Origin of the sequence: Pseudomonas sp. zfem003 (assembly GCF_032621675.1) — a bacterium.
Classification (GTDB): Bacteria; Pseudomonadota; Gammaproteobacteria; order Pseudomonadales; family Pseudomonadaceae; genus Metapseudomonas; species Metapseudomonas otitidis.
In genome coordinates this window covers 111,523-168,496 of the sequence record NZ_JAVYJG010000009.1, presented here as the reverse complement: position 1 = coordinate 168,496, position 56,974 = coordinate 111,523, and the positions used below count along the sequence as shown (strand labels likewise).

The window sequence follows — 56,974 nt, the reverse complement described above, 5'->3', positions numbered from 1 at the left end:
TCACCGTGTTCCTGCTGATGATCGTGCTGCTGGCGTCCTCGCAGCTGCTGATCCGCTTCCTGCTCAGCCACCTCAATACCCTCAAGGACGTGATGCTCCACGTGGAGAAGAGCGGCGACCTCTCCGCCCGCGTCCCGCTGGACAGCCGCGACGAAGTGGGCCAGATGGCCAGCGCCTTCAACGCCATGCAGTCGGGCTTCCAGCGCGTGGTGGGCACCGTCGCCCAGGTCACCGCCCGTCTCGACGAGGGTGCCGCCCGCCTCGCCGGCAGCATGGGCGAGGTCCGCCAGGGCATGCTCGGCCAGCAGAGCGAGACCGACCAGGCCGCCACCGCCATCAACGAGATGTCCGCCACTGTCCACCACATCGCCCAGCACGCCGCCGACACCCGCGACCAGTCGCGCACCGCCGACCAGTTGGCCGGCAATGGCCAGCAGGTGGTCAGCCGCGTGGGTGAGTCCATCGCCGGGCTGTCCAGCGGTGTGCAGCAGACCGCCGAGATGATCGGCCGCCTCGCCGAAGACAGCCAGAAGATCAGCAGCGTGGTCAGCGTCATCCACGGCATCGCCGAGCAGACCAACCTGCTGGCGCTCAACGCCGCCATCGAAGCCGCCCGCGCCGGGGAAATGGGCCGTGGCTTCGCCGTGGTGGCCGACGAGGTGCGCAACCTCGCCCGCCGCGTGCAGGACTCCACCGACGAGATCACCTCCATGATCAACGCCCTGCAGTCCGGCACCCGGGACGCCGTGGAGTTCATGCAGGAGAGCTCCTACAAGGCCGACAGCTGCGTGCAGCAGGCCCACGAAGCCGGAGAAGCCCTGGCCGCCATCGCCGGAGCGGTGGCGCAGATGCGTGAGAGCAACACCCAGATCGCCGTCGCCGCCGAGCAGCAGAGCCAGGTGGCCGAGGAAATGACCCGCGCCGTGGTGCGCATCCGCGACGTCACCGAACTCACCGTCGGCCAGACCGTCGGCTCCGCCGCCACCAGCAACGAGCTGGCCGAACTGGCCAGCGAGCTGTCCCGCGCCATCCGCCAGCTCAAGCTGTAGCCGCTTCTATCCCACCCATAGAGAAGACCCATTCGCCGGCCCCCTCGGGGCCGGCCTAGACTGCCCGCCAATCCCGGAGGATTCGCACATGGGCAAACGTCATCCCGATCTTCACCGCTGGCAGTGGCGCACCTACGCCAGGAACCACCGCAACCCCACCAACCTCGTGCTGCACCTGATCGCCGTGCCGCTGTTCATCGTCTCGGTGCTGGTGATCCTCACCGGCCTGTTCGACCTGGCCTGGCTGCCCCTGGCGCTGGGGGTCATCGGCGTGCTGGCCTCCCTCGCCCTGCAAGGCCACGGCCACCGCCTGGAGCACGAAGCGCCGGAGCCTTTCGACGGCCGCCGCGATGCGGTGGGACGCATCCTGATGGAGCAGTTCGTGACCTTCCCGCGCTTCCTCTTCAGCGGCGGCTGGTGGCGCAACTGGCGGAACCGTTCCTGAACGGACATCAAAGCGCCATCACGTTTCGTCGGATTCCCTCAAGCCTGCCGGCATGCTGACGATATGCTGGCACCACGAGGCCCGAGGACAGTCGCATGCCGTTAAAGCGACGTTTTTTTGTCACCATTTTCCTGACGCTACTGGCCTGTTCCTGGGTCCGGGCAGATGAGGCCGCCTACCCGCTGGACCTGCCCGCCCTGAGGGTGCACAGCCCTGGGCAACCCGTCCGCACCTTCACCCTGCGCACCTTGCAGAGCATGCCAGCCACCACCGTCACGGCCCGTGGCCCGGCAGATGATCGCGTCTCCGAGTGGCGCGGCGTGCCCCTGGCCTACCTGCTGCGCCAGCTGCACGTGAGCCCACCGGCCAATGCCCAGCTGCGCATGCGCGCACTGAACGACTACTCGGTGATCATCCCGGCCAGCGACATCAACCGCTATTCCCCGGTCATCGCCTACCAGCGCGACGGCCAGCCGATGCCGGTGGAATCCCTCGGGCCACTGTTTCTCATGTACCCGTTCGACCAGCACCACGAACTGCGGACCCAGAAGTACTACAACCGCGCCATCTGGCAACTCAGCGAGATCTTCATCGAGTAAGCCATGCCCGAGCGCCTACCCGACAACGCCGCCTACATCGCCCGCCAGCGGATGGTCATGTTCGTCCTGCTGGCGCTGCTGGCCGGCATGGCCGTGGTGGTGGCCGGCTGCCTGTGGATGGTGATCCGCGAGGCCCGGCAACTGGGCCACCCGACCTCCCATGGCGAGCTGTGGCAGGCCTACCAGATCCGCAACGCCATGGGCCGCCTCGTCGAGGAGGCCCGCAGCCTGGAAAGCGGGGGCAGCAGCCCCTCGGCCTTCACCGTGCGGCTGGGCGTGCTGCGCAGCCTGACCCGCGACCTCTCCGACCACCCGATGTTCGCCCACCTGCCCCGCCCCCGACCGGACGTGAACGGCACCCTGCGCCAGGTGGAGCAGCTCAGCCTCCACTGGCAACAGCGCGCCAGCTGGGAGGACCGCGACACGGCCAGGCAGCTTGCCGGCGAGGTGATCCATGAACTGCCACCCCTGCAGCTCGCCATGCACGAAGTGATGGTGGCCGCCAACATCTCCCTGGCCAACGAGCTGGACGGCGAGCGCCAGCACCTCTACCGCTACTTCCACAACCTGGCCTGGGCCCTCTGCGGCCTGCTCGGTGGCGGCTCGCTGCTGATGCTGCAACTGGTGCGCAACTACCGGCGCGAACGACGCCTGGCCGAGCGCCTGGGCGAGTTGAACCAGAGCCTGGAGGCGCGGGTGGACGCCCGCACCCGCGAGCTGCGCCAGGGCCGCGAGCTGCTGCGGGACATCCTCGAAGCCAGCCCCAGCGACGTGGCCCTCATCGGCACCCTTTCCGGCAAGGTCCACTTCGTCACCCAGCGCCTGCTGAGGCGCCACGCCTGGGCGCGGGCGCGCCGGGTCGCCCTCGATCAGCTGTTCACCGACCCCGAGGAAGCCCAGCGGTTTCGCGCCACACTGGAATCCCGTGGCGAGCTGGATGACTGGGAAGCCCGGCTGGGCCGCCAGCAGCCTTACTGGGGCGTCATCTCCGGGCGCCTGGTGGAGGTGGACGGCGAGCCGGCCTACCTGGTCTGGAGCTACGACATCACCCCGCGCAAGCGGCTCGAACAGGAGTTGCTGACCCTGGCCACCACCGACGCCCTCACCGGCCTGGGCAATCGCCGCGCCTTCATGCAGCGCGCCGGTGACCTGCTGCGCCAGCAAGACCGCTTCGGCCACCCCTGCTGCCTGCTGATGATGGACCTGGACCACTTCAAGGCCGTCAACGACCAGCACGGCCACAGCGCCGGTGACGAAGCCCTGCAGGCGGCGGCACGGGCGATGACCGCCACCCTGCGGGAAGTGGATGTGCTGGGTCGGCTGGGCGGCGAGGAGTTCGCCGCGCTGTTGCCGGAGGCCACCCTGGACGCGGCCCGGCAGGTGGCCGAACGCCTGCGTGGCGAGATCGAGGGCCAGTGCATGGAACTGCCCGACGGCCAGGCGCTGCACCTGACCGTCAGCCTGGGCCTGGCCCAGCTGCACCCCGGCGAAAGCCTGGAAAGCCTGCTGGGGCGTGCCGACAAGGCCCTCTACGCCGCCAAGCTCGCCGGTCGCAACCGCGTCGAGCAGGCGGTCTGACTCAGCCGAACACCGCCACCGTCTGCCGGCTCAGCGCCACCAGCTCGCCCGCCGGGGTCCAGAGCCGTGCGGAGATGTGGCCGTAGCCATCCCGGGCGTGGTCGATCTCGGCGCGGTACAGGCACCAGTCCAGGGTGCTCAGGGCCGGCGCCGGCTGCACGAATTCGATGGTCCAGGTCAGCGAACTGCCTGGCACCGGCGAGCGCAGGTGCGGCAGCACCGCCGGCGGCCAGGCGTCCACCAGGGCCAGCAGCAGCGCCTCGTCCACCGGGGCTTCCTCCACCTCCCCACGCAGCCTCACCCAGCCGCCCATCTCACGGCTGGGGTTGTTGGTGAACGGCATGCCACCGATGCCCCAGCGCATCGCCAGGTAACGGGTGAACTCGGGGGTCACGCCGCGCAGGTAGGGCAGCTCCTGGCAGGCATCGGGGGCCTTGATCACGGGGGCCGGCTCGCCCTCCACGGCAATTGCCGAATCCCGCGCGGCGCCGAAGCTGCCCTGCACCACCGCCACGGTCTGCTCGCCCTGGCGCACCCGGCAGAACATCTGGCTCACCGCCTTGCCCTCGCGCAGCACCTCGGCCTCGAAGCGGGCCGGCACCTCGGCCTCCATCGGGCCGACGAAGGTGATCGCCAGGGAGCGCACCGGCCGGCCCGGTTGCGCCTTGTCACGCATGGCGCCATAGGCCAGCGCCGCCACCAGGCCGCCGAAGCTCGCACGGCCCTGGGCCCAGCGAGCGGGCACGGTCACGTCCAGCGGGTCCTTCCGGACCGCCTGCATCAATTCGAAGAAGGTCATCGGGATCTCATCCACGGCTCTAGGATGGGGCGATGGTAGGGGAAGCCCCCGCCCCCCGGAAGCCGAACTTCAAGCGAGTCCCGACAACCCGGAGGGGATAAACGCCAGCGGCGGCACCTCAGCCCAGGCGTGCCTGCAACTTCTCCAGCACGCGGTCGGCCCGCAGCTCGGCGGCATGCAGGGCGGTGCTCCAGGCGCGGGTGCGCGGGGCCAGGTCCGGCTCACGCTCGGCAGTGGCCAGCCACTGCAGGCGGTCGTGCCATTTGCCCAGGGCATCCTGGGCCCCCTTGAGCAGGCGCCGGGTACGCTCCGGCACCTCCACCACCCCGGGGTAGGCATCGGCGCCATAGCGCGCGCGCTTGATGAGCAGGCGCAGGGCGTGGCGGTCGTGAGCCGGATCGGCCAGGGCCTGCTCCAGGCGGGCCCAGTCCTTCAGCAGGCGCTTGCGGATGCGCTTGCGCGGCTGCTCCAGCAAGCCTTCACGGGCGGACAGGCGCAGCAGCTGCGGCCAGGCGTCGAGCACCTGGAACAGCCGCTCCAGCGCCGGGGCCTGGAGCACCTCGCGGCAGCCTTGGCGCAGGCGCACGCGGCGGGGCTCGGCCAGGCGCTCGTGGTGGTGGCGGGACAGCTCGGCGATCAGCACCTCCAGGTCGCGCAGCGGCGTGGTGATCCGCCCCAGTTCCCGGGCTGCCTCGATCAGCACATCGGCCACCGGCAGCCCACGCAACGGCCGCAGCAGGCTGCGCAGGCGCCGCAGGTTGATGCGCAGGTCGTGCAGGGCCTCGTCGTCGGTGCTGGCCTCCAGGCGGGCACGGGCGGAGATGAGCTGGATTTCGAGTTTCAGGACCTGGGCGATCAGGTCGTCGAGCATGGCGGACATGGCAGGTGTTCCTTCGGCGGAGCGCCCCGGCGAGGCCCGGGTCAGCGCTCCTGTCGAGTCAGGCGCCAGGGCAGGGCCCGGCGCAGGTTGTTCAGCGTGCGCCGCAGGTCGGCCGGCGCTTCAGGGGCGCCAGCATAGCGCAGCGCCTCATAGCGGCGGGCGAATTCCTCGATCAGCCGCGCCTGCTGCGGCAGGGCCTGGGCGGCACGGGCGGCGAAATCACGCGGGCCCTCGGCGGCACCGCGCACCAGCCCGTGGCGGGCCAGCACACGCTCGAAGGCCTGGTGCAGGCGCACCTGCGGGTCCCGCTCGCGGCGCCAGGGCTTGAACATCAACAGCGCCACCAGGGCCACCAGGAAGGCCGCCGTGCCCACCAGCAGGAGGGCGAAGGTGCGCGCGTCCAGCTGGCCGAACCAGCGTTGCAGCACCTGTGCCTGGGTCTCGCCCTGGTAGCCCAGCACCCAGCGCTGCCAACCGTAGTTCACCCGGTCCCAGGCCAGGCGCAGCTGGTTGATCCAGCCGATGTCGCGGTAACGCAGGGGGGAGAAGGGCGAGTCCTGCAGGAAGCTCTGCTCCTGGGCCACGGCCTGTTCCAGGCCGTTCTCGATGCGCTCCGGCGCCACCTGGAAGGTGGGGTCGACACGGGTCCAGCCGGCGGCGGCCGTCCAGTATTCGACCCAGGCATGGGCGTCGAACTGGTGCACCAGCACGTAGTTCCCGGCGGGGTTGATCTCGCCCCCCTGGTAGCCGGCCACCACCCGCGCGGGAATGCCGGCGGCACGCAGGACGAAGGTCATGGCGCCGGCGTAGTGGGCGCAGAAGCCCCGTCGGCTGTCGAACAGGAAGGCATCCACCGTGTCCCGCTCGGCCAGCGGCGGGCGCAGGGTGTAGACGAACGGCTCCTGGTTGAAATGCCGCAGCAGCGCCTGCACCAGGGCATCCGGCTCGGTGTAGTGGGCGCTCAACTGCTCGGCCCAGGCCCGCGCGCGCGGGTCGCCTGCGCGGGGCAGTTGCAGGTTTCGTCGGCGCACCGCGTCCGCCAGCTGCGGGTCGCGCACCGCCTGGGGCCAGGAGGTAACGCTGTAGAGCAGCGAGCGCTCCACCGGCAGGCGCCGCTGGAGGTGGAAGTCGACCATCTGGCGGGTGTCTTCGACGCGGGTCTCGGCCACATCCAGGCCGAACAGCCAGGGCTTGCCGCTGGGCTCCATCACCACGCTGTAGTCGAGTGCGGGGCCCTGCTTCGCCCATTGCGCCGGTGCCTGCACCTGGCTCGCCGGGGACTGGGACCAGCGCCGTCCGTCGAAGCGCTCCAGGGTGAGTGCCCGCCAGTAGAGCTCGCGCCGGGGTGGCGGGTCGCCCTCGAAGCTGGCGCGGAAGGCCAGCGCGCCGGACTGGCTCAGCTCGGCGATGTCACCGGGCGCCATGTCGTCGGAAAGCCCCGTCACGCCCTTGTCGCTGGGCAACGGCAAGGACCACAGCGGTCCCATGCGCGGGAAGAAGAGGAACAGCACCAGCATCAGCGGCAGCGCCTGCAGCAACAGGGTGCCGGCCAGCTTCAGGGTGGCGGTCGGGCGCTGGGCGAAACCGCTCTGCTGCAGGCCGATCAGCGCCGCCAGCAAGGCCGTCACCGGCAGCAGGCTGTAGAGCCCGGCGAGCATGCCGTCGTCGAACAGGTACGCCACCACCACGGTGAAGAAGCCGAGGAAGATCAGCACCAGCGCATCACGCCGGGTGCGCATCTCCACCAGCTTGAGGATGAAGGCCGCCACCAGCAGCACCGCACCGGCATCCAGGCCGATCAGGCTGCCCCGGGACAGCACCACGCCGGCAGCCGCCACCAGCATCATCAGGATCTTCGCCAGGCCATTGGGGTAGCGCGCGCGCATGCGGAAGATCTGCACCCGCCAGGCCGCGCAGACCACCCAGAGGCCGATGATCCACACCGGCAGGTGCACCAGGTGCGGGACGATCACCAGCACCTGAGCCACCAGCAGCCAGGTCAGGGCGATGCGCGGGATCGGCTGTTCCGCACTCATGGCGCCACCCCGTAGAGCGCCAGGGCCCGCAGGCAGGCGTCGCGGTGGGGCTCTCCGACATCGGCCGGCAGCTCCAGGCCACCCAGGCGCAGGCCGAAGGGCTGGCCGCGCTCGGTGAAGGTCAGCACCCAGTGGCAGAGCAGCGAAAGGCGGCTCTCCAGGTCGCCGTCCAGCCCGGCAAGGTCGAGCCACAGGTCCGCCCCGGAGAGGGCGGCGAAATCCTTGATGAACAACCCCTGCCCCCGGGAATAGGCCTTCCAGTGCAGGCGCCGGCGGGAGTCCCCCGGCTGGTAGGGCCGCAGGCCCTGGAAATCGTCGGCACCGCGCCCGTCCACGCGCACGCCCTCCTCCTCCGCATCGGCGCGCCCGCCAGCGGCCAGGGGCAGGTCACCGGGCAAGGGGCGCGGGTACACCAGCGCGGCCTGGTCGAGGTCGACCCAGCTCCAGGCCACCAGCAGGCCGAGGGGAAAGCGGCTCTCCACCCGCAGGCGACCGGGCCGCAGCCAGCCACGCTGGAGCGCCGGCCGGTTCAGCTCGTAATCGGTGGCCCCGCTGGCCGGCACGTCCTGCAGTTGCAGCGGCTCGGGCGGCCAGCCCAGGGCGATGGCCTCGTGGGCATGGCGGCGGCTCTCCAGGCGCACCTTGAAGCGCGCCTGCTCGCCGGCGAACACCGGGGGTGCGCCGGCCGCCCGCAGCACCAGCCCGGAGAGGTTCCGGTAGGTGTGGAGGATGGCGAGGATGAACACCGAGGCCAGCAGAAAGGTCAGCCCGTACGCCAGGCTGTTCTGGTAGTTGATGGCCGCCAGCAGCATCAGCACCAGGGCACCGCCGAAGGCCGCGCCGGTGCGGGTGGGGATGATGAAGATGCGCTTCTGGTCCAGGCGCAGTTCGTGGGCCGGAGGAATACGCCGGGCCAGCCAGCGGTCCCAGCGCGGCCGCAGGATGCCACCGGCCATCAGAGCGCCGGGACTTCGCGCAGCAGCCACTGCACCAGCGTGCCGCCGCCGTGGCCGGTGGGGTCGGCGCGCTCGCGCAGGCGGTGGCCGGCCACCGAGGGCAGCACGGCCTGCACGTCCTCGGGGATCACGTAGTCACGCCCCGCCAGCAGCGCCCAGGCCCGCGCCGCGCCCAGCAGCGCCAGGCTGCCCCGTGGCGAAAGGCCGAGGGCGAACTGCGGGTGGGTGCGGGTGGCCTCCACCAGGCGCAGCACGTAGTCCACCAGGGCATCGCTGGCGCGCACCCGGGGCACCTCGTCCTGTAGCGCGGCCAGGGCCGCGTGGTCCAGCACTGCCTCCAGCCGTGGCAGCAGGTCGCGCCGGGCCTCGCCCAGCAGCAGCGCCTTCTCCGCCGCGCGGGCCGGGTAGCCGAGGGACAGCCGCATGAGGAAGCGGTCCAGCTGGGATTCCGGCAAGGCGAAGGTGCCGCCCTGGCTCACCGGGTTCTGGGTAGCGATGACGAAGAAGGGATCAGGCAGCGGCCGGGTGGCACCCTCGATGGTCACCTGCCCCTCCTCCATGGCCTCCAGCAAGGCGCTCTGGCTCTTGGGGGTGGCGCGGTTGATCTCGTCGGCCAGCACCAGCTCGGCGAACACCGGCCCGGGGTGGAAGACGAACTGGCCGGTGTCCTTGTCGAACACCGAGGTGCCGAGGATGTCGCCGGGCAGCAGGTCGGACGTGAACTGGATGCGCTGGAAGCTGAGCCCCAGCACCTTGGCCAGGGTGTGGCTGAGGGTGGTCTTGCCCATGCCGGGCAGGTCTTCGATCAGCAGGTGCCCCCGCGCCAGCAGGCAGGTGAGGGCCAGACGGACCTGCACCTCCTTGCCCAGCAGGACCTGGTTGATGGCGTCGAGGCAGGCATCCAGTCGGGTTCGCATATCAGGCTCCATGAACGATCGGCCGATGCTAGCCGCGCCCGGCGCGCTGGCAAAGCGACTTGCAAGATTTGCTCATGAAAGCCCGGGCCGACAGGCCGCGCGATCACGGAAACGTCGGCCCGGTCACAACCTGAAGTGCGCAGCCATCGCCTGCAGGTCCCGCCCCAGAGCGGCCAGGCGGGTGCTGGAGGTGGCGGTCTCCTCCATCGCCTCGGCGGACTGGTCGGCGATGTCGCGGATGCTGGTGACGCTGCGGTTGATCTCTTCGGCCACCGCCGTCTGCTGCTCGGCAGCGGCGGCGATCTGCTGGTTCATCTGGTGCAGGGTGGACACGGCCTCGGCAATGCCGTTGAGCGCCGCCTCGGTCTGGCCGGCGTCCTCCACGGTCTTCTGCACCAGGCTCTCGCTCTGGTGCATGGTCTCCACCGAGCGGCGCACGCCTTCGCGCAGGGTGCCGATCAGCCGCTCGATCTCGGCGGTGGACTGCTGGGTACGCCGTGCCAGGGCCCGCACCTCGTCGGCCACCACGGCGAAGCCGCGGCCCTGCTCGCCGGCCCGCGCCGCCTCGATGGCAGCGTTGAGCGCCAGCAGGTTGGTCTGCTCGGCCACGCTCTTGATCACGTCCAGCACTGCGCCAATGCTCTGCGCCTCCTGGCTGAGCTGCTCGATGCTCTGGGTGGTGATCTCCATCGCCCTGGCCAACTGGTCGATGCGCCCCCGGCTCTGGCGCACCACCTCGTTGCCGCTGGCTACGCGGGTGTCGGCGCTGTGGGTGGAGGCCGCAGCGGCCTCGGCGTTGCGCGCCACCTCGTGCACGGTGGCGGTCATCTGGCTCATGGCGGTGGCGACCTGGTCGGTCTCCTGCTTCTGCCCGTTGACCCCGACGCGGGTCTGCTCGGTGACGGCGGACAGCGCCTGGGCCGAGTTGGAAATCTGCTGCACCCCGCCCTGCAGCTGGCCGACCATGTTCCGCAGGTTGGCCGACATGGCGCGCATGGCCTCCAGCAGCTGACCCACCTCGTCGCTGCGGCCCACCTCGATGTCGCCGCTGAGGTCGCCGGCGGAGATCTGCTGCGCCACCTCGATCACCCGCTTGAGCGGCCGCACGATCAGCAGCGCGATGAGCATCGCCGCCGCCAGGCCGATCAGCAGCGCCAGCGCGCTGCCGCCGATGATCAGCAGCGAGCTGCCACGCTGCTGGTCCTGCATGGCCTGCTCCTGGTGGTCACGTGCCTTGTCCACGGCCGCGACCATGGCCTCGGCCCCGGCGGTCAGGCCCTGGAACTCGCGCTTCTGCTGCTGCAGGTTCTCGGTGTACTCGCGCAGGCGTTCGTTGAAGGAGTCGATGTTGCCGATCACCTCGGTAAGGACGGCGGCGTAGCCCGGGTCCTGCATGCGGTCGCGCAGCTCACCGGCGAGCTTCTGGGCGTCCAGCGCTTCCTGGATCTGGGTATCGGCGGCCTCCCCGGTGCTGCGGCTCTGCTCCAGGCGCGTACGGGCCTGATTCAGCGCCAACAGCAGGGACTGGTAGATGCGGCTGATCTCGCCGCCCTGCGCCACCATGTCCGCGCCCTCTGCACCCTGGGAGCTTTTCAGCAGGTCGATGCCGTCCTCGTTGAGACCCGACTGCAGCACATCGAGGCTGTTGGAGGCGCTGACCACCAGCCAGTTGGCCGCCTCCAGCGCCAGGCGCATGTTGTCGGAAAGCTCCACATAGCGGTCGAAGGCCGCGCGGTAGCCGCCCACCGCCCCGGCCACTTCGTCCAGGGCCTGGCGGCTGGCGGCATCCACGTCGCCCTTCAGGGCCTCGTTGTGTTCGAGCAGGGTCTGGGTCGCCTGGCGCAGGGCCTCGGCGCGCTTGGCATCGCCGGTCAGGGCGTAGTCCTTCTCCACCAGGCGCATGCGTTGCACCTCGCCGCCCAGGGCGTCCATGCGCTCCAGCAGCGCCGCCCCGGCCGCCACGTTGCGCAGTGCCAGGTAGCCGGTGGCCGCCACCACTGCCGTGAGCGCCAGCACCACGCCGAAGCCGAGTGCCAGCTTGGCCGCCGTGCCCAGGCTGGCGATACCCCGTTGGACAACCGATGCCATGCTGCTTCCCTCCATGCCGGTAACCGGGTCGACGCGCTCGCCACCCCGGACAACAGCGCGAACTTAGGAGCGCGCCCCTGCTGGCGACAAGCCATGACCGCGCCAATCCCACGCTAGCTGGTTTTTTTGGATATGCAGAGGTCGCTTTCAGACCATTCGGCGGCAGGTCGTCAAAGTCGCGGCGTCAGAAGCCGGTCGAGATCGCACAGGCGCGTGCGAAAGGCCCCGCAATGGTGCGGGGCCGGGCGGGTCAGGTGGGGCGCACCATGTTGAAGATGTCGCGGGTGCGCACATAGGCGCTGCCGCCCAGGCGGCCTACCAGGTCCAGCGCCTGGGTATCGACGCGCCCCTGCTCGGTGAGCACCCCGTCATCGATATGGGCCAGCAGCACCTCGGCGAAGATCAGGTGGCAGTTGGGGTTGTCGCGGGGGAACGGCTGCGCCTCCAGCAGGCGGCACTCGAAGGCGACCGGCGCGCCCTTGACCCGGGGCGGAGCCACCCGCAGCGACGGCTCGTGCTCGATGCCGCAGGCCTCGAACTCGCTCACCGTGTACGCCAACGGTGCAGCGGTGGCGTTCATCGCCTCGGCGAAGGCGAACGGCACCAGGTGGATCACCAGCTCGCCGGTTTCCTGCACGTTGCGCAGGGTGTCCTTGAGGCTGCCGTCATCACGGCTGCCGACGTTGACCATCAGCGTCGGCGGGTCGTCGCTGATCACCTGGAAGAAGCTGAACGGCGCCAGGTTGGCGACACCACTGGCCGACAGGCTGGAGACCCAGGCGATGGGGCGCGGGGTCACGGTGGAGGCCAGCCAGCGGTAGGCCTCCAGGGGCGTGAGGGTGGAGAAGTCGAGTTGCATCAGGTGCTCCGGCAACGGCAAAGGCGAGGCCGGATTATGCCCCGCCCTCGCCTGCCCGACGCAACCGTCTCAGCGCTCTGCCACGCGCCTTACCAGCCAGGCGGCCAGGGCCGGCGCAAGGATGAAGCCGCTGAACAGCCAGACGGCCGCCGACCGCGCACCGGCCTCGCCGCCGGGTTCGATCAGGCCGGCCGCGTTGGCCACCAGCCCCGCCACCGCCGCGCCGATGGCCATGCCGTAGAGCTGCACGGTGGTGATGGCAGTGGACGCAGCGTCTTCCTCGCCCTTGGGAGCCAGGGCCATCACCCGGGTGAGCAGGTGCGGCCAGCCCATGCCGACCCCCGCCCCCACTGCCGCCAACGCCAGCGCAGCGAGCAGCGTCCGCAACATGGCGCTCCAGTCACTGCCCAGGGGCAACACCACCGCCAACGCCGCCAGGCCCGCCACGCAGAACAGCGGCCCAGTGCGCAGCAGGCCATTGGCCTGGCGCCCCTCGCGCCCCGAGGAGGTCAGCGAGCCGATGCTCCAGCCGGCCGCCATCGCCGCCGTCAGGTAGCCCGCCAGCAGCGGCGTCTGGCCGTGCAGCACCTGCAGGAAGTACGGCACGAAAATCTCGGTGGTGGTGCCCACCAGCAACAGCGCAACGCAGGCGTAGGCCGCCCCCAGGGGCGCGCCCAGGGATGCACTGCCGCTGGGCAGCAGACGCACCCGCGCCTGGCGATCCACCCGCAGGGCCAGGGCCCCCAGCGCCAGCCCCAGGACCACTCCGCCCCCCTGCCAGGCCAGGTGCCCGGCGCGACTGGCCGTAGCCACCGCCAGCACCGAGGCGGCAAGCAGGACGATCTGCAGCACCGGCACCCGGGGCGGTGCCCCAGTGCCACGCTCACGCGGGCCGAGCTGCAGCGCCACCAGCAGGGCCTGGGCCGCCGCCACCGGCAGCAGCGACCAGAACGCCCAGCGCCAGTGCCCAGCCTCGGCGAACAGCCCGCCCACCGCCGGCCCGCACAGCGTCGCCACGCCCCACATACCTGACACCAGCGCCACCGCGCGGGGCCACAACGGCGGTTCGAACACCACACGGATCAGCGCATAACTCAGGGCCGCCAACAGCCCCCCGCCCAACCCCTGGACCGCACGGGCCGCCAGCATCCACGGCATCGACAGTGCCGTGGCGCAACCCATGGTGCCCAGGCTGAACAAGGCCAGCGCCGCCAGGCAGGCGCCTCGCGGCCCGCTGCCCGCCAGCACCCGCACCGACAGTGCCGCGCCGATGATGGACGCCACCACGAACAGGGTCGTGTTCCAGGCGTACCAGTCCAGCCCGCCGATCTCACGCACCACCGACGGCAGCACGGTGGTGACGATATGAACGTTGATCGCGTGCAGCGCCACGCTGCCGGTCAGCGCAACGGCCAGCAGGCCGTTCCGCCCGCTGAAAAGATCGCCCCAGGAGGCAGTGGAAGGGGTTTCCGGGGAAGAAGTGGCAGTCGTCATCAGGCGTCTCTCCATGGCCTTTATCCAAGCAATGACTTGGATATTAGAAATCGCCCGACAAATTAAACAAGAAATTTCTTTGATAAAGCCGATAGGCACTGCCTATGGCCTTCTCGCGGCCACAAAAAAGCCGGGGCACGCCCCGGCTCGTTCACCCACGGTTTTCAGCGGCCCGCGCGGGACTCGCGGATGTAGAAGCGCGCCTTCTCGGCCTTCTCCGTGCAGCCCTGGAACCCCTCGAACTGCTGCTGGGTCTTGGCCGCCGTCAGCAGGCTCAGGGCCTTGGAATAGCTCACGGTACCGGCGAAGCCCTCGGCCTTGGCCAGGTCGAGCTCACGCCAGGCGGCATCCAGTTGGCTGCCGCAGCTCTCGCGGTACGCCGTCTTGCCAGCGCACCCCACGAGGGCAAGGGCAACGAGGGACAGGCTGATCCAGGCTTTCATGGTTTTCCTCCTCGGCTGCATGGGAAATGGCCATCAGTCTACTCAGACTGGCCGCTCCGCCAAAAGATTCCACGGGGTCACGCAATGCTCGGTCGCCGCTTGGCTGCCCTAGGACTCGACAGGTATTGTCTGGCGCATTCTGAAAGAAACGGATGACAGCAGCATGAGCAAACGCGTCGCACTGGTGCTCGGATCGGGCGGTGCCCGGGGCTATGCCCACATCGGGGTGATCCAGGAACTGGAGGCGCGGGGCTACGAAATCGCCTGCGTCGCCGGCTGCTCCATGGGCGCCGTCGTGGGCGGCATCTACGCCGCCGGCAAGCTCGATGAATACCGCGAGTGGACCGAGAGCCTCGACTACCTCGACGTCCTGCGCCTGCTGGATGTCAGCTTCCGCCTGGGGGCCATCCGCGGGGAAAAGGTGTTCGGCCGCATCCGCGAAATCGTCGGCGAGATCGACATCGAGCAGTTGCCCATCCCCTTCACCGCCGTCGCCACCGACCTCACCAACCAGCAGGAAATCTGGTTCCAGGAAGGCTGCCTGCACCAGGCCATGCGCGCCTCGGCGGCCATCCCCAGCCTCTTCACCCCGGTGATGCAGGGCTCGCGGATGCTGGTGGACGGCGGCCTGCTCAACCCGCTGCCGATCGTCCCGGTGGTCTCCAGCCATTGCGACCTGATCATCGCGGTCAACCTCAACGCCACCAACCAGAAGCAGTACCAGCTCCCGGTGATCGAACGCTCCCCCGCCCTCAAGGGGCGCCTGGACCAGCTCATCAGTTCCCTGGGCGATCGCCTGCCCTTCCGCCGCCGCAACGACGAGGAGGAACCCGACGCCATCGCCACCCTCCCCGCCCTGCCCGACCCGTGGACCGACGACAGCGCCCGCCCCCAGGCCCAGCAACCCGCCGCCGCCCCGGAACGCGAAGGCGCACCTCGCTCGGCCAGCGGCTCCCAGGTGGTCGCCAGCGTCGGCCCCGCCTCCCTGCTGGAGCTGGTCAACCAGAGCTTCGAGGTCATGCAGACCTCCCTCGCCCAATACAAGATCGCCGGCTACCCGCCGGACATCCTCATCAACGTGCCCAAGCGCGTCTGCCGCTTCTTCGAGTTCTACAAAGCGCCGGAGCTGATCCAGCTGGGCCGGCAGATCGCGCGGGATACGCTGGAGCGGTATGAGGAGTTGCACTGAGCCTTTACAAGCGGCACTGCTCAGCTAGCCACGCCGCCCCACCTCGAAATACTCCACAGGCTCCATCCGCACATAGCGCAGCGCGGCGGTGGCCTGGTGCTGGGCGTAGAGGGGCGCGGCGAAGTAGGCGACCAGCAGGGTGCGGCGTCGGCTGCCGAGGCGATTGAGGCTGCCGGCGTGGATCAGGTCGGCGTCGAAGACGAGGATGTCGCCCGCCGAGCCGCTCAGTTGAATCGCATGGGATTCGTCGTCGAAGTCGACGGGAGGCCCTGCCAGGTCGGGGCGGTGGCTGCCGGGGATGAGGCGGGTGGCGCCGTTGTCGGGGCCGTAGTCGTCGAGGAAGACCAGGGCGTTGACGGTGTCGCCGGGGCGCTCGGCGGAGAAGTCCCGGTGCAGCCGCTGCCTGCCGCCGTTGGGCAGGGGCTCGCGCCCTTCCACCTGGGCGAGGAAGAAGCGCTCGCCGATCAACGCGCCCACCACGGCGAGCAGCGCCGGCAGACGGCACACCGCGCGGACGCCGGAGTCGAGGTCCAGCAGTGCGTGCTGCCAATCCTGGCCGCGCGGCACCGGCCATTCGGCGGAGGGTTTCACCCCGGCGTCGAAGGCGCTGCGCAGGCCCTCCAGCCAATCGGCCGGCACCGCCCCGCGCAGCAGCGCGAAGCCATCCCGGTGAAGCTGTTCGCGTTCGTTCATGGCGTGCTCGATGTCCCTATCGGTGGCCGTGGCTGGGGGTGATCCGGTGCGGCGGATGATCAACCGATCCGCGCCCCACCGGCATTGATCATCGTCAGAAGATCGACCAGCCGATCCGCGCGGAGAGTTCCTCCAGCGCCGCCATGCCGGCCACCGAGTTGCCGGATGCATTCAACTCCGGCGACCAGACGCACACGGTGAACTGCCCAGGCACCACGGCGACGATGCCGCCGCCGACGCCGCTCTTGCCCGGCAGGCCGACGCGGTAGGCGAAGTTGCCGGCCTCGTCGTAGAGCCCGCTGGTGGCCATCAGCGCGTTCACCTGGCGGGTCTGCCGGGCGCTCAGCACGGTTTCGCCGCTGTGCACGTTGACGCCCTCGTTGGCCAGGAAGCTGAAGGCCCGCGCCAGGTCGGCGCAGCTCATGCACAGCGCGCAGTGGTGGAAGTAGCTGCGCAGCACCTCCTCCACGTCGTTGTGGAAGTTGCCGAAGGACTTCATCAGATAGGCCGCTGCGGCATTGCGCGAGCGGTGTTCGTACTCCGAGCGCGCCACCACCGCGTCCGACACCACCTCCGGGTTGCCCGAGAGGCGCCGCACGAAATCGCGCATGGAGAGGCTCGGCGCGGCGAAGCGCGACTGGTTGATATCGCAGATCACCAGCGCCCCGGCGTTGATGAAGGGGTTGCGCGGCACGCCACGCTCGAACTCCAACTGCACCAGCGAGTTGAACGGCTGGCCCGACGGCTCGTGGCCCAGGCGCTCCCAGATGGCCTCGCCGGAATGCTGGAAGGCCTGCACCAGGCTGAACACCTTGGAAATGCTCTGGATGGAGAACGGCAGGTGGCCGTCGCCGGCGGTGTACAGCTGGCCGTCGTTGCCGTACACGGCGATGCCCAGCTGGTTGGCGGAAACCCGCGCCAGGGCCGGGATGTAGTCGGCGACCTTGCCGGTGCCGATGAGGGGGCGTACGTGATCGAGGATGTCGTCGAGCAGGGCTTGCATCGTGAGAGGGTCCGAACGGGTAACCAAGCGGGTCAGGAATAAGCGCTAGACGACGGATTCACCGCGCGCAACACAGCGCCGTCGCAAAACCGCGACAGGATGCCCCTAACCCTCAAGCAGGCGGTAACCGACGCCGGCCTCGGTGACGATGAAACGCGGTGCGGCCGGGTCGTCGCCGAGCTTCTGCCGCAGGTGGCCCACCACCACCCGCAGGTAGTGGGTGTCCTCGACATGGGTGGGGCCCCAGATGTCCTTGAGCAGTTGCTGCTGGGTCACCACCCGCCCGAGGTGCCGCGCCAGCTGGGCGAGCACGGCGTACTCCTTGCGGGTCAGGGCCACCTCCTGGCCGTCCAGGGTGACGCGGCGGTAGGCGAAATCCAGGTGCAGCGGGCCGCTGCTCACACTGGCCTCCTGGGGCTCGCCGCCGCCCTGGCGCAGCAGCACCCGTACCCGGGCGAGGAACTCCTGGATGCCGAAGGGCTTGGTCACGTAGTCGTTGGCGCCGTTGTCCAGCGCCAGCACCTTCTCGCCCTCGCTGGCCCGCACCGAGAGCACCAGCACCGGCACGTGGGACCACTGGCGCAGCTCGGCCAGCACAGCCTGGCCGTCCATGTCCGGCAGGCCGAGGTCCAGCACCACCAGGTCGGGCCGGCCGAGGGCCACCTGGGCCAGGCCCTCGGTGCCGTTGGCGGCTTCGAGCACCTTGTGCCCCTGGGACGCCAGGCTGATGCGCAGGAACTTGCGGATCTGTGCTTCGTCGTCGATGACCAGCACGGTTGATTGGGGAGTCGTCATGGGTGATTCATCACATCGATTGCCAGTCCGGCTCGCATCCTTGTGGGAGCGAATTCATTCGCGAAGGACGGCCCCGCCGTCCCTTTCCGCCAGCGCCCCGCCATCACTCCTCCTCCAGCACCGGCTGCGGGTGCAACGGCAGGTGCAGGGTCAGCGTAGTCCCCCGACCCTCCAGCCCCTCACCGACGCTGACGCGGCCACCGTGGGCGCCGACCATGCCCTGGCAGATGGCCAGGCCCAGGCCAGTGCCCTGCCCGCCCCGGTCGCCCCGGGCAGCGGTGTAGAACATGTCGAAGATGCGCTCGCGCTCGGCCACCGGGATGCCGGGGCCTTCGTCGCTGACCGCCAGGCGCAGTTCGTCGTCGCCCGCCTCCACCGCCACCCGCAGGCGGCCGCCGGTGGGCGAGAAGCGCGCGGCATTCTCCAGCACGTTGACCAGCGCCTGCTCGATGAGTGCCGCGTGCACGTAGAGCAGCGGCAGCGCCTCGGGCACCTGCGTCTCCACCTTCAGTGGCGCCAGCACCGGGCGCAGGCGTTGCAGGGCGCTGGCGACGATGTCCACCGGCGCCACCCAGTCGCGGGCGAGCTTGAGGCCGCCGTGGCCCAGGCGTGTCATGTCCAGCAAGTTCTGGATGTAGCGGTCCAGGCGCTCGGCCTCGTCGCGGGTGCCCTCCAGCAGCTCGCGGCGGTCCGCCAGGGGGATCGCCTCGCCCAGGGCCAGCAGGCTGTCGATGGAGCCGCGCATGGCCGTCAGCGGCGTGCGCAGGTCGTGGGAGACGGACGCCAGCAGCGCGCTGCGCAGCTGCTCGGTCTCGCCGTGCAGGCGCGCGGCCTCCAGGTCCTCCGCCAACTGGGCGCGAGCCAGGGCCTGGGCCAGCGGCTGGCCCAGGGCGGCCAGCAGGCGGCGGCGCTCGGCGGACAGCGGCTGGCCATCACGCGGGGCCACGCCGAGCAGAGCCAGCGGGCCGTCCTCGCCGCTCAGCGGCAGCCACCACCAGCGCCCGCCCGGCAGCGTGCCGGTGCCCAGGCCGGCGCTCTGTTCGTGCTGCCAGGACCAGTCGGCGGCGGCCCGCTCCTGGTCCGCCAGCAGGCGCTGCACGCCGGCTTCGATCTTCCACAGCCCGTCACGGCCACGGCCCAGCAAACACACTTCCAGGTCGTTCCAGGCCTCGAACTGCTGGGTGGCCGCCTTCATCACCGCCTGGCGGTCGGTGGCGGCGGTGAGCTTGCGCGAGAGGTCCAGCAGCGCCGTGGTTTCCGCCTGGGTGCTGCGCAGGGCCTGCACCTGGCGGCGCTGGCGCGAGGCGAGGTTGCCGGTGAGCCCGGCCATGAGCAGGAAGAACAGCAGGGTCAGCACGTCTTCCTGGCGGGCGATGGTCAGGGAGAACACCGGCGGGATGAACAGGAAGTCATAGGCCAGGAACGACAGCCCGGCGCACACCAGCGCCGGGGCCAGGCTGCTGCGCACCGCCACCAGCAGCACGGCGGCGAGGAACACCAGGGAGATGTTCGGCAGCGCCAGCACCAGGTGCGCGCCCCAGGCGATGCCGCTGGCGGCCAGCACCGCGCCCAGCGCCAGGCCGTAGTCGCCCGTCGGCACGGGATCGCGCCCATTGGGTGCGGGGCGGGCGTCCGGGTCGGTGTCGAGCACGCTGATCTCCAGCCCCTGGCCATGGCGCAACAGGCGTTCCGCCACGCCCCGGCCCAGCCAGCGACGGCGCAGGCGCTGACGGCTGCGCCCCACCAGCAGCAGGCTGGCGCGGCGCTCGCGGGCGTGGGCCAGCAGGGTCGAGGCCACGGCCTCGGCACGCAGGGTCACCACCTCCCCGCCCAGGCGCTCGGCCAGTTGCTGGGCGGCCTGCAGGCGGGCGCGGCTGTCTTCGTTGCGGGTGCGGCCGGTGTCCACGTGCACCAGGCTCCAGGGCAGGTGGCGGCGCTCGGCCACCCGGCAGGCATGGCGCACCAGGCGCTCGGCCTGGTCGTCGCCGTCTACGCCCACCAGCAGGCGGCCGCGCACCGGCGGTGCCTCCTGGCCCTGCAGGCGGTAGCGCCGCGCCAGGTCGGCATCCACCCGCGCGGCGGCGGTCTGCATGGCCAGCTCGCGCAGGGCGGTGAGGTTGGTCTGGGAGAAGAAGGCGTCGATGGCCGCGCGGGCCTGTTCCGGCACGTAGACCTTGCCTTCGCGCAGGCGCTCCAGCAGCTCGCGAGGCGGCAGGTCGATGAGGAGGATCTCGTCCGCCTCCTGCAGCACCCAGTCCGGCACCGTCTCGCGCACCTGCACGCCGGTGATGTCGAACACCTGGTCGTTGAGGGCCTCCAGGTGCTGCACGTTGACCGTGGTGTACACGTCGATGCCGGCGGCCAGCAGCTCCTGCACGTCCTGCCAGCGCTTGGCGTGGCGGCTGCCGGGGGCGTTGCTGTGAGCCAGCTCGTCCACCAGGGCCAGGCGTGGCGGGTGGGCCAGCAGGCCGTCCAGGTCCATCTCGGTCAGCGGCACGCCCCGGTACTCCAGGCGCCGCTGGGGTTGTTGCGGCAGGCCGGCGAGCATCGCCTCGGTCTCGCTGCGGCCGTGGGTCTCCACCACGCCCACGCGCAGGTCGACGCCCTGGCGCCGTTGCGCCTGGGCGGCCTGGAGCATGGCGTAGGTCTTGCCCACGCCGGGCGCGGCACCGAGGAAGACTTTCAGGCGGCCACGCCCTTCGTGGGGCAGTTCGGCCAACAGCGCATCCGCGCGGCCGGCATCACTCATTCGGGCATCTCGTTCAGTCTCAGGTTGAGGGCCAGGACGTTGACCACCGGCTCACCGATGGCCGGCCGTTCGGTGTAGCGCTCCACCAGGCGCTCCAGTTGCTCGGGCGGCAGGTGGCGGGCGGCGGCGATGCGCGGGATCTGGTAGCGCGCGGCGGCCGGCGGCAGGTGCGGGTCGAGGCCGCTACCGGAGGTGGTCACCAGGGCCATCGGCACCGGCCCCTGGGCGTCGGCCAGCAGGCGGTTGGCGTCCTTGTTGATGCGCTCGGCCAGGGCCGGGTTGCTCGGCGCCAGGTTGCTGGCCGCGCTGGATACGGTGGCGTAGTCGCCAGCGGAGGGGCGCGGCTGGAACCACTGCGGGCCGTCCACGGGCTGGGCCAGCAGGCGGCTGCCACGCACCTCGCCCTGGGCATCGCGCACCAGGCTGCCGTTGGCCTGCTCGGGGAAGGCCACCTGGGCAATGCCGGTCACGGTGAGGGGGTAGGCGACGCCGGTAATCAGGGTCATCAGGGCCAGGAGGCTCAGGGCGGGTCGAAGTTGCGAAAGCATATTCAGTTCCTCGATGGAAAGCGAAAGCGACCGGGGGCGGGTGTGCCCCCGGGCCTCCCCTGGTAGGAGGGGAATGGCGTCACACCAGGCCGATGACGGTGAGCAGCACGTCGATCACCTTGATGCCGACGAAGGGCGCCACCAGCCCGCCCAGGCCGTAGATCAGCAGGTTGCGGCGCAGCAGGCTGGCGGCGTCTGCGGCCTGGATGCGCACCCCGCGCAGGGCCAGGGGGATCAGCGCGATGATGATCAGCGCGTTGAACACGATGGCCGAGAGGATGGCGCTCTGCGGGCTGTGCAGCTGCATCAGGTTGAGCACGCCCAGCTGCGGGTAGATGCCGGCGAACAGCGCGGGGAGGATGGCGAAGTACTTGGCCACGTCGTTGGCCACCGAGAAGGTGGTCAGCGCGCCCCGGGTCACCAGCAGCTCCTTGCCCACCTGCACCACGTCCAGCAACTTGGTCGGGTCGGAGTCCAGGTCCACCAGGTTGGCGGCCTCGCGGGCGGCCTGGGTGCCGTCGTTCATCGCCAGGCCCACGTCGGCCTGGGCCAGCGCCGGGGCGTCGTTGGCGCCGTCGCCGCACATGGCCACCAGCTTGCCTTCGCCCTGCTCGAAGCGGATGCGCGCCAGCTTCTTCTCCGGCGTGGCCTCGGCGATCACGTCGTCCACCCCGGCTTCGGCGGCAATGGCGGCGGCGGTCAGCGGGTTGTCACCGGTCACCATCACGGTGCGGATGCCCATGCGGCGCAGCTCGGCGAAGCGGTCGCGGATGCCGGGCTTGACCACGTCCTTGAGGTGGATGGCTCCCAGCAGGCGGCCGTCGGCGGCCACCAGCAGCGGCGTGCCGCCGCCCTGGGCGATGCGCTCGACCTCGCGGGCGAGCACCTCGGGCATGCCGTCGCGCTCCATGCCGACCCAGGCCAGCACCGCGTCCACGGCGCCCTTGCGGTAGCGGTGGCCGTTCCAGTCGGCACCGGAGAGGCGCGTCTCGGCGCTGAAGGCGATGGCGGTGACGGCCTCGCGGGCCGGCTCCTCCAGGGTATTGAGCGCACGCAGGTACTCGACGATGGACTTGCCTTCCGGCGTGTCGTCGGCCAGGGAGGCCAGCAGCGCCGCGTCGGCCAGTTCCTTGCCGCTGATGCCGGGGGCCTTGACCATCGCGCTGCAGCGGCGGTTGCCGAAGGTGATGGTGCCGGTCTTGTCCAGCAGCAGCACGTGCACGTCCCCTGCCGCTTCCACGGCACGGCCGGACTTGGCAACGACGTTGAGGCGCACCAGGCGGTCCATGCCGGCGATGCCGATGGCCGAGAGCAGGCCGCCGATGGTGGTGGGGATGAGCGTCACCAGCAGCGCCACCAGGTACACCAGCGGCAGGTCGCCACCGGCGAAGCGGGCGAAGGGCTGCAGGGTGGCCACTACCAGCAGGAAGATCAGCGTCAGGCCGATGAGCAGGATGTCCAGCGCCACTTCATTCGGCGTCTTCTGCCGGCGCGCGCCTTCCACCAGGGCGATCATGCGGTCCAGGGTCGACTCCCCGGGGTTGGCGGTGATCTTCACCAGCAGCCAGTCCGACACCACGCGGGTGTTGCCGGTGACGGCCGAGCGGTCGCCGCCGGACTCGCGGATCACCGGTGCGGATTCGCCGGTGATGGCGGCCTCGTTGACCGCCGCGATGCCCTGGATCACCTCGCCGTCACCGGGGATCAGCTCACCGGCCTCGACGCGGACGATGTCGCCCCGGCGCAGGCTGCTGGCCGGCACCGTCTCGAAGGCACCGGAGGCCGTGCGGCGACGGGCGCCAAGGCCCTGGCTGCCAGCCTTGAGGCTGTCGGCGCGGGCCTTGCCACGGCCTTCGGCCAGGGCCTCGGCGAAGTTGGCGAAGAGCACGGTGAACCACAGCCACAGCGCGAGCTGCAGCGCCAGGCCGAGGGACACCGCCGGGTTGGGGATGAAGCAGAGCACGGTGGTCAGCACCGCGGTCAGCTCCACCACCAGCATCACCGGCGAGCGCTTCAGCTGGCGCGGGTCGAGCTTGACGAAGGCCTGCACCAGCGCCGGCTTCCACAGCGCGGCGACGGTGGTGGCGGAGGGTTGCTTGGCGCCGACCTTGGGCGCCTTCAGAGGGGCGTTCATCATGGTTCTCCGTTAGAAGCCCTGGAGCTGCGCGAGGTGTTCGGCGATGGGCCCGAGGGCCAATGCCGGGAGGAAGGTCAGGCCACCCACCAGCAGGATGGTCAGGGTCAGCAAAGTGACGAACAGCGGGCCGTGGGTGGGGAAGCTGTCGGCGCCGACCGGCGCGCGCTTCTTCGCCGCCAGGCTGCCGGCGATGGCCAGCACCGGGAGGATGTAGCCGAAGCGCCCGAGCAGCATGGCCAGGCCGATCATCACGTTGTGGAACACCGTGTTGGCCCCCAGCCCGGCGAACGCCGACCCGTTGTTGGCGGTGCCCGAGGTGTAGGCGTACAGCGCCTGGCTGAAGCCATGGGCACCCGGGTTGGTGATGGAGGCCGCCGGGCCCGGCAGGCTCACCGCCAGGGCGCAGAAGACCAGCACGCCCACCGGCATCACCAGCAGCGTGGCCACCAGCAGGCGCACCTCGCGGGCTTCCAGCTTCTTGCCCAGGTATTCGGGGGTGCGGCCGATCATCAGGCCGGCGAGGAATACCGCGATCAGCACGAACAGCAGCATGCCGTAGAGGCCTGCGCCGACCCCGCCGAAGATCACCTCGCCGAGCATCATGTTGAACATCGGCACCATGCCGCCCAGGGCGCTGAAGCTGTCGTGCATGGCGTTCACCGAGCCGTTGGACGCGGCCGTGGTGGTCACCGCCCAGAGTGCCGAAGCGGCGGTGCCGAAGCGCGCCTCCTTGCCCTCCAGCGAACCCACCTGCTCGATGGGCAGCGCGGCCAGGGCCGGGTTGGGGCGGAACTCCGCCCACAGGGTGACGCTGAGACCGACGGCGAACAGCACCAGCATGCAGGCCAGCAGCGCGCGGCTCTGGCGCAGGTCCTTCACGTAGTGGCCGAAGCTGAACACCAGCGCGGCGGGGATCAGGATGATCGACGCCACCTCGAACAGGTTGCTCCAGGCGCTGGGGTTCTCGAACGGGTGGCTGGAGTTCACGCCGAAGAAGCCACCACCGTTGGTGCCGAGCTGCTTGATGGCGATCTGGCTGGCGGCCGGGCCGAGGGGGATGACCTGGTCGGTGCCGCCCAGGGTCTTGGCGCTGACGTAGTCGGCGAAGGTCTGCGGTACGCCCTGCCACACCAGGAACAGCGCCAGCAGCAGGCACAGCGGCAGCAGCGCATAGAGGGTGCCCCGGGTCAGGTCGACCCAGAAGTTGCCCAGGTCCCGCGTGCTGCGCCGGGCGATGCCACGGGCCAGGGCCACCAGCACGCACAGGCCCACCGAGGCGCTGACGAAGTTCTGCACGCCCAGGCCGACCATCTGGCTGAAGTAGCTCAGGCTTGCCTCGCCGCTGTAGGACTGCCAGTTGGTGTTGGTGACGAAGCTGACGGCGGTGTTGAACGCCAGGCTCCATTCCAGCCCCGGCAGGTGCTGCGGGTTCAGCGGCAGCAGGTGCTGCAGGGTGAGGATGCTGAACAGCAGCACCAGCCCGGCGGCGTTGAATGCCAGCAGGGCCAGGGTGTAGGTCTTCCAGTCGTGCTCGCGCTGCGGGTCGACGCCGGCGATGCGGTAGCACAGGCGCTCCACCGGGGCGAACAGCGGGGTCAGGAAGGTTCGCTCACCCTCCATGGCACGGTAGATGTAGCGCCCGATGAAGGGCGCCGGCACCAGCACCAGGAGGAAGAAGGCCAGGATCAGGCCGTAGTCCTGTACGTCCATGGCGCCCCCTAGCCACGCTCGGCGCGCAGCAGCGCGACCAGCAGGTAGATGAAAAGCCCCGTGGCCATGGCCAGGGACAACCCGTCGAGAATGCTCATGTGTAGTGCTCCGTGATGCGGACGGCGCCGCTTTGGGCAAATTCTCGACAAGGGGGGCGTAAAGGAACGAGCCACGGAAGGGCCTGGCGGCATAAAGATCGCGTAAAGAAGTGGGCCAAGTGCCCGTCTGCCGGACTCCCAGCGCCTGGGCAGCACGCCGCGCTGACGCGAAGCGAGGAAGGCTCGGGCGGGGACAGTGCCCTTCAGGCGGACGAGCCATGCGAGTCGGCAGAACGCGTCGGAAGCGGAGCGCTCCAGCCGAAGTCCTGCGCCCCCGACCGTCCACCGCCTACCCCCTCCCACGTCCGCTGCCGAGTGCCAAAACGCCGCCGACGTGATCCATCCCGGCAGCGGGAAACACCCTGCCGAACCGCCCGGTTCGGACCTGTCCGAAAATCCCCCCGCTTCTTTTACAGCGGCCCGAGGCCGTGCCTACCATCGGCGCGCCGGCAACCAACCCTCCCACTGAACGAACACCAGCCACAGGCTGGCGAGCCCGCGCGCCTTCGGGCGGTGCAGGCTCAGGAGTGCTTTATGCCGAGCTTCAAGATCAACCCCGTCTGCCGAGGCATCTGCCTCTGGGCAGCCTCACTGGGCACCCTGGCGGCCCTGCCGGTGGCAACGGCCACTGCGGCCGACTCCGCCACTGCCCACCACGCCAGCGCCACGCGGGAAGTCACCCTCACCGGCCAGTTCATCGACCTGCAGGCCCTCAAGCCGGGCACGGCGCGCAGCGGTGTCGCCGCCCTGGGCACCGAGCAGTTGCGCCAGGAGGCAGGCCTGAGCCTGCTGCGCACCAGTGCCGAACCCATCGAGCATCAAGCCGGGCTCAGCGTGTACGTCGGCCAGACCCTGGGGGCGGCTCGCAGCCTCTCGGGCCCTGGTGAGTTCTTCCTCGCTGCGCGGGACAACGGCAGCTTCGTCGCCCTGCTGCCCGAGGCCAACGCCATCATCCGTGGCTCGGCCGACGGCGAGCAGGTGCTGACCCGCTTCGACACCCCGCACGCCTTCCACCCGAGCCAGGTCGACTACGTCGAGCAGGTGCTCGAAGAAGTCCCGGGCATCCTCGAGCAGCGCGGCAAGCGCAGCCTGCTGGTGGACCGTAGCCAGGCCGGGGAGATCGTGATCGACCTGCTGGCCGGCTTCTCCCAGAAAGCCGCCAATTACATCCGCGACCACGAGGCCTATGCCCTGGCCCAGGTGGCCCTGGTCAACCGCGCCCTGAAGCAGTCCCAGGTCGAAGGGGTACGCATACGCCTGGTGGGCACCCAGGTGATCGCGGACGACCACCCCATCACCACCGACACCCTCGCCAAGCTGTCGACGCTGTTCCGCGATGGCATGCGTCAGTACAGCCCAGACCTGGTGGCCGGCTTCATCATGGGCACCCCAGGCGTCGACACCGCCATTGGCTGGGCCTACGTGCCGGGGCGCTACTCGATCAACTACATCAACTCCCCCACCACCTTCCGCCACGAAGTGGCCCACAACGCCGGCGGCAGCCACTGCCCGGACGGCAAGAGCTACCGCTTCGGCTACAACAACGGCCGGGTCGGCACCATCCTTTGCGGCAACCATGTGCCCTTCTACTCCAACCCGGACCTGCGCGACGTGCAGGGGATCCCCCTGGGCGATGCCAGCACTGCCAACATGGCCAGGGTCTGGCGCGAGAACGCGGCACGCATGTCGGCCTACAGCCCGGCGGTCGTGCCCCTGGCCGAGGAGATCAAGCGCGAGGTGCTGAAGGAGCGGGTCAGCCTGGCCAAGAACCAATGGCGCAACTTCGTCATCGACGTGCCCGAGGGCAGCCGGCGCCTGCTGATCAGCACCGCCCATGGCGAGGGCTACGACCGGGGCAACGGCCGCTCGCAACTGCTGCTGCGCCGTGGCGCCCTGCCCAGCGACGCCCAGTTCGACGCCCGTTCGACGCTGAACAACCACCCCTTCCTGGCGCTGGACAACCCGGCCCCGGGCCGCTGGCACCTGGCGATCCGCGCAGAACCCAACAACCCGGTGGACGACATCTACCTGGACGGCGCCCTCTACGCCGCCACCCAGGACACCGCCCAGGCGCGCTACCTGAAGCTGGTGGCCGAGTCCTCCATCGATGGCAAGGAGCGCGCCAGCGCCGCCGAGCTGCACCTGGCGGACGCCCAGGGCCGGTTGCTGTCCCGTGACGGCTGGCGGGTGCACTCAGTCAGCAGCGCCGTCCCCGCCTCAGCGAGCGGCGCCCACGCCATCGACGGCAACACCAGCTCCTACTGGAGCACCGTGCCCGGTGACCGCTACCCCCACCAGATGGTCATCGACCTGGGTGGCGAGCAGCGCTTCTCCAGCCTCAACTACCTGCCCCAGCAGGTGCGCGACATGGAGGGCAACATCAAGGGCTACCGCATCTACGGCAGCGACAACCCCAACGGCAACTGGACCCTGCTCGGCCAGGGCGAGTTCAGCGCCAGCAACGAGGCCCAGGCCGCCCCGCTGAAAGCCGAGGACGCCGGCAAGCCGCCGGTGGTGGTGATCCAGGGCCCGGCCTCGGCCGAAGCCGGCCAGAAGGTGCAGCTGGACGCCTCCGGCTCCAGCGATCCCCAGGGCAGCGCCCTCAGCTACAGCTGGTCCGTGACCCCGGCGCTGGACTTCGACATCGACGGCCCGCGCCTGACCCTCAAGGCCCCGGAGCACAGCAGCGACACCCGCTACCGCTTCAGCGTGACGGTCAGCAACGGCAAGCAGACCACTACCCGCGTGCACGAGCTGCTGGTCAAGGCTGCCAGCGGCGCCGGCGCCACCTGCGAAGCCACCTGGCAACCCGGCACCGAGTACCTGCAAGGCCACAAGGCCCAGTGGAAAGGCCGCCTGTACGAAGCCCGCTGGTGGACGCGCAACAACGAGCCCGGCACCGCCGCCTCCACCGGGGCGGACGGCAGCGGCAAGGTCTGGCGTGACCTGGGCCCCTGCGAGGCCAGCGGCACGCCCGAACAGCCGCCGGTGATCCTGCCGCCGGTGCCCGCCATCAGCGGGCCGGGGGATGCCAAGGCCGGTGACCGTGTGCAGCTCAGCGCCTCTGCCTCCAGCGACCCGAACGGGCTGGCCCTCAGCTACCGCTGGAGCGTGAGCCCTGCCCTCGCCTTCCAGAGCGACGGCGCCGGCCTCAGCTTCACCGCGCCGCGCCTGGACAAGGACGCCGACTACACCTTCACCCTCACCCTGGGCAACGGCCACCACGAAGTGACCCGCACCCACAAGGTCCGGGTAAAGGCCGAGGCTCCGGCGATCCTGCCACCCGTGGCAGCCATCAGCGGACCGGCAGAAGCCAAGGCTGGTGACCGCGTGCAGCTCAGTGCCGCCGGATCGACAGACCCGAACGGACTCAACCTCCGCTACCGCTGGAGCGTGAACCCTGCCCTCGCCTTCCAGAGCGACGGCGCCGGCCTCAGCTTCACCGCGCCGCGCCTGGACAAGGATGCCGACTACACCTTCACCCTCACCCTGGGCAACGGCCACCACGAAGTGACCCGCACCCACAAGGTCCGGGTGAAGGCCGAGGCCGGCCAGCAACCCGGTACCTGTGCCAGCCCCTGGAGCACCTCGGGCACCTACTGGGAAGGCAACAAGGTGACCCACAAGGGCCGCACCTACACCGCCCGCTGGTGGACCAAGGGCAACGAGCCCGGCAACCCGGCCTTCACCGGTGCCGACGGCAGCGGCAAGGTCTGGCGTGACGAGGGCGCCTGCCGGTAACTCCCAACCCCGCCAAACGAAAGAGGCCGCCCAGTGGGCGGCCTCTTTCATTGCGGGCAGCGGGTTACTGCTGCAGTTCCTGCTCGGTGAACAGGCCGTCGAAGAGCATGGTGGACAGGTAGCGCTCGCCCGAGTCAGGGAGGATCACCACCAGGGTCTTGCCCTGCATCTCCGGCTTCTCGGCCAGGCGCACGGCGGCAGCCATCGCCGCCCCGCAGGAAATGCCGCAGAGGATGCCTTCCTCACGCATCAGGCGCTGGGCCATGGCCTTGGCCTCCTCGTCGCTGACCTGCTCGACGCGGTCGACGATGGACAGGTCCAGGTTCTTCGGCACGAAGCCGGCACCGATGCCCTGGATCTTGTGCGGGCTGGGCTTCACCTCGTCACCGGCCAGGGTCTGGCTGATCACCGGCGAAGTCACCGGCTCCACCGCCACCGAGAGGATCGGCTTGCCGCGCTGCTGCTTGATGTAGCGGGAAATGCCGGTGATGGTGCCGCCGGTGCCGACGCCGGCCACCAGCACGTCGATGGCGCCGTCGGTGTCGTTCCAGATCTCCGGGCCGGTGGTCTTCTCATGAATGGCCGGGTTGGCCGGGTTCTCGAACTGTTGCAGCAGCAGGTACTGCTCGGGGTTGCCGGCGGCGATCTCGGCCGCCTTCTCGATGGCGCCCTTCATGCCCTTGGCCGGTTCGGTAAGCACCAGCTCGGCGCCCAGGGCCTTGAGCACCTTGCGCCGCTCCAGGCTCATGGAGGCCGGCATGGTGAGGATCAGCTTGTAGCCCCGCGCCGCCGCGACGAAGGCCAGGCCGATGCCGGTGTTGCCCGAGGTGGGCTCCACCAGGGTCATGCCCGGGCGCAGGCGGCCGCTCTCTTCCGCGTCCCAGATCATGCTGGCGCCGATGCGGCACTTCACCGAGTAGGCCGGGTTGCGCCCCTCGATCTTGGCGAGGATGGTCACGCCCTTGGGGCCCAGGCGGTTGATCATCACCAGCGGCGTGTTGCCGATGGCCTTGGAGTTATCTGCGTAGATGCGGCTCATGAACCGGTCCTCGAAGGTGGCGGGTCGATGGGAGAAAGGGGCCCAGCCTATGCCCAGGTGCCCCGGCAGTCCAGCCGAACCGAATGGCGCCGGCACAGTCCATCGGACATGTGCCAAACGCCGGAAGCCCCCCATGAAGCGACGCTATGGCTGGCCGCTCAAGGCCCTGCTCACCCTCCTGCTGCTCCTGCTGGTGGCCCAGCTGACGCTGCCCTGGCTGATCCGTGACTACCTCAACGGCAAGCTCGCCGACATGGGCGAGTACCGCGGCCACATCGACGACATCGACCTGGCCTGGTGGCGCGGCGCGTACCGCATCAACGGCCTGTCCATCGTCAAGGCCGACGGCAGCGTGCCGGTGCCGCTGCTGGACGCGCCGGGCATCGACCTGGCGGTGAGCTGGCAGGCGCTCTGGCAGGACCGCGCCGTGGTCGCGCGGGTGGTGTTCGAGGCCCCCGAACTGAACTTCGTCGACGGCGGTGCCGACAAGCGCCAGTCCCAGACCGGTGCCGGCACGGACTGGCGCGACCAGCTGAACAAACTGCTGCCCATCACCCTCAACGAACTGCGCGTGCTGGACGGCCGCATCGCCTTCCACAACTTCACCTCCACCCCCAGGGTGGACCTGGACGCCAGCCAGGTGAACGCCAGCCTCTACAACCTCACCAACGTCGCCGACAGCCAGGGCGAGCGCGTGGCCCGCTTCGAGGGCCGCGCCCAGTTGCTCGGCCATGCGCCCCTGGAGGTGGAGGCCACCTTCGACCCGTTCAAGAACTTCGAGGACTTCCAGCTGCGCCTGCGCGCCCGCGACATCGACCTGCCCCGGCTCAACGACCTGGCCCGCGCCTACGGCCGCTTCGACTTCCGCCGGGGCCAGGGCGACCTGGTGATCGAAGCCCGCGCCGACAACGCCCGGCTCAGCGGCTACATCAAGCCACTGCTGCACGATGTGGACGTGTTCGACTGGCGCCAGGACGTGGAGAACGAAGACAAGGGCGTGCTCCGCGCCCTCTGGGAGGCCCTCGTCGGCGGCGGCGAGACCCTGCTGAAGAACCAGCGCCGCGACCAGTTCGCCACCCGCGTGGAACTCAGCGGCAACGTGCACCAGCAGGACGTCAGCGCCTTCCAGGCGTTCATCGCCATCCTGCGCAACGCCTTCGTCGAAGCCTTCACCCCGCGCTTCGAACGTGCCCCGCCCGAGCGCGATGACGCCACACGACCCACCGGAGGACAGGGCCCCGCCGCCGCCAGGGCGGACTAGGCTGCAAGGACCGTGACCGCCCATTCAGTGACTGAATGCCCCGTCTGCGTTCACAGTGCGCCGGGGCTCACGCTATAGTCGGCGCCTCCACCTGATACCGCGCGCCCGGTACTGCCGGTCGTTACCGTTCGAGGATTACCTGATGAAGTTCGAAGGCACCCAGTCCTACGTCGCCACCGACGACCTCAAGCTCGCCGTCAACGCCGCGATCACCCTGCAACGCCCGCTGCTGGTCAAGGGCGAACCGGGCACCGGCAAGACCATGCTCGCCGAGCAGCTGGCCGAAGCCTTCGGCGCCAAGCTGATCACCTGGCACATCAAGTCCACCACCAAGGCGCACCAGGGCCTGTACGAGTACGACGCCGTGAGCCGCCTGCGCGACTCCCAGCTCAACTCCGACAAGGTCCACGACGTCCGCAACTACATCAAGAAAGGCAAGCTCTGGGAGGCCTTCGAGGCCGACGAGCGCGTGATCCTGCTGATCGACGAGATCGACAAGGCCGACATCGAGTTCCCCAACGACCTGCTGCAGGAACTCGACAAGATGGAGTTCTACGTCTACGAGACGAACGAGACCATCAAGGCCAAGCAGCGCCCGATCATCATCATCACCTCCAACAACGAGAAGGAACTGCCGGACGCCTTCCTGCGCCGCTGCTTCTTCCACTACATCGCCTTCCCCGACCGCGAGACGCTGAAGAAGATCGTCGACGTCCACTACCCCAACATCAGCGGCGAGCTGGTGGCCGAGGCGCTGGACGTGTTCTTCGACGTGCGCAAGGTCCCGGGCCTGAAGAAGAAGCCCTCCACCAGCGAGCTGGTGGACTGGCTGAAGCTGCTGATGGCCGACAACATCGGCGAGGCCGTACTGCGCGAGCGCGACCCGTCCAAGGCCATCCCGCCGCTGGCCGGCGCCCTGGTGAAGAACGAGCAGGACGTGATGCTGCTCGAACGCCTGGCCTTCATGGCGCGCCGCGCCAGCCGCTGAGGCTGCCTCCCTCTCCCTTCCACGGGAGAGGGTTCAACCGCCCACCAAGGAGGCCCCAGCCATGCATAACGGCAGCTGCCTGTGCGGCGCGGTGAAGTACCAGATCGACGCGCCCATCGAATCCGCCACCCATTGCCATTGCGGCCAGTGCCGCAAGGGCCATGGCGCAGCCTTCGCCAGCTACGGCAACGTGCGGCGCGAGCACTTCCGTTTCACCGCAGGGCAGGACCAGGTGGCCGCGTTCCACTCCTCCCCCCACGTGACCCGGACCTTCTGCCGCCAGTGCGGCAGCAACCTGCAATGGTTCGCCGACCACCCGCACCCCAAGTGGGTCTCGGTGGCCCTGGGCACCCTGGACTCGCCCCTGGGTGACGTCCCGCAGAAGCACATCTACACAGAATCCAAGGCCGACTGGTACGCCATCGCCGACGGCCTGCCCCAGGAATCCCGTTCCTGAGGCCCCACCGCTAGCAAGAGGGTGCAGCCATGCTGCTCAACCTGTTCAACGAAATGCGCGCCGCCAAGGTGCCGGTCTCGGTTCGCGAACTGCTGGACCTGATCAACGCGCTCAAGCACAACGTCGTCTTCGCCGACATGGACGAGTTCTACTACCTCGCCCGCACCGTGCTGGTGAAGGACGAACGCCACTTCGACAAGTTCGACCGCGCCTTCTCCGCCTACTTCAAGGGCCTGGAGAACCTCAACGAGCACATCGAGGCGCTGATCCCCGAAGAGTGGCTGCGCAAGGAATTCGAGCGCCTGCTCACCGACGAAGAGCGCGCGCAGATCCAGTCCCTCGGCGGGCTGGACAAGCTCATCGAAGAATTCAAGAAACGCCTGGAAGAACAGAAGGAACGCCACGCCGGCGGCAACAAGTGGATCGGCACCGGCGGCACCAGCCCCTTCGGCTCCGGCGGCTTCAACCCCGAGGGCATCCGCGTCGGCGACGCCGGCAAGCGCCAGGGCAAGGCCGCCAAGGTCTGGGACCAGCGCGAGTACAAGAACCTCGACGACCAGGTGGAACTGGGCACCCGCAACATCAAGGTCGCCCTGCGCCGCCTGCGCAAGTTCGCCCGTGAAGGCGCAGCGGAAGAGCTGGACCTGGACGGCACCATCGACCACACCGCCCGCGATGCTGGCCTGCTCAACATCCAGATGCGCCCCGAACGGCGCAACACCGTGAAACTCCTGCTGCTGCTGGACATCGGCGGCTCCATGGACGCCCACGTGAAGGTCTGCGAAGAGCTGTTCTCCGCCTGCAAGACCGAGTTCAAGCACCTGGAGTACTTCTACTTCCACAACTTCGTCTACGAGTCGGTGTGGAAGAACAACCTGCGCCGCACCTCCGAGCGCACCTCCACCCAGGACCTGCTGCACAAGTACGGCGCCGACTACAAGGTGGTGTTCGTCGGCGACGCCGCCATGGCCCCCTACGAGATCACCCAGGCCGGCGGCAGCGTCGAGCACTGGAACGAAGAGCCGGGCTACGTGTGGATGAAGCGCTTCATGGAGAAGTACAAGAAGCTCATCTGGATCAACCCCTACCCCAAGGACACCTGGAACTACACCGCCTCCACCGGGCTGGTGCGGGAGCTGATCAACGACCAGATGTTCCCCCTCACCCTGCAGGGGCTGGAGGAAGGGATGCGCTTTCTCTCCAAGTGAAAAAGAAAGGGCCCGGAAGGGCCCTTTTCTTTGGCGGCGTCATGTTCTCGTACTCTCAGACCTAGCTGATTAGCGAGTTCAACTGATGTTTTTGGTTTCGCCCTCCCGGGCGAGTCCCTTTTCCAATCGTTGAAAAGGAACCAAAAAACTTGCCCCTGCATACGGCCCGACTACGTCGGGTTCCCTCCCTCCATCGCTGTTCCAGGGGCCCGCGCTGACGGCGCCATCCATGGCCCGACAGCGCTCTCGCGACATCCATGTCGCTCAACCCCTTCCACAACGATTCCGCTCGGCCTCCTGAAGGGGCATTGTCCCTGCCCCACCGCTCGATGCGTGGCATAAACACAGCGTGCACTCAAGAATTTTTAAGCGCGCAGGAGTTCGCATTACAACGCACTGAACCCACGACCCCGAACTGCATCATGTTTTGCACTTCGCAGCTTAAAGCCAATTCAACAGTCAAGAAAAATTAGGCAATACACCGCTATACCTCGGATCATCCCGCAAACCTTGATTTTCGGCCCAATTCATCACAAGCGTGTGGAGATGAGATATGTAGCCATGCGTAGCGATTAGATCAGCAGAGAATGGGTCATGCTCATCTGAGTTAATCAGCGATAAAAGTAACTGCTGGATCTGCTCCGCTAGATTTCCGTCATTGGACACACGAAGGTATGCATTAATAGGTTTATCTTTAGTCTCTTCATCACCACCCAAATATCTCTCGAAGTCAGGAATGCTCACTCTGTGGCGCACAATGCAGCCAACTTCCCTAGCGGCATTGATCGCGCTCCTTATTTTCTCGTTCTCGGTCCACATGCCGTTCTTGGTAGCGTTCTTCTTGTAGGGAGCGTCAGCATCATGAACGATGCCGAAATCCATTTTGAAGTGAGCCATTACGTTAACCAGAGGTGCAAGAATAGCTTTCCCGCGAGCACGAATTAATGTTACTTGATCGATCAACTCATGCTGACGCTCAACTATGGACGAGACAAAGGTAGCGTGCTCAGTATCACCCTCCACCAAGATCGGGTAAGAGCCGAAGAAGACCTCAGAAAAGCTAGGATCAATGTGCTGTAGCGCTTGCAATCTTCGCTTGTCGTCCACCTCGAAGTGAATTGCATCTGATCTATATGTACAAGGCTCAATCAATCCTTTCTCGGGTGATCTTTCGAGACGGATAATCGTGGTGTGATCTTCAAATGGATTGATGAAGTAAGGGGAATGCGTAGTAATCATGACTTGCCAGTCAGGGTCTTCTGCTAGACGGTATAGCCGTCTTTGAGCGGCGCGGGCAGCTAGTGGATGCAAGGCATTTTCTGGCTCGTCAATCAACAAGATGTAGCCTGGAAACGCAGGGTCTTCAGCACTTTCTGGTATAGAACCCCCTGCCAGTAACGCCTGAAGCTTTGCTTGGTTTTGGGCTCGCTCATCCTCCAAAGTGGCGCGCACGTCATCGGCAATTTTCTTAACCAGTTGCTTCTCTAACTCAGCCTGTTTCTTTTCTAACGCTTTCTTGTGCTCAGCACGTATTTCACTATTCCTACTTAGCTCGTTATGCACCTGCACCATTGACCAGAACAATGCACGCTGTGCACCTGCGCCCTGTTGAGAAAGCTGCGTTTCAACTTCACCGTCCTTTACCTTGAGCCTTGACCCACTCTTAACCAATTCGGCAAGTTTTGGAACTAAAGGTGCTGAACCTATCGCGAGAGCAATGTCTAGCTTTGGAAACACATCCTTGAAACCTGCACCTACTTCCTCCGCGATTACTTTGAAGTGTTGCTCATGGGCTTTCCCTATCTCGCCCACACGAGCCGAAATCGCAGAAATAGCTTTAGCCAACTCAGACTCAGGAGCCAGTCGCTCCTGCTCCAAGGCCTCAATCAGTGGACTCAAAGCTAAAGCCAGCAACATCGCCTCAGTTTTCTCGGGATCATCAAAGGAGCCAATACGAATCGGTCTCGGAAGGCGCGCGCCGAAGACAGAGTCAAAGCCACCTGCCTTCCCGTCAGACGACCAAGCTCCTTGCCCGTCTTCCCCAGCGCTGGGATCCCAAGTTGTTCGGGTTTTCGTAAAAGAAGGAGAGCACCACTGCCATCGACTTTTGACTATTAGTAGCCCGTCACGCCCCGTTTTCCAGCGTGCATCGACATTGCCGATGTGCTCTGGAATGTGAACATCAAGCTGAACCTCTGACTCTTGTTCTTCAGTTGCATGCTGGCAACGATCTCTACTCGGGTCGAATGTTTCAGTCCCCTTTGCAAGCTCATAAGCGCGCAATACGGTGGACTTCCCTGAGTTATTTTTCCCCACTAAACAGACGACGTTATCCAAATCGATTGAGATGCCTTCGTTACCTACACAGCCGATGTTGCGGACGAAAATGCGGACGAGTTTGGAACGATTTTCTGCAGGCATTCGCTAACCTCCATGTATACGCACCATTAAAAGGCCATCATCAAATTTCTCTTGAAATTAGCCCGCAACAGAGAATGTGCAACCTACAAGCATCCTCAGAATCTAGGCACGACATCCCCAGCCCAGGGCGTTGGCCATGCCCCTTGCCCTCCCTCCCCCACCTCCCTATCCTCCCGGCGTCGCGGTCAATCCCGCGGCCGGGTTTGACAGCCCGTTGCTCGGCGCGAATGCGCCTGAAGGTGCATGCGAAAAACGGCGAATGTTTTTTGCAGGCATCGGCACGCATGCAGCTTTCTTGGCTGCTCTGCTCTATGGCAGATCGCGCGGGGAGACCCTAGCGGGTCTGCCGGTCCGAGCCCGGTCTGTCAACCCCGTGCGGTCTGCCACCCTTCGAATGACAGCGACAGGTGGCAGCTCCTTCATCTAGCTCGGGAGCAACACCATGCACGACGCATACACCCCCATCGTTTTCCAACGCCACAACCACCAGCTCCGTGCCGCCATGGTCGACAACCAGCCCTGGTTCGTGGCCATGGACTTCGCGCGGATGATCGGCGCGCTGAAGCCCGGCCGCCTGCCCCGCCTGGTGGACCCGCACCAGCGCCGCGCCGTCCGCTTGCGGCACGCCAGCGGTGGCAGCGAGGAAGTCATCGCCCTCAGCGAGGCCGGCGCCTACCGCCTGCTGTACCGCTACCAGCACCCGGAGCACCGCTGCCTGAGCCGCTGGCTCAGCGAGGAGGTGGTGCCGACGCTGCATGACCACTACCGTGACGCCAACGCGGCGCCCCGCCGGGCGTACATGAGCTGGGCCAACCAGCGCATCGGCGTGGTGAAGTGGCAAGGGGACATCTGGATCGCCCGGCGCGACCTGCCGGTGTTCCTCTGCAGCCGCGAGGAGCCGGCACTGGGCAACGAGCCGAGCTGGAAGCACATGCCCTTCGGCGATTGGTAGCCCAACCGGGAGCGGGTGCGCCCCGCTCCCGGTTGTCGAAACTGTGCGCGTGTGCGGTATGCACCGATGGCCATTCGGCTAGGGTGCTGCCTTTGCCCCCACCGAGCGGATTCGAGCATGGACACCCTGCAAAACGGCATCGACGCGTACAACCAGACCTTCCAGGAACTGCACGGCGAAGACGATGAGCTGGCCTGCGACGGCCCCGCGCCGGCGGCGGATATCGAGCGCTTCCAGGCCCTGGCCGGGATGCCGCTGCCGGCGGCGCTGGTGGCCTTCTACCGCCACTTCGGCAGCCTGAAGAACAACACCCAGGACGACAACCACTGCTTCTGGCTGCCCGCCCCGGGCGAGCTGGTGGACTGGCTGGAAGACCAGGGCAGTGGCGCCGGGCTGGTGTCGCTGATGCGGGCCTTCTGGGGTGGCGACCGTCCGGAGCTGGACGCGGGCACGCACTTCGATGCGGCCCAGCTGCAAGCGCTGGACCAGCGTTTCATCGGCTTTGGCTGGTTCATGGGTGACGACATGCTGGAAGGCGCGCACTTCCTGTTCTTCGACCGGGCCGGCGGGTTCGGCCGCCTGCACTACCACCAGGACCGTTTCGCCGAAGCCCGGCGTGGCCTGCTCGGGCTGCTGGAGTCGGGCCTGCCCGGCCACTCGCTGGAGGCCCTGCTCGGCCAGGCGCTGGACGAGGTGCGCGAGGGGCTGGAAGCCTTCGGCTGACCCAGGGAACAGCGCCAGCTGTGCCAGGATGCGCGCGGCCCAGGCGCTCCGCACGACAAGGAGTGGCCAGCCCTGCGCGCTGAACCAGCGAGGGCTTACCTGGGCCTGTTGTCAGGCTGCACGCCTAGTGAGGCACTCAGGAGAGGCTGCGCGGTTGATGATCAAGCAGCAGCACCAGGTCACGCACGTGCAGAACCTTGCCGTAGAAGGGGTTGTTCTCAACGCCCGCCAGAGACCGGCCACTTAGCCGGGCCATATCCTCCAGCAGCTCGAACTCCAGATCCTCGTCGTCCAGGTTCAGATCCTCCTCGAAGCGATCATCGGCACGGATCGGCAAGCGTCCACCAAGATAACCGTGCAGAGACTCGTACACGGCGCGGATCACCCAGGTGTCCACCTGCCACCGAGGGAAGGCGCGAGCGAACTGGCATATGGACTGCCCCTGGCGCTGCGCAGCCAGCCTCGCCAAACGTCGCTGCTCTTGCCAGCTCAAGTACGTCACCAGCACAGCCGTGCCGGCCACAACCCACAGCAGCGCAGGCTGCTGCACGATGCTCCAGACCAGGCCAACAAGCAGGCACAGCAGCAACAGAACCAAGCCGAGCGGTAACCGTGCCGGTGCGTGTGGCATGTCGTGCATGTGTCTTGAAGGTTTGCGCATGGCGTTGCCCCGTTGTGGACAGGCTCGCAACCTATCCCAGCCCTCACCGGGCAGGCAAGGCAGCACAGGAGCACCTTTGCGGCGAGGCGTCTCTGGCAAGCGCTGTACAAGGCCAAGCAGCCGCAACCGTATCGTCCAAACCTGATGAAAGCGCCTCAGGAAGAAACCACCCGCTCAGGCGCACACCACTGAAAAGAGTTCGGCAGGTGGCAAAGCCCCGTGGCTGGCTGTGGACTGGCGGCGACCTTCACCCCCTGCGAAAAAGCGCCAGCCAGCAACCGAAGCCCACCAGCAACGCGCCGAAGCTACGGTCCACCCAGTGCCGCACCGCCAGCAAGCGCTGGCGCACGGCGCCGGAGGAGAAGCACAGCGCCACCAGGCCGAACCAGGCGACGTGGGCGCTGGCGATGAAGGCGCCATAGCCCACCTGTACCGCCAGGGGCGTGTCCGGGCGCACCACCTGCAGGAACAGGCTGACGATGAAGACCGTGGTCTTGGGGTTGAGCACGTTGGTGAAGAAGCCCATGCGCAGGGCCGCTGCGTCGCTCAGCGGTGCGTCGGGCGCCTCGGCCTGGGTGCCGGCGGGCTGGCTGCGCAGCATCTTCACCCCCAGCAGGATCAGGTAGGCGGCACCGGCCAGGCGGATGGCATCGAACAGCCAGAGCGACTGCTGGATGAGCACGCCGACACCCACCAGGGTGTAGCTGACATGCACCAGCACACCCAGCCCGATGCCCAGCGCCGTCAGGGCGCCGGCACGGCGGGAGCGCAGCAGGCTGTTGCGTGAGACGAGGGCGAAGTCCGGCCCGGGGCTGATCACCGCAAGCAGGGTGATGGTGATGACGGCTAACAGTTCGGCCATGGCGTATCCTCTGGCGGTTCGATAGAGGTGCCGATCATAGGAAGCCAGCCAGGGGCCTGACCAACGATGCTTTCTGACCATTCCGGTGAGCCTGGCTCACCATCCAGTGATTCCCGCCTGCCCTCGCTGATGGCGCTGCGCTGCTTCGAGGCCGCAGCCCGCCTGGAGAACTTCACCCGCGCGGCGGAGGCGCTGCACCTGACCCATGGCGCGGTGAGCCGGGCAGTCCGGCTGCTGGAAGACGACCTCGGCGTGGCGCTGTTCGAACGGCGCAACCGCCGCGTCTTCCTCACCGAGGACGGCCGCACCCTGGCCCGCGCGGTGCACGACGGGCTGGCGCTGATGCAACAGGCTGCCCAGGGCTTGCGAGCCAAGGCACGCCGGGAGCGGCAATGGGTGGTGTCGTGCGAGCCGACGCTGCTGATGCGCTGGCTGATCCCGCGCTGGCCGGACTTCCAGGCGCGCCACCCGGACTGGGTGATCCACCTGGTGGCCGGCGGCGGGGCCTTCTCCTTCCAGGCCGGCATCGACCTGGCGATCCGCCGCGAGGATTTCCCGCACCCGCCGCACTGGCACGTGGAGCCATTGTTCGAGGAACAGGTGGGACCGGTGTGCCGGCCGGAGCGGGCCACCCAGTGGTTCGAGGCCGACGACCTGCGCCAGGATGCGCCCCGGCTGCACACCCGCACCCGGCCAGCAGCCTGGGCGGACTGGAGCGCGGCGGCCGGTCGCGCTCCGGGCCTGCCGGGCGGGCAGGTGTTCGAGCACTTCTACTTCAGCCTGCAGGCGGCGGTGGCCGGGCTGGGGGTGGCCATCGGTCCGTGGCACCTGGTGCGCGACGACCTGGCGAGCGGCGCGCTGGTGGCGCCGCTGGGGTTCGTGGCCGATGGCTCGCGCTACTGCCTGCTGAGCGAGGCCCCACCGCCGCCCGGCAGCCTGCCGGCCGCGCTGCTGGCGTGGCTGCAGGAGCAGGCCTGATGCAACGAATGACGGAACGGCATGCGCGCCGTAGCATCCAACCCCACATGCCCTATTTGAAAAGGAGATCGACATGCCCTGGTATGCCTGGCTGATCCTGGCGCTGGCCCTTGGCTCCATCGTCGGCGGCCTGATGATGCTGCGTGACACCGCGAAGAAGGTTCCGCTGACCGAGGAGCAACTGGCGCGCATCCGCCAGCGCAACGCGGAAGCGGACGCCAAGGACGCGGAAGACCGCTGAGAGCCGGCACGGAAGCCGGCCACGGGCCGGCTTCCCGCACATCCGCCAACACCTGATGGCGAGATGGCCTTAAAGTGCGCCACCTGATTTCTCAGGAGGTGCCATGCCTATCCATCTACAAATCCTGCTTCCCCTGCTCACCCTGGCCCTGGGCCATGCCACCGGCCACATCAGCCCGCTCGGCCTGGCACTCGGTGTGGCCTATGCCGGCTGGGTGCTGGCGGCAAAACGCCTGCCCAACTGGCTGTGGCTGCCGGTGACGCTGCTGGCCAGCGTGGCCCTGGCCGCGCACCTGGTGCCGGGCTTCGCCTACCTCTCCCTGACCGAGCCGACGCCCTGGAGCCCGGACGCGCCGCCCTACGCCCTGCGGGTGAACTGGGACAAGGCGCTGGTGGGCATGAGCCTGCTGGCCTGGTGGCTGGGCCGCCCGGACCCGGTGCCGGCGGCGCGCCGGAGCGCGACCCTGGCGGTGATGCTGGCGACGCTGGTGGCCGTGCCGGTACTAGCGCTGGCCCTGGGGCTGGTGGGCTGGGTGCCGAAGTGGCCGGAACACCTGGCGCTATGGCTGGCGGTGAACCTGCTGGTGACGGTGCTGGCGGAGGAGCTGGTGTTCCGCGCGCTGCTGCAGCGCACCCTGGCGGCGCGCCTGGGCCCCTGGGCGGGGCTGCTGCTGGCGACGCTGCTGTTCGGTGCGGTGCACCTGCCCTTCAGCACGCTGTTCGCCGTGGTGGCGACGGTGGCGGGCCTGGGCTACGGCCTGGCGTTCCACTTCTCGGGTCGGCTGGGGCCGGCGGTGGCCCTGCACCTGGGGGTCAATCTCTGCCACGTCCTGCTGCTGAGTTATCCACTGAAGCTGGGCTGACGCGGATGCGGTAGCGACCGAAGATGCGCTCCAGGCTGCCATCGGCCCGCAGCGTCTCCAGCAGGCGCGCGAAGCGCTCGGGGGTGATGGGCGCCCCCGGCCGCAACAGGGCGTAGTGGCGGTAGTACTGGTCGACCCGGTCGGAGACGAGGAACTGCCCCGCCACGTCCGGGTTGCGCTCCAGGTACATGCCCAGGTACGAGCGCGTCACCAGGGCGATGTCGGCGCGGTCTCGCAGCACCATCAGCAGGTTGCTGTCGTGGGAGTAGGTCAGCATCGCGTTGAATTCGCGCATGAGGTATTCCGGGTCGGCGTCGAACCCGGCGAAGCCGTAGTGGTAGCCGCTGTAGAGGGCCAGGCGCTTGCCATCCAGGCTGCGGAAGTAGTCCTGGCCACGGCTGTCGCGCTTGTGGGCGACGAAGACTTCGGCGTCCTCCAGGCCCATGTCGATACGCGCCGCCTCGATGTCCTGCCAGCCCCAGCCGGGGTTCTCGAACACCGCCATGTCGATGCGCCCGCTCTGGAAGTCGCGGAAGCGCCGCGGGATGGCCGTGGGCAGCATGACGAAACGGTAGTCCGCCTGGGCCTGGTTGAGGGCCTCCAGCAGTTCGGGCAGCAGGCCGGTGGCCGCTTCCGATTCCGGCTTGATCACATAGGGCGGGAAGTGGGCGCCGCCCACCTTGACCACCTCGGCGGCGAGCGCCGGCTCCAGCGAAGCGAACAGGGCCAGAGCGGCCAGCAGTCCCTTGCGTCCCCCAATCCGTTGTCGGCCGTCCTTCCGCCGAACGCGTGCAAAAGCCATGTTTTCCCCGTATGCGCCGTTCTTAATCTCGGTCGTTCTTCTTGAACGGCAGCTGGTATCGCTCCAGCAGCCGTTGGTAAGACTCATCCGCCTGCAACCGCTGCAACAGCCCCTCGAAGTCCTGGGGCTCGATGGGGGCGTTGGGTCTGAGCATGGCGTTGAGATGGTATTCCTGATCGAACCGACGGGAAACAAGCAGTTTGCCGCGCAGTTCGGGGTCCCGCTGGAGCATCTGCTCGAGGTAGGACCGGGTGACCACGGCTATATCGGCACGATCATGCAAAACCATGAGCAGGTTGCTGTCGTGGGAATAGGTGAGCGTGGCCTGGAAGCGCTTCTGCAGCATGAGCGGATCGGCGTCGTAGCCGGCGAAGCCGTAGTGATAGCCGGCATAGAGCACCAGGCGCTTGCCGAGCAGGGTGTCGAAATAGTCCTCGCCCCGTTCGGGCTCGGCGCGGGCCACGTAGACCTCGGCATCGTCGATGCCCATGTCGATGAGGGTGTAGCGTGCCCCCTCCCAGCCCCAGTGGGGGTCCTCGAAGAGGATAAGGTCGTAGCGGCCGGTCTGCAGGTCGCGGTAACGGCGCGCGGAAGAGGTGGGCACGATGCTGAAGTGGAAGCGCTTCTGCACCTGGTTGAACAGCGCCACCAGCTCCACCGTCAGGCCGCTGCCGGTATCCCGCTCGGGGTGCACCATGTAGGGCGGGAAGTTGTAGGCGCCGATGAGAATCTCGCGGGGCAGCGCGGCCCAGGCGCTCCCTGCCAGGAGGCAGAGCGACAGCAGGAACAACCGTGACGTGATAGACCAGACACCCGACATCTTGGCCCCGGAGAAAGAGGTGGAACGGCTCCCGGGGAAGACTAGTTCATGCCGGCTCAGCCGTCCTTGAGCACCAGCGCCAGAGCCTCTTCGCAGAGCTGATCGAGGCTCATGGGGCCCTCGGGGCGGAACCAGGTGGTGGTCCAGGACAGCGCGCCGGTGAGGAAGCGCCGCAGGATGAACGGGTCGCCCTGGACGTAGCCCTGGGCACGGGCCTCGCCCAGCACCTCCAGCCAGAACTGCTCATAGGCATCGCGCAGTTCGAGGATGTAGCGCTGCCCCTCCTCCGAGAGCGAACGCCACTCGTACACCAGCACGGCCATGGCCTCGCCGGTGCCGCCCATGATCGACTGCAGCTCGCAGCGGATCAGCGCCAGCACCCGCTCGCGCAGGCTGTCGGCCTCGGCCAGGGCGGCCTTCATCAGCGCGGTGTTGTAGAGGATGGTCTCCTCCATCACCGAGCGGAGGATCTCGTCCTTGCTCTTGAAGTGGTGAAAGATGCTGCCCGACTGGATGCCCACGGCACTGGCCAGGTCGCGCACGGTGGTGCGCTCGTAGCCCTTGCTGCGGAACAGGTGAGCGGCGGTCTGCAGCAATTTGCCGCGGGGGCTTTCCGGGTCGGTGATCTGCCCGCTCTCCACCAGTTCACGCATCACGTCTTGGGCTTTTGGGTTGTCCAGGCTCATCGCTCGCCACTACCTCGTTCGCACGGCGCTTGCCCATCCAACTTAAGAATGGAGCGCAAGTCTCTGTCTTGATTCGCGAAATCTATTCCCCGCCCGGCGCCCAAGCAAGCGCTTGGGCAAAAAACTGCCACCCTCCACTTTTCAACCAAGCGCTTGCTTGGTAATGTCGCCCCACCTTCTCGAGTGATACGGGCCATAACAATGACCAGAGCCGTACGCATCGGTTGCGCCTCCGCATTCTGGGGCGACACCTCCACCGCCGCCGCCCAGTTGGTGAACGGCGCGCAGCTGGACTACCTGGTGTTCGACTACCTGGCGGAGATCACCATGTCGATCCTCGCCGGGGCACGCATGAAGAAGCCGGACGAAGGCTATGCCACCGACTTCGTCGAGGTGCTGGCACCGCTGCTGCCGCAGATCGCCGACAAGCGCATCCGCGTGATCAGTAACGCCGGCGGGGTCAACCCGGTGGCCTGCGCCGCCGCCCTCTCCGCGGCCTGCGAGAAGGCCGGCGTGGCGCTGAAGATCGCCGTACTGCACGGCGACAACCTGCAACCGCGCCTGGGCGAGCTGGCCAAGGCCGGCGTCCGCGAGATGTTCACCGACGCCCCGCTGCCGCCCATGTGCGTCTCCGTCAACGCCTACCTGGGCGCCCCCGGCATCGTCGCGGCGCTGGAGGCCGGTGCCGACATCGTCATCACCGGCCGGGTGGTGGACAGCGCCGTGGTCAGCGCCGCCCTGGTCCACGAATTCAAATGGCGCTGGGACGACCACGACCGCCTGGCCCAGGCCGCCCTCGCCGGCCACATCATCGAATGCGGCGCCCAGTGCACCGGCGGCAACTTCACCGACTGGGAACAGGTGCCGGACTACGAGCACATCGGCTTCCCCATCGTCGAAGTGGAGGCCGACGGCCAGTTCTGCGTGACCAAGCCGGAAGGCTCCGGCGGCCTGGTGACGCCCTTCACCGTCGGCGAGCAGATGCTCTACGAGATCGGCGACCCGCGCGCCTACCTGCTGCCCGACGTGATCTGCGACTTCACCCAGGTGCGCCTGGAGGCCGCCGGCCCCGACCGTGTGCGCGTCTCCGGCGCCCGGGGCCTGGCGCCCACCGAGCGCTACAAGGTCAGCGCCACCTACCCCGACGGCTTCCGCTGCACCGCCAGCTGCCTGATCGCCGGCATCGACGCGGTGAAGAAGGCCGAGCGGGTGAGCCGCGCCATCATCGCCAAGACCGAGGAAATCTTCGCCGCACGGGGCTGGGGCCCCTACCGCGAGGTGAACATCGAACTGCTGGGCAGCGAGGCCACCTACGGGCCCCACGGCCAACGGCAGGACAGCCGCGAAGTGGTGATCAAGCTCGCCGTGCGCCACAGCAAGAAGGAGGCGCTGATCCTCTTCTCCCGCGAGATCGCCCAGGCCGCCACCGGCATGGCCCCCGGCCTGACCGGCATCGTCGGCGGCCGCCCCACGGTGTACCCGGTGATCCGCCTGTTCTCCTTCCTGGTGGACAAGAGCGCCTGCAGCCTGGAGGTGGAGCTGGACGGCGAGCGCCACCCGGTGCCCCTGCCCGAAGCCGGCAGCGCCGACCCGACGGCCCTGGCCGAAGACCTGCACCCGCCACGCCCGGTCGGCGAGGCCGACGCCAGCGTGCCGCTGATCAGGCTCGCCGTGGCCCGCTCCGGCGACAAGGGCAACCACAGCAACATCGGCGTCATGGCGCGCCGGCCCGAGTTCCTGCCGTGGATCGCCGAGGCGCTGACGCCCGAGGCCGTGGTGGACTGGATGGCCCACGTGCTCGACCCGCAGACCGGCCGCGTGCAGCGCTGGTACCTGCCCGGCACCCACAGCCTGAACTTCCTGCTGGAGAACGCCCTGGGCGGCGGCGGCGTCGCCAGCCTGCGCATCGACCCGCAGGGCAAGGCCTTCGCCCAGCAACTGCTTGAATTCCCCGTACCGGTGCCGCGCGCACTGGCCGAGACCCTGTAGCGCGACGAGGACGACAACAACAATGAGCTACGACTCCGTATTCCGGCCCGGCCTGTTCGCCGGCCAGACCATCCTGGTCACCGGCGGCGGCAGCGGCATCGGCCGCTGCGTGGCCCACGAACTGGCCCACCTGGGCGCCCACGTGGTGCTGGTGGGGCGCAAGGCGGAAAAGCTCGAAGCCACCGCCGGCGAGATCATCGAAGACGGCGGCAGCGCCAGCTGGCAGGCCTGCGACATCCGCGACGAAGAAGCGGTCAAGGCCATGGTCAAGGCCGTGGTGGCCGAGCGCGGCCCCATCCACCACCTGGTCAACAATGCCGGCGGCCAGTTCCCCGCGCCGCTCATCGGCATCAACCAGAAGGGCTTCGAGACCGTGGTGCGCACCAACCTGGTGGGCGGCTTCCTGGTGGCCAAGGAGGTCTTCCTGCAGAGCATGAGCAAGACCGGCGGCAGCATCGTCAACATGCTCGCCGACATGTGGGGCGGCATGCCCGGCATGGGTCACTCCGGCGCCGCCCGCGCCGGCATGGAGAACTTCACCAAGACCGCCGCCTACGAATGGGGCCACGCCGGGGTGCGGGTCAACGCCGTGGCGCCGGGCTGGATCGCCTCCAGCGGCATGGACACCTACCCCGAGTCGATGAAAGCGATGATCCGTTCCCTCAAGGACCACGTCCCGCTGCAGCGCATCGGCACCGAGTCCGAGGTGGCCGCCGCCATCGTCTTCCTGCTCTCCCCCGGTGCCCATTTCATCAGCGGCAACACCATCCGCATCGACGGCGCCGCCAGCCAGGGCACCCGCGCCTGGACCCTGGGCAAGGCCCGCGCCAGCGAGTCCTACAACGGATTCCACCGGGCCTATCTGCCCGCCGTGTTCAAGGACGAGGAGTAAGCCATGGCCGTGATCCAATCCGAACTCGACGTCCACGGCGACGACTTCGCCCGCAACCGCGAGGCCATGCTGGCCGCGGTGGCGAGCTTCCGCGAGGTGGAGCAGAAGGTGCTGGACAAGGCACAGGACGCCAAGCCCAAGTTCGAGAAGCGCGGCCAGCTGCTGCCCCGCGAACGCCTCAACCTCCTGCTGGACCCGGGCAGCCCCTTCCTGGAGCTGTGCTCCCTGGCCGGCTACAAGCTGCACGACGACAAGGACGGCACCCAGGCCGGCGGCGGCATCATCGCCGGCATCGGCTACATCGCCGGGGTGCGCTGCCTGATCAGCGCCAGCAACAGCGCCATCAAGGGCGGCACCATCTCCCCCACCGGCCTGAAGAAGACCCTGCGCCTGCAGCAGATCGCCGTGGAGAACAAGCTGCCCATGGTGGCCCTCACCGAGAGCGGCGGCGCCAACCTCAACTACGCGGCGGAGATCTTCGTCGAAGGCGCGCGCGGCTTCGCCAACCAGGCGCGCATCTCCGCCATGGGCATTCCCCAGGTCACCGTGGTGCACGGCTCCAGCACTGCCGGCGGGGCCTATCAGCCGGGCCTGTCGGACTACGTCATCGTGGTGCGCGGCAAGGCCAAGATGTTCCTCGCCGGCCCGCCCCTGCTCAAGGCCGCCACCGGCGAAGTGGCCACCGATGAAGAACTCGGTGGCGCCGAGATGCACGCCCAGGTGGCCGGCACCGCCGAATACCTGGCCGAGAACGACGCCGACGCCCTGCGCATCGCCCGCGAGGTGCTCGCCATGCTGCCCTGGAACGCCCAGTTGCCGGCCCCGGTGAAGCCCACCTGGCGCGAGCCGCTGTACAGCACCGACGAGCTGCTGGGCGTGGTACCGGCGGACCCGAAGAAGCCCTACGACGTGCGCGAGATCATCGCCCGCATCGCCGACGGCTCCGAATTCCTCGACTTCAAGAACGAATTCGACAGCCAGACCGTCTGCGGCCACCTGCGCATCGAGGGCCGCCCCTGCGGGCTGATCGGCAACAACGGCCCGATCACCCCGCGCGGCGCCGCCAAGGCCGCGCAGTTCATCCAGCTCTGCGAGCAGAGCAACACCCCGCTGCTGTTCCTGCACAACACCACCGGCTTCATGGTGGGCACCGAGTCGGAGCAACTGGGGGTGATCAAGCATGGCTCGAAGATGATCCAGGCCGTGGCCAACGCCAGCGTGCCCAAGCTCACCCTGGTGGTGGGCGGCTCCTACGGCGCCGGCAACTACGCCATGTGCGGCCGTGGGCTGGACCCGCGCTTCATCTTCGCCTGGCCCAACAGCCGCACCGCCGTGATGGGCGGCGCCCAGGCCGGCAAGGTGCTGCGCATCGTCACCGAGGAGAAACACGCCAAGGAGGGCAAGGAAGCCGACCCGAAGATGCTCGACATGCTCGAACAGATGACCGCGCAGAAGCTCGACAGCCAGTCCACCGCGCTCTACGGCACCGCCAGCCTGTGGGACGACGGCCTGATCGACCCCCGCGACAGCCGCAAGCTGCTGGGCTACCTGCTGGACATCTGCGCCGAGGCCGAGGCCCGGCCCCTGAAGACCAACCGCTTCGGCGTGGCTCGCTTCTGAGAACCCTCACGGTGCGCCTGGCGCACCCCCAACGGCTTACTCACGGAGAACAACAACAATGATCTTCACCCAGGAACACGAAGAACTCCGCCGTACCGTCCGCAACTTCGTCGACAAGGAGATCAACCCCCACGTCGACCAGTGGGAGAAGGACGGCCGCTTCCCCATCCACGACATCTTCAAGAAGGCCGGTGAGCTGGGCCTGCTGGGCATCTCCAAGCCGGAGAAATTCGGCGGCATGGGCCTGGACTACAGCTACTCCATCGTCGCCGCCGAAGAGTTCGGCACCATCCATTGCGGCGGCATCCCCATGTCCATCGGCGTGCAGACCGACATGTGCACCCCGGCCCTGGCGCGCTTCGGCTCCGACGAGCTGCGCGAAGAGTTCCTGCGCCCGGCCATCGCCGGCGAAATGGTCGGCTGCATCGGCGTCTCCGAGGTGGGTGCCGGCTCCGACGTCGCCGGGCTCAAGACCAACGCCCGCAAGGACGGCGACGACTACGTGATCAACGGCAGCAAGATGTGGATCACCAACTCCCCGTCCGCCGACTTCATCTGCCTGCTGGCCAACACCTCCGACGACAAGCCCCACGTCAACAAGTCGCTGATCATGGTGCCGATGAACACCCCCGGCATCACCCTCAGCCCGCACCTGGACAAGCTCGGCATGCGCAGCTCCGAGACCGCCCAGGTGTTCTTCGACAACGTCCGCGTGCCGCAGCGCAACCGCATCGGCCACGAAGGCGCCGGCTTCATGATGCAGATGCTGCAGTTCCAGGAAGAGCGCCTGTTCGGCGCCGCCAACATGATCAAGGGCCTGGAGCACTGCATCGACGCCACCATCGACTACTGCAAGGAACGCAAGACCTTCGGCAACGCGCTGATCGACAACCAGGTCATCCACTTCCGCATGGCCGAGCTGATGACCGAGGTGGAATGCCTGCGCGCCCTGGTCTACCAGGCCACCGAAATGTACGTGAAGGGCAAGGACGTCACCCGCCTCGCCTCCATGGCCAAGCTCAAGGCCGGGCGCCTGGGCCGCGAGGTCACCGATGCCTGCCTGCAGTACTGGGGCGGCATGGGCTTCATGTGGGACAACCACATTTCCCGCGCCTACCGCGACACCCGCCTGGTGTCCATCGGCGGCGGTGCCGACGAGATCATGCTCGGCATCATCTGCAAGTTGATGGGCATCCTGCCGGGCAAGAAGAAAGACTGAGACGGGGGTGACCATGGAACTGCCGAACACCGAGACCCTGCTGCTGGAGCCCGCTGACGGCGTGCTGCACATCACCCTCAACCGCCCGGAGAGCCGCAACGCCATGAGCCTGGCCATGGTGGAAGAGCTGCGCGCGGTGCTCGCCGCCGCGCGCCAGGCGCCCGAGGTGCGTGCCCTGGTGCTGCGCGGGGCCGGCGGGCACTTCTGCGCCGGCGGCGACATCAAGGACATGGCCAGCGCCCGCGCCACCGGCGGTGAGGCCTACCAGCGCCTGAACCGCGCCTTCGGCCGCCTGCTGGAAGAGGCCCAGGCCCAGCCGCAGGTGGTGATCGCCGTGCTGGAGGGTGCGGTGCTCGGCGGCGGCTTCGGCCTGGCCTGCGTGTCCGACATCGCCCTGGCCACAGAAAGCGCCCAGTTCGGCCTGCCGGAGACCAGCCTCGGCATCCTCCCGGCACAGATCGCGCCCTTCGTGGTCAAGCGCATCGGCCTCACCCAGGCCCGCCGCCTGGCCCTCACCGCCGCCCGCTTCGACGGCCGCGAGGCCCTGCGCCTGGGCCTGGTGCACAGCGCCGAGGCCGACGCAGCGGCCCTGGACCAGCGCCTGGCCGACACCCTCGACCAGGTGCGCCGCTGCGCCCCCGGCGCCAACGCCCGTACCAAGGCGCTGCTGCTGGCCACCGAGGAACGCGAGCTGGGCCCGTTGCTGGACGACGCCGCCGCCTGGTTCGCCGAAGCCGTCACCGGCACCGAAGGCACCGAGGGGACCCTGGCCTTCGTGCAGAAACGCAAACCGACCTGGGCCCAGTGAGCCCAGGCGGTGGATCGATAGAGCGCGATCCACCCTACGCCCGATCCCACGCAACACCGAACAAACGGCGGATCGTCACACCCGATCCCCACGCAACACCGAAGCACCCGTAGGGTGGATGTCGCTCTTCACATCCACCGCAACACCGAACACCACAGGCGGATCACCCCAACCCGATCCACCGGCAACACCGAACGCAAACAGCCCGGATCCCGGACGCCCTCCGGTCCCCCAGCAGGAGCACGAAGATGCCCGCATTCAACAAGATCCTGATCGCCAACCGGGGCGAGATCGCCTGTCGGGTGATGCGCACCGCCCACGACCTGGGCTACCGCACCGTGGCCGTGTACAGCGAGGCCGACCGCGACGCGCGCCATGTGCAACTGGCCGACGAAGCCGTGTGCATCGGCCCGGCACCGGTGGGCCAGTCCTACCTGTGCGTCGAGGCCATCCTCGACGCCGCGCGGCGCACCGGCGCGGATGCGGTGCACCCGGGCTACGGCTTCCTCTCCGAGAACGCCGCCTTCGCCCAGGCCTGCGAAGCCGCCGGCATCACCTTCATCGGCCCCACCGTGGAGGCCATCCACCTGATGGGCAGCAAGCGCCTGTCGAAGATCGCCATGCTCGAAGCCGGCGTGCCCTGCATCCCCGGCTACGAAGGCGCCGATCAGGACGACGCCACCCTCGCCCACGAGGCCGAGCGCATCGGCTACCCGCTGATGATCAAGGCCAGCGCCGGCGGTGGCGGCCGTGGCATGCGCCTGGTGCACGAGGCGAGCGAGCTGGCGGCGCAGATCCGCACCGCGCGCTCGGAAGCGCAGAACGCCTTCGGCAGCGGCGAGCTGATCCTCGAACGCGCGGTGATCCAGCCGCGCCACGTGGAGATCCAGGTATTCGGCGACCGCCACGGCCACATCCTCTACCTGGGCGAGCGCGACTGCTCGGTGCAGCGCCGCCACCAGAAGGTGGTGGAAGAAGCCCCCTGCCCGGTGATGACGCCGTCCCTGCGCCAGGCCATGGGCGAAGCGGCCGTCAAGGCGGCCGCCTCGGTGAACTACCTGGGCGCCGGCACCGTCGAGTTCCTGCTGGACGCCGAAGGCCGCTTCTACTTCCTGGAAATGAACACCCGCCTGCAGGTGGAGCACCCGGTCACCGAGCTGGTCACCGGGCTCGACCTGGTGGCCTGGCAGATCCGCGTCGCCGCCGGCGAAGCCCTGCCGCTGGCCCAGGACGACATCCGCCTCGACGGCCATGCCATGGAAGTCCGCCTCTACGCCGAGGACCCGGCCGCCGGCTTCCTGCCGCAGACCGGCGACGTGCTGCGCTGGGAACCCGCCAGCGGCGCCGGCGTGCGCATCGACCACGGCCTGGTGGAAGGCCAGCCGGTGACGCCCTTCTACGACCCCATGCTGGCCAAGGTGATCGCCTGGGGCGCCACCCGTGACGAAGCCCGGCGCAAGCTGATCCGCGCCGTGGAGGACTGCGTGCTGCTGGGGGTCAAGGGCAACCAGCGGTTCCTCGCCAACCTGCTGGCCCACCCCGAATTCGCCGCCGGCCACGCCACCACCGCCTTCATCGGCGAACACTTCGCCGCCGACCCGAGCCTGGCCCCGCAGCCGCTGCCGGCCGTGGAGCTGGCCGCCGCAGCCACCCTGCTCTACCAGGCCTCCGCCGAATCCCGCGCCCACCAGGCCGGCCTCGCCGGCTGGCGCAGCGCCGGCAGCGCGCCCTGGCGCCTGGTGCTGCGCCAGGGCGAGCAGAAGCACGAAGTCCTGCTGGACGTCCGCGCCAGCGGCCCGCAACCGCAGTTGCAGGTCCAGGCCGCCGGGCAGTCCGTCGCCGTGCGCCTGCTGGCCTGCGACGGCCGCTGGGCCACCCTGGAGCTGGACGGCATCCGCCGCCGCCTCGCCTACCACCACGACGGCGAGCGCCTGTGGCTCAAGGGCCACCAGGGCAGCATCGAACTGCAGGACGTCACCCACGAACCCGCCGGCGGCCAGGCCGGCGCCGCCTCCGGCACCGTCAAGGCGCCCATGGACGGCGCCATCGTCGACGTGCTGGTGGAGGAAGGCACCCCGGTCACCAAGGGCCAACTGCTGGTGGTGCTGGAAGCCATGAAGATGGAGCACCCCCTCAAGGCCGGAATGGACGGCACCGTCCGCCGCGTGCAGGTCAGCGCCGGCGACCAGGTGAAGAGCCGCCAGGTGCTGGTGGAGGTCGAAGCCGCCGACTGAACAACCGCTCGAACCGCGCCACTCGACTAGGTTGAGTGGCCAGGAACCCGACAACACCAACAGGAGCACCCCCATGTCCCTTTCCGGCAAGACCCTGTTCATCACCGGTGCCAGCCGTGGCATCGGCCGCGAGATCGCCCTGCGGGCCGCCGCCGATGGCGCCAACATCGTCATCGCCGCCAAGAGCGCCGAGCCCCATCCCAAGCTGGAAGGCACCATCCACAGCGTCGCCGCGGAAGTGGAAGCGGCCGGCGGTCGGGCCCTGCCCCTGCAACTGGACGTGCGCGACGAAGCCGCCGTACGTGATGCCCTGGCCCAGGCGGCCGAGCACTTCGGCGGCATCGATGCCCTGGTCAACAACGCCGGCGCCATCAAGCTGGTGGGCGTCGAGCGCCTGGAGCCCAAGCGCTTCGACCTGATGTACCAGATCAACACCCGCGCGGTGATGGTCTGCAGCCAGGCCGCCCTGCCCTACCTCAAGCAGAGCGGCAACGGCCACATCCTCAACCTATCCCCACCGCTGAACCTCGACGCCAAGTGGTTCGCCCAGCACGGCCCCTACACCGTCACCAAGTACGGCATGAGCATGCTCACCCTGGGCATGAGCGAGGAGTTCAAGCGCTACGGCATCAGCGTCAACTCGCTGTGGCCGAAGACCATGATCGCCACCGCCGCCATCGAGTTCGAACTGGGCAGCCGCGACGCCTTCAAGCGCGCCCGCACACCGGCGATCATGGCCGACGCCGCCCACGCCATCCTCTCCAGCGAAGGCCGCCGCATCACCGGGCGCCTGCTGGTGGACGAGGAGATCCTCCGCGAACAGGGCCAGACCGAGTTCGAGCACTACCGCTTCGACCCCGAGGGCGGCAGCCTCATCCCGGACCTGTTCGTCGACTGACCTTCCTGACCCGGCGCTCAGAAACGCTCAGTTCTGCGCGCCAACGTGACACTAAAGTGCCATCTCGCTTTGCAACCGGCGCCACCCCGGCGCCGGATCAATCCGGATGGCCTCATGACACGCATTTCCCCACGCTTGCTGCCCTTCCTGCTGGGCTTCGCCTTCACCCCGCTGGCCCAGGCGGCCGTGACCACCAGCTTCACCCTGGACAACGCCACCATCGGCACCTACAGCCGGGCCGGTTCCAGTGGCAGCAATTTCCAGTACGTGTACCAGTACTTCACCCCGTCCACGACCGGCAGCTACACCTTCGGCATGGACGCATCGGCGTTCAACGACCCGTACATGTACTTCTACCGGGGCAGCTTCGACCCGAACGACCCGGCCGCCAACCTGATAGGCCAAGACGACGACGGCAACAGGGTGTCCACGGCCTGCAATACCTCCGGGGCCTTTCACTGCCCTCAGTTGACGATGGACCTGGAAGCAGGTGTCGACTACTACCTGGTGATCACCACCTATAACGGCGGCGTCCCGATCGTCCTGCCGCTGAGCTTCTTCGTCACTGGTGATATGGCGGTGGACGTCGGTGGCGAATCCAGCGGCACGGCCCTGGTGCCCTTCTCCGGCACACCGTCGGTAGGGGCTGCCGCCCAACTGGACGCTCTGCGCGGCCAGGCAAGTGCGCTGCAGGACACCATCCGCCTGCTGGATGCCATGACCCCCGAGGCCAAGCGCGCGACCCTGGCGCGCATCGCCCCGCAGAGCAACGTCGCCCATGAGCTCGCCTTGCAATCCGTGCAGCACAGCGTCTGGAACAGCCTCTCCGGCCGCCTCCATGGTCTGCGTGCCCAGGATGACAGCGCGCTGGCCCTGGGGCTGGTGGACAGCGACGCCAGCCAGTGGCTGGCCAGCAATGCCGACGCTGCCGGCAAGGCCACCCGTGCCCCGGCGCAGGGCTTCTGGATCCAGGCCTTCGGTGGCCGCCTCGACCAGCGCAGCCACGCCGGCTACAGCGGCTACGACAGCCACACCCAGGGCATGACCCTGGGCCTGGATACCCGCCTCAACGACGCGTGGGTTGCCGGTGCCGCCTTCAGCTACGGCACGGTCAACCTCAACCAGCAGGGCGAGCGCAAGGGTGACGGCAGCGACATCGACACCTACCAGCTCAGCGCCTACGCCAGCCGCGACTTCGGTGCCTGGTACCTGGACGGCATGCTCGGCTACGCCCAGCAGCGCTTCGAGACCCGGCGCGACACCGTCCTCGGCGGCACCGCCGAAGGTCGCTTCGACGGCCAGCAATACAGCGCCCTGCTGGAAGCCGGACTGCCGCTGCGACTGACCCGCCAGGCGACCCTGACGCCGCTGGCCGGCCTGGAGTGGAGCCAACTGCAACTGGACAGCTACAAGGAACGCCATGCCGGCGCCCTGGGCCTGGACGTCGATGGCGAGCGCCAGGACCGCCTGGCCAGCCGCGTTGGCGCACGCCTGGGCATGGACCTGCCGCTCTCCGGTGGCACCCACCTGCAGCCGGCCGTGCAGATGACCTGGCGCCACGAGCTGATCGGCAACGCCCTGGACACCAACGCCCGCTTCATCGGCGGCGGCAACGCCTTCTCCACACCAGGCCAGCGCCTGCCCCGCGACAGCTACCAACTGGACCTGTCCCTGGCCATGCTGCGTACCGACGGCAGCAGCGTGAGCCTCAGCCTGGGCAGCTACAACGCGACCGCTCGCAACGGCTTTTCCGGGCAGGTGCAGGCCAAGTGGCTGTTCTGACCCCTGCTGGATAATCAGTCCGCCCAAAGTCCCGCACCACAAACACTCCGTTATTTGCCGAACTGCCCGCCCTCCTCCGCGCGCGGGCCAAGTGCATGCGCCGGAAACGCGTCTAGATTCGCCGGTGGCGCCTATTCCCACCCCGCGAAGGTGGTCAGAACAACAAGACTGAAGTGCGAGAACCATGACCCAGGCCGACCTGATCTCCCCGTTCCGCTTCCTCGCCCGCCTGCCGGCGAACCTCAACCGCGTGCCCCGCATGTTGCTGGGCCTCTACTTCACCGGGATCCGCAACCGCGACAAGACGCTCTCCCTGGGCTGGGCCCTGGAGCGGGCGGCGGCGCGCTATCCGCAGCGGCCGGCGGTGATGGACGAGACGCGCAGCCTGACCTACGCCGAGTTCAATGCCTGGGCCAACCGCATCGCCCACGCGCTCAAGTCCGAAGGCGTGGGCCCTGGCAAGGTGGTGGCGATCATGCTGGAGAACCGCATCGAGATCCTTGCGGTGCTGGCGGCAGTGGCCAAGCTGGGCGGCATCGGCGCGCTGGTCAACACCACCCAGCGCGGCAAGGTCCTCGCCCACAGCCTCAACCTGGTGAAGGCCGGCCACCATGTGGTCGGCGAAGAGCTGCGCAGCGCCTTCGAGGAGGTGGAGGCGGAACTGGAGACCGCCGGCGCCCGACGCTACTGGGTGGCCGACGACCTGGACACCCGCCGCGACGCCGGACAGGCCCCGCGCGGCTGGACCAACCTGATGCGCCTGGCCGGCGAGCACAGTGCGGAGAACCCGGCGGACACCGGGCGGGTCCGCCTGAAGGACGCCTGCTTCTACATCTACACCTCCGGCACCACTGGCTTGCCGAAGGCCTCGATCCTCAGCCACGGCAAGTGGATCAAGGCCTACGGCGGGTTCGGCCACTCCGGGCTGGGGCTCACCGACCGCGACGTCTTCTACCTGACGCTGCCCTGCTACCACAACAACGCCGTGACCGTGAGCTGGGCCTCGGTGCTGGCCGGCGGCGCGGCCATCGCCCTGCGCCGCAAGTTCTCCGCCAGCAACTTCTGGAAGGACGTGGCGCGCTACCAGGCCACCTGCTTCGGCTACATCGGCGAGCTGTGCCGCTACCTGCTGAACCAGCCGCCCTGCCCCGAGGAGAAGGACAACACCCTCACCAGCATGATCGGCAACGGCCTGCGCCCGGCCATCTGGGACGAGTTCAAGACCCGCTTCGGCATCCAGCGCGTCACCGAGTTCTATGCCTCCAGCGAGGGCAACATCGGCTTCACCAACGTCTTCAACTTCGACAACACCGTGGGCTTCTCCCCGGCCACCTACGCCATCGTCCGCTACGACCTGGAGAACGACTGCCCGGTGCGCGACCACAAGGGCTTCCTGACCAAGGTGGACAAGGGCGAGCCGGGCCTGCTGATCAGCGAGATCAGCGAGAAGTGGCCCTTCGACGGCTACACCGACCCGGCCAAGAGCGAGGCGGTGATCCTGCGCAACGTGTTCAAGAAGGGCGATGCCTGGTTCAACACCGGCGACCTGATGCGCGACATCGGCTGCAAGCACGCGCAGTTCGTCGACCGCCTGGGCGACACCTTCCGCTGGAAGGGCGAGAACGTCTCCACCACCGAGGTGGAAAGCGTGCTGGGGGTGTTCGACGGGGTGGAGGATGCGGTGGTCTACGGCGTGGAGATTCCCGGCACCAACGGCCGCTGTGGCATGGCGGCACTGCGCCTGAGCCCCGACGCGGACCTGGAC

General features: G+C 68.3%; 48 protein-coding genes and 1 pseudogene (2 of these 49 running past the window's edge). 24 read left to right on the top strand and 25 right to left on the bottom strand.

Annotated elements, in window-relative coordinates; translation table 11 throughout:
• The 4 genes from RTK35_RS22000 to RTK35_RS21985 form a co-directional block, all read left to right on the top strand.
• A protein-coding gene (locus tag RTK35_RS22000) for a methyl-accepting chemotaxis protein (RefSeq protein ID WP_316908991.1) crosses the window boundary here: on the top strand, positions 1-1,049 show its 3' portion. It extends 433 nt beyond the left edge of the window; 1,049 of the gene's 1,482 nt are visible here — the last part of the coding sequence; its start codon lies off the left edge, out of view; the stop codon is at positions 1,047-1,049.
• 88 nt (positions 1,050-1,137) lie between these two features.
• A complete protein-coding gene (locus tag RTK35_RS21995; protein WP_107330621.1) occupies positions 1,138-1,494 on the top strand; it encodes an Mpo1-like protein in 357 nt (118 codons plus the stop codon).
• Between the two features lie 95 nt (positions 1,495-1,589).
• A complete protein-coding gene (locus RTK35_RS21990; RefSeq protein WP_316908990.1) occupies positions 1,590-2,093 on the top strand; it encodes a molybdopterin-dependent oxidoreductase in 504 nt (167 codons plus the stop codon).
• Between the two features lie 3 nt (positions 2,094-2,096).
• A complete protein-coding gene (locus tag RTK35_RS21985) occupies positions 2,097-3,671 on the top strand; it encodes a GGDEF domain-containing protein (RefSeq protein ID WP_316908989.1) in 1,575 nt (524 codons plus the stop codon).
• Position 3,672: 1 nt separating this feature from the next.
• On the opposite strand, the gene RTK35_RS21980 is transcribed toward RTK35_RS21985, so the two are convergent.
• The 10 genes and pseudogenes from RTK35_RS21980 to RTK35_RS21940 form a co-directional block, all read right to left on the bottom strand.
• The gene (locus RTK35_RS21980; protein WP_044413817.1) at positions 3,673-4,470 is read right to left on the bottom strand and encodes an acyl-CoA thioesterase; all 798 of its coding nucleotides are present in this window, start codon (positions 4,468-4,470) and stop codon (positions 3,673-3,675) included.
• Positions 4,471-4,588: 118 nt separating this feature from the next.
• Positions 4,589-5,350: a CHAD domain-containing protein gene (locus tag RTK35_RS21975; protein WP_182850552.1), complete on the bottom strand. Its 762-nt coding sequence runs from the start codon at positions 5,348-5,350 to the stop codon at positions 4,589-4,591.
• 41 nt (positions 5,351-5,391) lie between these two features.
• Positions 5,392-7,386 (bottom strand): DUF3488 and DUF4129 domain-containing transglutaminase family protein, encoded by a 1,995-nt coding sequence (locus RTK35_RS21970; protein ID WP_316908988.1) that lies wholly within the window; start codon positions 7,384-7,386, stop codon positions 5,392-5,394.
• Positions 7,383-8,342: a DUF58 domain-containing protein gene (locus RTK35_RS21965; RefSeq protein WP_316908987.1), complete on the bottom strand. Its 960-nt coding sequence runs from the start codon at positions 8,340-8,342 to the stop codon at positions 7,383-7,385. Before RTK35_RS21965 ends, RTK35_RS21970 begins: the two co-directional genes overlap by 4 nt.
• Positions 8,342-9,259: an AAA family ATPase gene (locus tag RTK35_RS21960; protein ID WP_044413830.1), complete on the bottom strand. Its 918-nt coding sequence runs from the start codon at positions 9,257-9,259 to the stop codon at positions 8,342-8,344. The genes RTK35_RS21965 and RTK35_RS21960 overlap by 1 nt, the downstream gene beginning before the upstream one ends.
• A gap of 123 nt (positions 9,260-9,382) precedes the next feature.
• Complete coding sequence (locus tag RTK35_RS30640) at positions 9,383-10,225, bottom strand: methyl-accepting chemotaxis protein (protein WP_410478705.1); 843 nt, start codon at positions 10,223-10,225, stop codon at positions 9,383-9,385.
• Between the two features lie 15 nt (positions 10,226-10,240).
• A pseudogene (locus tag RTK35_RS30635) lies at positions 10,241-10,387 on the bottom strand (HAMP domain-containing protein); the annotation flags it as partial.
• Between the two features lie 1,210 nt (positions 10,388-11,597).
• Positions 11,598-12,206, bottom strand: coding sequence for a flavin reductase family protein (locus RTK35_RS21950; protein ID WP_236212571.1), 609 nt, complete (start codon positions 12,204-12,206; stop codon positions 11,598-11,600).
• Between the two features lie 69 nt (positions 12,207-12,275).
• Positions 12,276-13,700, bottom strand: a complete 1,425-nt coding sequence (locus RTK35_RS21945) for an MFS transporter (RefSeq protein ID WP_316908985.1) — start codon at positions 13,698-13,700, stop codon at positions 12,276-12,278.
• 164 nt (positions 13,701-13,864) lie between these two features.
• The gene (locus RTK35_RS21940) at positions 13,865-14,143 is read right to left on the bottom strand and encodes a hypothetical protein (protein ID WP_222901493.1); all 279 of its coding nucleotides are present in this window, start codon (positions 14,141-14,143) and stop codon (positions 13,865-13,867) included.
• A gap of 163 nt (positions 14,144-14,306) precedes the next feature.
• On the opposite strand from RTK35_RS21940, the gene RTK35_RS21935 reads away from it, so the two are divergent.
• Positions 14,307-15,332 (top strand): patatin-like phospholipase family protein, encoded by a 1,026-nt coding sequence (locus tag RTK35_RS21935; RefSeq protein WP_316908984.1) that lies wholly within the window; start codon positions 14,307-14,309, stop codon positions 15,330-15,332.
• A gap of 24 nt (positions 15,333-15,356) precedes the next feature.
• On the opposite strand, the gene RTK35_RS21930 is transcribed toward RTK35_RS21935, so the two are convergent.
• The 8 genes from RTK35_RS21930 to RTK35_RS21895 all read right to left on the bottom strand — a co-directional run bounded on the left by RTK35_RS21930 (position 15,357) and on the right by RTK35_RS21895 (position 25,065).
• Positions 15,357-16,025 (bottom strand): phytanoyl-CoA dioxygenase family protein, encoded by a 669-nt coding sequence (locus RTK35_RS21930; RefSeq protein WP_316908983.1) that lies wholly within the window; start codon positions 16,023-16,025, stop codon positions 15,357-15,359.
• 94 nt (positions 16,026-16,119) lie between these two features.
• Positions 16,120-17,028: a glutaminase B gene (glsB, locus tag RTK35_RS21925; protein WP_044409287.1), complete on the bottom strand. Its 909-nt coding sequence runs from the start codon at positions 17,026-17,028 to the stop codon at positions 16,120-16,122.
• 105 nt (positions 17,029-17,133) lie between these two features.
• Positions 17,134-17,823 carry a response regulator gene (locus RTK35_RS21920; RefSeq protein ID WP_074968720.1) on the bottom strand — a complete coding sequence of 230 codons (690 nt, stop codon included), beginning with the start codon at positions 17,821-17,823 and terminating at the stop codon, positions 17,134-17,136.
• 103 nt (positions 17,824-17,926) lie between these two features.
• Positions 17,927-20,572: a sensor histidine kinase gene (locus RTK35_RS21915; protein ID WP_282888095.1), complete on the bottom strand. Its 2,646-nt coding sequence runs from the start codon at positions 20,570-20,572 to the stop codon at positions 17,927-17,929.
• On the bottom strand, positions 20,569-21,120 hold the full coding sequence (gene kdpC / locus RTK35_RS21910) for a potassium-transporting ATPase subunit KdpC (protein WP_044409304.1): 552 nt from the start codon (positions 21,118-21,120) through the stop codon (positions 20,569-20,571). The genes RTK35_RS21915 and kdpC overlap by 4 nt, the downstream gene beginning before the upstream one ends.
• Positions 21,121-21,199: 79 nt before the next feature.
• Complete coding sequence (kdpB, locus tag RTK35_RS21905) at positions 21,200-23,254, bottom strand: potassium-transporting ATPase subunit KdpB (protein ID WP_316908982.1); 2,055 nt, start codon at positions 23,252-23,254, stop codon at positions 21,200-21,202.
• A gap of 12 nt (positions 23,255-23,266) precedes the next feature.
• The gene (kdpA, locus tag RTK35_RS21900) at positions 23,267-24,967 is read right to left on the bottom strand and encodes a potassium-transporting ATPase subunit KdpA (protein WP_044409313.1); all 1,701 of its coding nucleotides are present in this window, start codon (positions 24,965-24,967) and stop codon (positions 23,267-23,269) included.
• An 8-nt stretch (positions 24,968-24,975) separates the two neighbouring features.
• Complete coding sequence (locus RTK35_RS21895; RefSeq protein ID WP_069566518.1) at positions 24,976-25,065, bottom strand: K(+)-transporting ATPase subunit F; 90 nt, start codon at positions 25,063-25,065, stop codon at positions 24,976-24,978.
• 534 nt (positions 25,066-25,599) lie between these two features.
• On the opposite strand from RTK35_RS21895, the gene RTK35_RS21890 reads away from it, so the two are divergent.
• Positions 25,600-28,806, top strand: a complete 3,207-nt coding sequence (locus RTK35_RS21890) for a PKD domain-containing protein (protein WP_316908981.1) — start codon at positions 25,600-25,602, stop codon at positions 28,804-28,806.
• A gap of 64 nt (positions 28,807-28,870) precedes the next feature.
• Here RTK35_RS21890 and cysK read toward each other — a convergent pair whose 3' ends face one another.
• On the bottom strand, positions 28,871-29,845 hold the full coding sequence (gene cysK / locus RTK35_RS21885) for a cysteine synthase A (RefSeq protein ID WP_044409315.1): 975 nt from the start codon (positions 29,843-29,845) through the stop codon (positions 28,871-28,873).
• Positions 29,846-29,978: 133 nt separating this feature from the next.
• Between cysK and RTK35_RS21880 the strand changes: the two genes are divergently transcribed.
• The 4 genes from RTK35_RS21880 to RTK35_RS21865 all read left to right on the top strand — a co-directional run bounded on the left by RTK35_RS21880 (position 29,979) and on the right by RTK35_RS21865 (position 33,759).
• Positions 29,979-31,106, top strand: a complete 1,128-nt coding sequence (locus RTK35_RS21880) for a DUF748 domain-containing protein (protein ID WP_316908980.1) — start codon at positions 29,979-29,981, stop codon at positions 31,104-31,106.
• Positions 31,107-31,248: 142 nt separating this feature from the next.
• Positions 31,249-32,094 carry an AAA family ATPase gene (locus RTK35_RS21875; RefSeq protein WP_044409321.1) on the top strand — a complete coding sequence of 282 codons (846 nt, stop codon included), beginning with the start codon at positions 31,249-31,251 and terminating at the stop codon, positions 32,092-32,094.
• Between the two features lie 61 nt (positions 32,095-32,155).
• The gene (locus tag RTK35_RS21870) at positions 32,156-32,551 is read left to right on the top strand and encodes a GFA family protein (RefSeq protein ID WP_074968701.1); all 396 of its coding nucleotides are present in this window, start codon (positions 32,156-32,158) and stop codon (positions 32,549-32,551) included.
• A 29-nt stretch (positions 32,552-32,580) separates the two neighbouring features.
• On the top strand, positions 32,581-33,759 hold the full coding sequence (locus tag RTK35_RS21865) for a vWA domain-containing protein (protein WP_044409328.1): 1,179 nt from the start codon (positions 32,581-32,583) through the stop codon (positions 33,757-33,759).
• Positions 33,760-34,218: 459 nt separating this feature from the next.
• Here RTK35_RS21865 and RTK35_RS21860 read toward each other — a convergent pair whose 3' ends face one another.
• Entirely contained in the window at positions 34,219-36,180 is a 1,962-nt protein-coding gene (locus RTK35_RS21860; protein WP_236212560.1) for an AAA family ATPase, read from the bottom strand.
• A 442-nt stretch (positions 36,181-36,622) separates the two neighbouring features.
• Between RTK35_RS21860 and RTK35_RS21855 the strand changes: the two genes are divergently transcribed.
• Positions 36,623-37,132 carry a Bro-N domain-containing protein gene (locus tag RTK35_RS21855; RefSeq protein ID WP_107331189.1) on the top strand — a complete coding sequence of 170 codons (510 nt, stop codon included), beginning with the start codon at positions 36,623-36,625 and terminating at the stop codon, positions 37,130-37,132.
• Between the two features lie 117 nt (positions 37,133-37,249).
• Positions 37,250-37,855, top strand: coding sequence for a hypothetical protein (locus tag RTK35_RS21850; RefSeq protein ID WP_316908979.1), 606 nt, complete (start codon positions 37,250-37,252; stop codon positions 37,853-37,855).
• A 136-nt stretch (positions 37,856-37,991) separates the two neighbouring features.
• Here the strand turns inward: RTK35_RS21850 and RTK35_RS21845 are convergent, their stop codons facing one another.
• Both RTK35_RS21845 and RTK35_RS21840 read right to left on the bottom strand, forming a co-directional pair.
• A complete protein-coding gene (locus RTK35_RS21845; RefSeq protein ID WP_316908978.1) occupies positions 37,992-38,516 on the bottom strand; it encodes a hypothetical protein in 525 nt (174 codons plus the stop codon).
• A gap of 247 nt (positions 38,517-38,763) precedes the next feature.
• Positions 38,764-39,378, bottom strand: coding sequence for a LysE family transporter (locus tag RTK35_RS21840; protein ID WP_316908977.1), 615 nt, complete (start codon positions 39,376-39,378; stop codon positions 38,764-38,766).
• 66 nt (positions 39,379-39,444) lie between these two features.
• On the opposite strand from RTK35_RS21840, the gene RTK35_RS21835 reads away from it, so the two are divergent.
• From RTK35_RS21835 to RTK35_RS21825, 3 genes are all read left to right on the top strand, one after another.
• Entirely contained in the window at positions 39,445-40,356 is a 912-nt protein-coding gene (locus RTK35_RS21835) for a LysR family transcriptional regulator (protein WP_316908976.1), read from the top strand.
• A 73-nt stretch (positions 40,357-40,429) separates the two neighbouring features.
• Entirely contained in the window at positions 40,430-40,597 is a 168-nt protein-coding gene (locus RTK35_RS21830) for a DUF2897 family protein (protein WP_069561667.1), read from the top strand.
• A 103-nt stretch (positions 40,598-40,700) separates the two neighbouring features.
• The gene (locus RTK35_RS21825; RefSeq protein ID WP_222901481.1) at positions 40,701-41,459 is read left to right on the top strand and encodes a CPBP family intramembrane glutamic endopeptidase; all 759 of its coding nucleotides are present in this window, start codon (positions 40,701-40,703) and stop codon (positions 41,457-41,459) included.
• Here the strand turns inward: RTK35_RS21825 and RTK35_RS21820 are convergent.
• Genes RTK35_RS21820 through RTK35_RS21810 form a run of 3 tightly spaced genes read right to left on the bottom strand, consistent with a single transcriptional unit; the run spans position 41,410 to position 43,761 of the window.
• Entirely contained in the window at positions 41,410-42,261 is an 852-nt protein-coding gene (locus tag RTK35_RS21820; protein ID WP_082078198.1) for a substrate-binding periplasmic protein, read from the bottom strand. The two genes, RTK35_RS21825 and RTK35_RS21820, sit on opposite strands and share 50 nt — an antisense overlap.
• 22 nt (positions 42,262-42,283) lie before the next feature.
• Positions 42,284-43,081 carry a substrate-binding periplasmic protein gene (locus RTK35_RS21815; protein WP_237149954.1) on the bottom strand — a complete coding sequence of 266 codons (798 nt, stop codon included), beginning with the start codon at positions 43,079-43,081 and terminating at the stop codon, positions 42,284-42,286.
• A 56-nt stretch (positions 43,082-43,137) separates the two neighbouring features.
• Positions 43,138-43,761, bottom strand: coding sequence for a TetR/AcrR family transcriptional regulator (locus RTK35_RS21810; RefSeq protein ID WP_044405217.1), 624 nt, complete (start codon positions 43,759-43,761; stop codon positions 43,138-43,140).
• Between the two features lie 207 nt (positions 43,762-43,968).
• On the opposite strand from RTK35_RS21810, the gene RTK35_RS21805 reads away from it, so the two are divergent.
• The 9 genes from RTK35_RS21805 to RTK35_RS21765 form a co-directional block, all read left to right on the top strand.
• A complete protein-coding gene (locus RTK35_RS21805) occupies positions 43,969-45,756 on the top strand; it encodes an acyclic terpene utilization AtuA family protein (RefSeq protein ID WP_316908975.1) in 1,788 nt (595 codons plus the stop codon).
• A 22-nt stretch (positions 45,757-45,778) separates the two neighbouring features.
• A complete protein-coding gene (locus RTK35_RS21800) occupies positions 45,779-46,648 on the top strand; it encodes an SDR family oxidoreductase (protein WP_107331182.1) in 870 nt (289 codons plus the stop codon).
• Between the two features lie 3 nt (positions 46,649-46,651).
• Complete coding sequence (gene atuC, locus RTK35_RS21795; protein ID WP_074968680.1) at positions 46,652-48,268, top strand: geranyl-CoA carboxylase subunit beta; 1,617 nt, start codon at positions 46,652-46,654, stop codon at positions 48,266-48,268.
• Between the two features lie 58 nt (positions 48,269-48,326).
• Positions 48,327-49,487 (top strand): citronellyl-CoA dehydrogenase, encoded by a 1,161-nt coding sequence (atuD, locus tag RTK35_RS21790; protein WP_074968678.1) that lies wholly within the window; start codon positions 48,327-48,329, stop codon positions 49,485-49,487.
• A gap of 13 nt (positions 49,488-49,500) precedes the next feature.
• On the top strand, positions 49,501-50,295 hold the full coding sequence (gene atuE / locus RTK35_RS21785) for an isohexenylglutaconyl-CoA hydratase (RefSeq protein ID WP_316908974.1): 795 nt from the start codon (positions 49,501-49,503) through the stop codon (positions 50,293-50,295).
• 248 nt (positions 50,296-50,543) lie between these two features.
• On the top strand, positions 50,544-52,529 hold the full coding sequence (locus tag RTK35_RS21780) for an acetyl/propionyl/methylcrotonyl-CoA carboxylase subunit alpha (protein ID WP_316908973.1): 1,986 nt from the start codon (positions 50,544-50,546) through the stop codon (positions 52,527-52,529).
• Positions 52,530-52,602: 73 nt separating this feature from the next.
• The gene (locus RTK35_RS21775; RefSeq protein ID WP_044404907.1) at positions 52,603-53,427 is read left to right on the top strand and encodes an SDR family oxidoreductase; all 825 of its coding nucleotides are present in this window, start codon (positions 52,603-52,605) and stop codon (positions 53,425-53,427) included.
• A 114-nt stretch (positions 53,428-53,541) separates the two neighbouring features.
• Positions 53,542-55,209 (top strand): autotransporter domain-containing protein, encoded by a 1,668-nt coding sequence (locus RTK35_RS21770; RefSeq protein ID WP_316908972.1) that lies wholly within the window; start codon positions 53,542-53,544, stop codon positions 55,207-55,209.
• Between the two features lie 184 nt (positions 55,210-55,393).
• Positions 55,394-56,974, top strand: the 5' portion of a protein-coding gene (locus RTK35_RS21765) for a long-chain-acyl-CoA synthetase (protein ID WP_044404910.1). 249 nt of this gene lie beyond the right edge of the window; the window shows 1,581 of its 1,830 coding nt (coding positions 1-1,581); it begins with the start codon at positions 55,394-55,396; the stop codon falls past the right edge of the window.

Bases quoted from the DNA above. Each gene is read 5' to 3' on its own strand.
- RTK35_RS21995 (WP_107330621.1), top strand. From the start codon at position 1,138: ATGGGCAAACGTCATCCCGATCTTCACCGCTGGCAGTGGCGCACCTAC.
- RTK35_RS21990 (WP_316908990.1), top strand. From the start codon at position 1,590: ATGCCGTTAAAGCGACGTTTTTTTGTCACCATTTTCCTGACGCTACTG.
- RTK35_RS21985 (WP_316908989.1), top strand. From the start codon at position 2,097: ATGCCCGAGCGCCTACCCGACAACGCCGCCTACATCGCCCGCCAGCGG.
- RTK35_RS21980 (WP_044413817.1), bottom strand. From the start codon at position 4,470: ATGACCTTCTTCGAATTGATGCAGGCGGTCCGGAAGGACCCGCTGGAC.
- RTK35_RS21975 (WP_182850552.1), bottom strand. From the start codon at position 5,350: ATGTCCGCCATGCTCGACGACCTGATCGCCCAGGTCCTGAAACTCGAA.
- RTK35_RS21970 (WP_316908988.1), bottom strand. From the start codon at position 7,386: ATGAGTGCGGAACAGCCGATCCCGCGCATCGCCCTGACCTGGCTGCTG.
- RTK35_RS21965 (WP_316908987.1), bottom strand. From the start codon at position 8,342: ATGGCCGGTGGCATCCTGCGGCCGCGCTGGGACCGCTGGCTGGCCCGG.
- RTK35_RS21960 (WP_044413830.1), bottom strand. From the start codon at position 9,259: ATGCGAACCCGACTGGATGCCTGCCTCGACGCCATCAACCAGGTCCTG.
- RTK35_RS30640 (WP_410478705.1), bottom strand. From the start codon at position 10,225: ATGGTCGGCCAGCTGCAGGGCGGGGTGCAGCAGATTTCCAACTCGGCC.
- RTK35_RS21950 (WP_236212571.1), bottom strand. From the start codon at position 12,206: ATGCAACTCGACTTCTCCACCCTCACGCCCCTGGAGGCCTACCGCTGG.
- RTK35_RS21945 (WP_316908985.1), bottom strand. From the start codon at position 13,700: ATGACGACTGCCACTTCTTCCCCGGAAACCCCTTCCACTGCCTCCTGG.
- RTK35_RS21940 (WP_222901493.1), bottom strand. From the start codon at position 14,143: ATGAAAGCCTGGATCAGCCTGTCCCTCGTTGCCCTTGCCCTCGTGGGG.
- RTK35_RS21935 (WP_316908984.1), top strand. From the start codon at position 14,307: ATGAGCAAACGCGTCGCACTGGTGCTCGGATCGGGCGGTGCCCGGGGC.
- RTK35_RS21930 (WP_316908983.1), bottom strand. From the start codon at position 16,025: ATGAACGAACGCGAACAGCTTCACCGGGATGGCTTCGCGCTGCTGCGC.
- glsB (WP_044409287.1), bottom strand. From the start codon at position 17,028: ATGCAAGCCCTGCTCGACGACATCCTCGATCACGTACGCCCCCTCATC.
- RTK35_RS21920 (WP_074968720.1), bottom strand. From the start codon at position 17,823: ATGACGACTCCCCAATCAACCGTGCTGGTCATCGACGACGAAGCACAG.
- RTK35_RS21915 (WP_282888095.1), bottom strand. From the start codon at position 20,572: ATGAGTGATGCCGGCCGCGCGGATGCGCTGTTGGCCGAACTGCCCCAC.
- kdpC (WP_044409304.1), bottom strand. From the start codon at position 21,120: ATGCTTTCGCAACTTCGACCCGCCCTGAGCCTCCTGGCCCTGATGACC.
- kdpB (WP_316908982.1), bottom strand. From the start codon at position 23,254: ATGAACGCCCCTCTGAAGGCGCCCAAGGTCGGCGCCAAGCAACCCTCC.
- kdpA (WP_044409313.1), bottom strand. From the start codon at position 24,967: ATGGACGTACAGGACTACGGCCTGATCCTGGCCTTCTTCCTCCTGGTG.
- RTK35_RS21895 (WP_069566518.1), bottom strand. From the start codon at position 25,065: ATGAGCATTCTCGACGGGTTGTCCCTGGCCATGGCCACGGGGCTTTTC.
- RTK35_RS21890 (WP_316908981.1), top strand. From the start codon at position 25,600: ATGCCGAGCTTCAAGATCAACCCCGTCTGCCGAGGCATCTGCCTCTGG.
- cysK (WP_044409315.1), bottom strand. From the start codon at position 29,845: ATGAGCCGCATCTACGCAGATAACTCCAAGGCCATCGGCAACACGCCG.
- RTK35_RS21880 (WP_316908980.1), top strand. From the start codon at position 29,979: ATGAAGCGACGCTATGGCTGGCCGCTCAAGGCCCTGCTCACCCTCCTG.
- RTK35_RS21875 (WP_044409321.1), top strand. From the start codon at position 31,249: ATGAAGTTCGAAGGCACCCAGTCCTACGTCGCCACCGACGACCTCAAG.
- RTK35_RS21870 (WP_074968701.1), top strand. From the start codon at position 32,156: ATGCATAACGGCAGCTGCCTGTGCGGCGCGGTGAAGTACCAGATCGAC.
- RTK35_RS21865 (WP_044409328.1), top strand. From the start codon at position 32,581: ATGCTGCTCAACCTGTTCAACGAAATGCGCGCCGCCAAGGTGCCGGTC.
- RTK35_RS21860 (WP_236212560.1), bottom strand. From the start codon at position 36,180: ATGCCTGCAGAAAATCGTTCCAAACTCGTCCGCATTTTCGTCCGCAAC.
- RTK35_RS21855 (WP_107331189.1), top strand. From the start codon at position 36,623: ATGCACGACGCATACACCCCCATCGTTTTCCAACGCCACAACCACCAG.
- RTK35_RS21850 (WP_316908979.1), top strand. From the start codon at position 37,250: ATGGACACCCTGCAAAACGGCATCGACGCGTACAACCAGACCTTCCAG.
- RTK35_RS21845 (WP_316908978.1), bottom strand. From the start codon at position 38,516: ATGCGCAAACCTTCAAGACACATGCACGACATGCCACACGCACCGGCA.
- RTK35_RS21840 (WP_316908977.1), bottom strand. From the start codon at position 39,378: ATGGCCGAACTGTTAGCCGTCATCACCATCACCCTGCTTGCGGTGATC.
- RTK35_RS21835 (WP_316908976.1), top strand. From the start codon at position 39,445: ATGCTTTCTGACCATTCCGGTGAGCCTGGCTCACCATCCAGTGATTCC.
- RTK35_RS21830 (WP_069561667.1), top strand. From the start codon at position 40,430: ATGCCCTGGTATGCCTGGCTGATCCTGGCGCTGGCCCTTGGCTCCATC.
- RTK35_RS21825 (WP_222901481.1), top strand. From the start codon at position 40,701: ATGCCTATCCATCTACAAATCCTGCTTCCCCTGCTCACCCTGGCCCTG.
- RTK35_RS21820 (WP_082078198.1), bottom strand. From the start codon at position 42,261: ATGGCTTTTGCACGCGTTCGGCGGAAGGACGGCCGACAACGGATTGGG.
- RTK35_RS21815 (WP_237149954.1), bottom strand. From the start codon at position 43,081: ATGTCGGGTGTCTGGTCTATCACGTCACGGTTGTTCCTGCTGTCGCTC.
- RTK35_RS21805 (WP_316908975.1), top strand. From the start codon at position 43,969: ATGACCAGAGCCGTACGCATCGGTTGCGCCTCCGCATTCTGGGGCGAC.
- RTK35_RS21800 (WP_107331182.1), top strand. From the start codon at position 45,779: ATGAGCTACGACTCCGTATTCCGGCCCGGCCTGTTCGCCGGCCAGACC.
- atuC (WP_074968680.1), top strand. From the start codon at position 46,652: ATGGCCGTGATCCAATCCGAACTCGACGTCCACGGCGACGACTTCGCC.
- atuD (WP_074968678.1), top strand. From the start codon at position 48,327: ATGATCTTCACCCAGGAACACGAAGAACTCCGCCGTACCGTCCGCAAC.
- atuE (WP_316908974.1), top strand. From the start codon at position 49,501: ATGGAACTGCCGAACACCGAGACCCTGCTGCTGGAGCCCGCTGACGGC.
- RTK35_RS21780 (WP_316908973.1), top strand. From the start codon at position 50,544: ATGCCCGCATTCAACAAGATCCTGATCGCCAACCGGGGCGAGATCGCC.
- RTK35_RS21775 (WP_044404907.1), top strand. From the start codon at position 52,603: ATGTCCCTTTCCGGCAAGACCCTGTTCATCACCGGTGCCAGCCGTGGC.
- RTK35_RS21770 (WP_316908972.1), top strand. From the start codon at position 53,542: ATGACACGCATTTCCCCACGCTTGCTGCCCTTCCTGCTGGGCTTCGCC.